This is a genomic window from Pseudonocardia yuanmonensis (assembly GCF_039542425.1).
Lineage (GTDB): Bacteria > Actinomycetota > Actinomycetes > Mycobacteriales > Pseudonocardiaceae > Pseudonocardia > Pseudonocardia yuanmonensis.
Map to the genome: position 1 here is coordinate 114,503 of NZ_BAABIC010000001.1, position 57,671 is coordinate 172,173.

Consider the following 57,671-nt stretch of genomic DNA (forward strand, 5'->3'; position numbering starts at 1 on the left):
GGCCGCCGGACGCGCGTCGGCGGGGATACCGGCGAACGCGTCGGGCACGCGGCTGACGTTGTTGCCCAGGCTCTCGGTCAGCACGTACGCCGCCGCCGCAACCGCCAGGATCAACGCGAGGACCGTGACGAGCAGGCCGATCAGGATCCGGCGGCCCTTCCGGTTCGGTCTCCCGACGGCGTCGAGCACCACCGTGGGCTGATCCTCGTGCATACCTCTCCCGTCTCACGACCTCGATCGTCTTATCCGGGAAAGTCGCGCAGCGTTACCGCCCTACCCAATCCTGGTGATCCGCCGCGGGGCGCCCACCGCTCGGTTGGAGCGGGACGACGACGGGAGGCCGGGGTGCGAGTGATCGAGAACTCGATCGACATCGCCCGCCCACCAGAGGCGGTGTTCGCGCACGTCTCGGACATGCGGACCGAGGCGGACCGGAAGCCGGCCGCCACCACGATCACGCTCGTCTCGCCCGGGCCCGTCGCCCTCGGCAGCCGCTTCGACATGGATGCTCGCGGACAAGGCCCACTACCATCCCTCAACCCGACAGGCGCTGCGGCGACGCGGGATCGGTTCACCAACTCCGAGCGCGACGACCAGATCGCCCGCCGCCACGCCAAGGGCTCGCGCGACGGACGGCCACCATCATCTGACACGGGTGTCTACGCCGGTCGTATTGTCGTCGAGCGCTGCTTCAACCGGCTCAAACAGTTCCGGGACCTGGCCAGCCGCTATGCCGAGCGAGCCGCCTATTTCCGCGCCGAGATCATCCTCGCCGCAGCCATCCTTCTGACTCCGGCACGACTTGCAGGATACCCCGTCGAACGGCTCGCCCGACCGGGCCGGGCTGGTTTGACCCGAGCCTCCCAGTTGGATCGCTGTCCGATACTGCATGCGGCGTTCTCAATCCGTCCGAACGGCCCAACTCTTGGCCAAGTCATTACCGCGACGTAACGCACTCATCCGTCGATTCCGAATCTCAGCGGCGAACCGACTGAGACCGAGCGGTCGGGAGCGGCTCTTCGTACGCCCTTCCAGGAGAGGCACGCCGTGAGGAAAAATCGATTCACGCATCTCGCCATCGCGACCCTGCTGGCAACTGCAGCAGCAGTCGGTGTCGCTCAGCCTGCGAGCGCCCAGGGGTCAACCTTCACCACAGACCCGGGTCAGGCTTGTTCGTTCGGGCTAAGGGTGACGTTAACCGGGGGGAATCTCGAGCCGATGGAGGTCGGCGGAGGACAGATCGTTGAGGCGGGGAGTACCGGAACGCTCGAAATTACGCGCCTCGACACCGGCGAGACGATCACGTTCCCATCGCGTGGCGTAGGCCGACGCGAGGTCACGACCACCGATGGAATCACAACAGTGTCGACTGGCGGGCAACTGCTTCTGATTCTTTTCCCCACAGATGTTCCGGCGGGGCCGTCTACGACGCTGTACACCGGGCGAGTCGTCTACACAGTCGACCAGAACGGCGTCTTCACCGTGGTGTCGACCGCGGGCCGGCAGGTCGACGTCTGCGCGGAGCTCGCGAGCTGACCGTCAACCTGGCCCGCCCTCACAGGCGGGCCAGGTTCGCGAACGGCGGGCACCCGATACCAGGTTCTCCGAGTAACCTCCTCACGATGAGCATCGAGTAGAAGCCTGTGACGATCACGCAGTCGATGATTCAGGTGAGTGCGCAGGGCTGAAGAAGTAGCTGGCCTGCAATCCTCAGGGACGCCACTTCTGATCCTCAGCCCGTAGCCTTTGAGCAAGCCCCTAGGAGATTCCTGCTCCGCCCTGGCGCAGTAATCGTAGCGCTCGTGGTCTTGGAACGACAGCAGGACGCTGGCCGGATGCATGGTCCGGCAAGGATCTGCCGACGTTTCGATGGCTATATCGAAGAACCATAGCGACCTACCCATCTGCAATTTTCAGGTCTGCTGCACGTGGAGTCCACTTCCCTATTAAGGTCGGACAAGAGCGACCCGAGTCAATGGAGTACAACCTCATCTGGCTCTTCCCGCAGATTGCACCCGGAACGGTTATCAAGGGTTCGATTGACCTTGAACGTCGGCAGCACACAGCGATAATCTACTTACTGTTGCCGCAGCGCCTGCCGGGTTGAGGGATGGGAGTAGGCCTTGTCCGTGACCACGCGACGACCAGATCGCCAGCGCCAGGCCAAGGGCTCGCACGGTGGACGGCCACCACCATTCGACACGGGCGTCTACGCCGGTCGCATTGTCGTCGAGCGCTGCTTCAACCGGCACAAACAGTTCCGGAACCTGGCCACCCGCTATGTCAACGAGCCGCCTACTTCCGCGCCGAGATCACCCTCGCCGCACCCATCCTCTGGCTCCGGCAGGACTGAGAGGGCACACCCTCAGGCGTGGGTCTCGATCACCCACGCCAACACCTGTGTCCCGGCGAGGACGACGAAGGACGTCAGGCACGGCGCGCTCGCCCCGCCGCAGCCGGACGCGACCAGCAGGATCAGCGGCGGCGCGGCGATCGCGTAGAGGTTCCAGTCGTCGAACACCCCCAGCTGCGCCCGCCAGACCACGACCCATCAACAGCGGCGCCCCCGCCGACGCAAACTCCGAGGAAGCACCGCGGACCGACGAGACGGCGTGCCGACAGCACGACGACCGCGGGCGCCAGGAGCAGCACCAACTGGAGTGCAGCCACCAGCCCGTGACCCCGGCAGGGAAGAGGAACCGCGACCAGTCCCCGCCGTCCGCCGAGATCTGACTGCCCGACACGAACTCCCCGATCGGCAGCCCGTGCCGGTCGAACCACCACAGCCCGGCCCGAGCACCGCAGGCACCGCGGCGAGGGCCAGCCCGGCGCCGAGCCGACGCCCCCGCCGGGCGTGATCGCGACCAGGACGAGCAGCGACGGCCGCAGACCGGAGGTGGACTGCACTAACGCGCCCCCGTCGCGCCCCGACTACATCCGTACCTCGTGCGCCGACCCGCCTGGTACTCGGCCACGCGCCGATGAACACGCCCGTCCCCGACCGCAAGGACGCTCCGACATGATCCGCTGCCGATTCTGCGGCTCCGACCAGGGTGCACTCGTCCTCGACGCCGGTCTCCAGCCGGCGAGCGACCTCTTCCCGCCCGCATCCGACCCGGGCCCGGACGAGCTCCACCCCCTGCGGATGTGGATGTGCGCCGGGTGCAGCCTCGCACAACTGGTCGAGGACCCGACCGTGCCGGAGGAACCCCGTGGTCAGGAGCCCGAGGCGCTGCTGCGGCAGGCCGCGGACGCCGTCGACTCCCTCGCTGCGGCCGGTCTCCTCACGTCCGGCTCGCGCGTCCTCGAGTACACCAGCCCGCACGGCGGGGACTGGCTGCACCTGCTGACGGCTCGCGGACTGGTTCCGGCCGGTCCCGGCGAGAAGGCCGATCTCGTCGTCGACAACATCGGTCTGATGCACGAGCCGGACCAGGCGACCGCACTCCGTGAGCGGGTCGACAGGCTGGCCCCTGGCGGAACGCTCGTGCTCCAGTACCACTCGTTCGCCACCATTCTCGAGCACGGGCAGTGGAACGCGCTGCGGCACGGCCACTACGCCTACTACTCGACCCCTGCGCTCGTCGGCATGCTGAGCTCGCTCGGGCTCTCGGCCGTCACCGCGTTCCGGTTCCCGCTGTACGGCGGCACCGTGCTCCTGGTGGCGACGCTCGGTGGCTCGCCCGACGCGCGGCTCGACCGGTTGCTGGCCGAGGAGATCGAGGCCGGCGCGGTCGACCCGAGAGCCGCGAGCCTGCTGCAGCGTGACTGCTCGGCGACCTCCGAGGCCCTCGCGACGTTCCTCGCCGCGGAACGGACAGCCGGACGACGGGTGGCCGGCTACAGCGCCGCCTCCCGTGCCGTGGCCCTGCTGTGCCGGGCCGTGGTGGGGCCCGACCTCCTCGAGCTGATCGGCGATGCCTCCCCGGCCAAGGCCGGGCGACGCATGCCGGGCAGCGCCGTCCCGATCGTCGCCCCGGCGGAGCTGGTCGACGCGAAGCCCGACTCGGTGATCCTCTTCGTCCCCGACCTGCTCGACGAGGTGCGCCGGGCGATGCCGGAGATCGAGGCGAACGGCGGGACCTGGGTGGTGGCGGAGGACCTCGCCCGGGCCCGCTGAGGGTTCGTGTCAGGCGAACCGACGGAAGACGGGCTTGACCGGCCGTCCGCCCGTGTACCGCAGCGGGTCTCCGGTCTCGAGGGCCAGGCGGTACACCTCGCACGCGCCGGCGACGACCTCGATCGTCCGGTCGATGTCCGCCTCGCTGAGCGCAGCGCTCACGACGAAGGACGGTCCGAGCACGCCGCCGCGGACGAGCTCCCGCAGGAAGAGCGTCCGGTACTCCTGGGAGGGGCGGCCTCCCTCGTCGAGGGTCGCGAAGACGAGGTTGCTGGAGCGACCGCGCACGACGACATGGTCACCGACACCGGCCTGGTGGGCGACCTCCGCGACGCCTGCGCGCAAGCGGTCCCCGAGCCAGTGCAGCCGCCCGATCACGTCCTCCTCCGCGAACACGTCCATCACAGCCATGGCGGCCGCGAGCGAGTGCGTCTCGGCCCCGTGCGTCGTGGACAGGAGGAACACCCGCTCGTGCTCGTGGCGGAGACCGCCCCGTTCCATGATCTCGCGCCGCCCGGCGAGCGCGGACACCGCGAATCCGTTGCCCATCGCCTTACCGAAGGTGGACAGGTCCGGCACCACGCCGTAGAGACCCTGCGCCCCGGCCGCCGCCCACCGGAACCCGGTGATCATCTCGTCGAAGACGAGCAGACAGCCGTGCCGGTCCGCCAAAGCCCGCACCCCGTGCAGGTACCAGGGAGGCGGGTCGAGGGCAGTCGCGGCCTCCATGATCAGACAGGCGACGCGGCCGTCGTTCTCCGTGAGCAGCGTGTCGAGCGCGTCGAGGTCGCCGTAGGGGAACGCGAGAGTGTCCTGCGGAGGGACGCCGCTGCGCATCGGGGTCGTGGCGATGAACCAGTCGTCGGTCGAGAAGAACGGCTGGTCCCGGCAGACGGCCACTAGGGAACGGCCCGTGTACGCCCGCGCGAGCCGCACGGCTGCGGTCGTGGCGTCCGACCCGTTCTTGGCGAACTTCACCATCTCCGCCGTCGGCACCGTCTCCAGGAAGCGCTCGGCCGCCTCGGCCTCGACCAGGCTCGGCCGCGCGAAGTTGGCCCCCCGGCCCACCTGGATCTGCACCGCATCGACGACGCGCGGGTGGGCGTGGCCCAGCACCACGGACCGCAGCCCGGACCCGTACTCGATGTAGCGGTTGCCGTCGACGTCCCAGACGTGAGCACCCCTGCCGTGGGAGATGACGGGCGCCATCCCCGCGGGATACTGGTCGTCGCCCTTTGCATAGGTGTGCGCGCCGCCCGGGATCGCCCGGTGAAGGCGTTCGTTGACCTCACGCGAGCGTCGCATCGACCTGTAGCCGCCGTCCGGACCGGAGGATTGCTTCCCCGGCGTCGACGCACGGCCGACGGGCGAATGCACGGGCGGCGAAGGGGTGTGAGCCGCCACTGTCGATCGGACGCTTCGACTGTCGGACACGGTCCCCCCGGAAAGTGTACGAGCCAGTGATCGCCGGGTCGGTCGATCGCGCATCAGCACCGGCCACTCCGGCTGAACGGTGGCGGTGCGGCTGCCCGACAGTCCGGCGAGTCACAAGGCGGTTCGTCGCCGGTGCCCGTGCTGTTACACGTCCGAGCCGCGCGCTCAGCGGGTACAGCCACCAGCCGCGACGTAACACGGACCGGCCCGGGACCGAGCCCTGCACAACCGGCCCTCGTGCGGACCGCCGCAGGAGGCCAGGACGGCGAGATCCGCGACCCTCCCAGGAGATGGCATGTCGCGAGGGACGACGCCTGCATGCGCGGCACTTCCCGGGGAACACGGCTTGGCTCTCGTGGTAGCCGTGCTGTCCCTGCTCACCGCGACCACCATGGCACTGTTGCTCGCAAGAGGAAGCACACCGACGGAGGCCGACGCCTCCGTGCGTGCCGCAGTGGCGGATGTCTGGTCGGACCCCTACCCGAGCGCGCTCGTCGTGGACTGGTTCGGTAGTCCCGAGGCCCTGCTCGCCCAGACCGCGATTCTGGTGGCGGTCTGTCTCATGATGGGCCGCGTGGGCATCGCGCTCGTCGCGACCCTGGCGCCCTGGGGTGTCGCCGCCGTGACGACGGCCGTCAAACCGCTGATCGACCGAACCATCCACGCACCCCAGAACCTCGCCTTCCCGAGCGGCCATACCGCCGTCACCACTGCTGTAGCGCTCGTCATCGGCCTGCTGGTCGCCGATCTTCTCGGTGCCTGGTGCCGAGGGCGCCGAGCCCTTGTCGCGCTCGTGTTCGGGTGCGTCGGCGGCAGTGCCATGGCCACTGCCCAGATCGCCCTGAACGCGCATTATCCCTCTGACTGCCTGGGGGGATTCGTCACCGCCGTATCTGTGGTGCTCTTCGTGGTCGTGCTGGTGGACCGAGCGGCGATGAGCGTGACGGACAAGAAGCTGTCGACGTCGAGGGAAGTGCGCGGCAGGCCGGCGGCCGGGGGGCGTAGCCGGGCCTCCGACGTCGCCACCGAATCTGACGGGCCGTAACGACCGTCGGAGTGAGCACGAGCACAGCTCTGTCGCCGCGAGCGTCCCGAAGATCGGCCAAATCCTGGCGGATCGGGATGACGATCTCGCGGCGTCCATGAGAGCGACACCGCTGGATCAACACCTCGGCGGACCGGAAGTAGCGGGGTCGAGAAGCAGCCGAAGAGCGACATCGAGGAGACACGATGAGGGTCGCGTTGTTCGGGCTCGGGTACGTCGGAGCAGTTACGGCGACGTGTCTGGCGTCGAGCGGCCACCGCGTCGTCGGCGTCGACACGGACGCCGACAAGGTGGCCGAACTCAACGCCGGTCGCTCGCCGGTCGTCGAGCCGGGTCTCGACGAGCTGGTGTCGGCTGCGCGATCTCGCGCGCTGCTCGCGGCCACGACGAGCGCAGAAGAGGCCCTCCGGGAGGCCGATGTCTCGCTGGTCTGTGTGGGAACCCCCTCGGGTCCGGGCGGGAGTACCGACCTCAGCCAGGTGCGGAGGGTGAGCGAGGAGATCGGGCGAGCGATCGCGGGACAGTCCAGGCCGCACACAGTGGTCGTCCGATCGACGGTGCCGCCGGGAACGGTCGGTTCGGTGGTGACTCCCCTGCTTCAGTCGACCTCCGGCCGAGGTCCCGAGACCGGACTGCACGTCGCGATGTGCCCCGAGTTCTTGCGCGAGGGCACGAGCGTGCGCGATTTCTTCGATCCGCCGTTTCTCGTCGTGGGGGGTACGGCGGCGGCGATTTCCGTGGTCCGAGAGCTGTTTGCCTTCCTCGGATGCGGGGTGCACGAAACGAGGCTCTCCGCCGCTGAGAGCGTGAAGTATGCATGCAACGCCTTCCATGCCCTGAAGGTCTCGTTCACCAATGAGATCGCGCGGTTGTACCGGATGCTCGAGGTGGATTCGCGGGACGTGATGGAGGTCTTCGTCCAGGATCGTCAGCTCAACATCTCCCCGGCGTACCTGCGGCCGGGCTTCGCCTTCGGCGGCTCCTGCCTCCCGAAGGACGTGCGGAGCCTGCTGCATCTCGCGCGCATGAACAACGTGGGGCTCCCGGTTCTCGAGGGTGCGCTCGCCTCCAACGACATGCTGGTACGCGACGTCGCCCAGCGGGTCCTGGAACGGATCGACGAAGACGGGGGGACGAACCGGCGCGTGGCCTTGCTCGGCCTGTCGTTCAAGCACCTCACCGACGACCTCCGTGAGAGCCCGAACGTGGCTCTGGCCGAGATTCTCATCGGCAAGGGACTGGACGTCGCCATCCACGATCCCGTGGTGAACATGGCGCGGCTCTCCGGCGCCAACCTGAGGTACGTGCGGGCCCGACTCCCACACCTGCAGAGAGTCCTGCACGATGACGCCGCGTCGGCACTCGCGGGTGCTCGGGTGGCGATCGTCTCCGCCGCGGACGATGGGGTGATCGACGCACTTCGTGATGCCGACCCGCCGATGGTGTTGGACCTCCACGGCCGGCTCGGAGCCGCCGTCGAGGATCTGACCGGCTACCAGGGTGTCGGGTGGTGAGCAGCGCTCCGACAGTTCGGCACGGTACGCGATTCGTCAACCGACGTAAGAACTGCCGACGTCCTGCGCGTACGGTAAGGCTCTCCAGCCGTCCCAGCCGAACGTTCGCCCCATGTCGAACAGCGTGAAGCTCCACTGTCCGTAGTAGACGTTGTCCCGCCAGACGACGTTCTGCCCCAACGTGATCTTCCGCTGAATCACGTCACCCATGTAGGGCGACCACGCGGGCTCCGTACCAGCATTAGATATCAGCGCCATGCGCCCCGCGAACGCGTCCGTGGACTCGCCCAGGAAGCTCCGGTCGTGCCGGAAGACGTTGTCGTGGATGTCGACGTTCTCCGTCTTCCAGCGGCAGTCCGAGTAGAGCGGTTCTGAAGCGATGGCCGGCGGAACACACTCGACCGCCGCCGCGCGCCCTACGACCAGCGTGCAGTCCTCGGTCGTCGACGACGGCGAGTTGCAGAACCTGCCTGCGTCCTCCCATGCAGTGATCCCTGACCAGTTCCTCTCGAGAAGGTTCTCGTACACGTCGATCTTCCCCGTCCGAGCCGGAATCCGCGGTTCCCCCCCTGCCTCGGACAGGTAGATGGCGCCGACCGGGAAGGGATCTTCGTCACGCTGAAATTCCCGACCATATTCGATGGCGTTCTCGAGAATGACGTTCCCGCGAATGGTCGCATTGTAACTGATCTCGTACCAGATGGCCGGCCCATCGTTCCGTTCAATGAGATTCTTCTCGATGAGGAAGTCGTTGTTGTTGGTGTCCGCCCAGAGCCCTGGACCGCGATTGTCGTGGATCCAGTTGTTTCGAACATCCGCTCCGTTCACCGCCCAGAATTTCACACCACCCGAGCAGCCACACTCGGGGATCCGTCGTTCCCAGTCATCGGTGTTGTTGCCGGTCACCTCGTTACCCTCGAAGATCAGACCGGTGATGCCGTCACCCTCCTGGTAGGCGTTCATCCCGTACTGGCCGTTATCCCGAAGGCAGTTTCCGCGGGTCTCCTGGCGAGCGCCGGCCATGAGCGCCGCCCCGTTGTTGTCGTGAATCGTGTTGTGCTCGATCGACCAAGAGTCGCCGGAGTCTCGATTCACTACACCCGTATTGCGTGGAGCCGCGAAATTCCGGATCTCCAGGTAGCTGACGACGACGCCCTTCGCCCGTTGCGTGAAGGCGAAGGAGTTCTGGCGCTGCCCGTCCAGCACGGCGCCGGGAGCACCGACGTAGACATCGCCGTCGCGGGGCACGATCTGTGCGTCGGCACCGCCGCCCAACTTGTGCACCCCCGGCGCGAACCAGAAGATCGTGCCCGGCGGATTCGCCTCGGTCTTCGCGATCACGTCCCCGGTCACCTCGGGGTCGACCACCACCGCGCCCGTCGGGGCGCTCGTCGGACCAGGAGCGGTGCTCCCGCAGACGCGAGGAGGCTGGACGATCGGCCGGCGTGCGTGCTCCCTCTCGACGACGGAGCCGACGGAACCGACAGCGACGAGGACCAGCGCGACGGCGACGGCGGCAACGGAGCGGAGACGCAACCGGCCCCCTCAGCCCGGATCGCGAAGGAAGCGATCAAGCAGATTCGCCGTCGCTTGCCGAATTCCGGGACTGTCGACTCCCGGTCGGCCGAGACCGTAACTCCAGTGGTTGGTTCCTGACGCGAACACCCATGCGCCGCTCGGCGCCCGATAGATCGACGAGTTGGAGTAGTCGTTCCGCCCCTCCGTGTCGATCACAGGTGAACGGGACAGAAGGGCATACTCGTCTGCGACCGGCGCCGGGTACTCCGGCATCTGCCGATCGGTCTCGTAGCCGAGAATGCCGGGGACGGTACTACCGTCCACGAACCCTGTGCCGCTCCACACCCAGTTCGCACTGTTCTGCACAACGTAGACCGCATCACGTCCGTCGTCGCGCAGATGAGCGGTGGACTGCACCCCGACGAGCATCTGCTCAGGGCGCCGCAGGGCGTCGTCCCGCCACAGAGTGGTCACAGTCGCACCCTTGACAGGGTCCCGTACAGCGCTCTTGAAGCAGACCATGACCCGGTTCGGCACACCACGACCGGAGTCCTCGAACCGGACCTGCCAGTACGCGGTGTTCGAGCCGAAGAAGCCGAGATCGGTGCCGGCGTCGCGCGCAGCTGCGACACCGTCCATCATCTCTTTGGACCAGTATTCGTCGTGCCCCACGGAGAGGAAGGCCTTGACGTCGAGCAGTCGTGCCGGGTTCGCATGCGTGTCGATATCGGTCGAGTAGGCGACGTCGTAACCCGACTGTTCCAGCCAGCCGATGAAGTAGCGCTCCCAGCCCCATGAGCTGCCCGCGAACTGTCCCGACCCGTTGCCGTCCGCGTAAGGACGGTCGAAGGACACCTTGGCGGCGTTACGCCCATTGGTTGCGTCGACCACGGCGCCGAAGCTGTTGAATCCGTAGAGGCTCTTTCCGGTCCTCCCGTCGTTGGGATAGTTGTTGTACGCCTGGTAGGTCGTGACACTCTGCTGGAACAGCAGCGCGGCGCGACGACCGTCGTCCCGCACGACGAAGGTGATATAGCTCTGGTACTTCTCCGCGTTCGTCAGAACTACCAGGTACACACCGCTGGTCCACGTATCCGGCACGGCGAGGGTGTAGCTCGGCGACCATCTGCAATCGATCACCCCGGTCCCGGCTTCCGGAGTACACGCCTGCTGAGGTGCGCCGGGAATGAGGCCCGACTGCATCATGAGTCGAGCACCGAGGCCGCCGTACCATCCCATGCGGTAGATGTCGGCGGTGAATTCCTGGGCCGGCCGAACACTGACCTGTAGGGAGATCTGTTCACCTTTGTCCACGCTCGCTGCGGACGCGTACCCTTCGACTTGGCCTGCGTCGCTCACGGCGTAACCCGCACGTCCGATCTGCCAGGAGTCCGAGCCGGGGTTCTGGTTCTCGACGACCACCGGGTTGAGTGCGGAGTCCGCAGGTGCAGGGGAATGAGCAATGGCGCACGACGCGAGTACGCCCGCGATCAAGGACGTGACGGCTAGGCGGGCGATCATCGAGCGGACAGCGCAGGAGCTCCGACGCGATCGTAGAAACGACCGAGGCCCGGGCCGGCTACTCATCCCGTTCCGCACGCGCATCCAGGCACCACCGTCGGAAGAGGACGCCACCTCCCCCGCACTCCTCGAGGCGGCGAGGAGGCCGGGCGACGGACGCCGATGTCTCCGGACTACTCGCGATGATCTCGACGCCTGTTACCCGTGGAGACCACACCTGATCATCGCCATTCGGCGTTGGAGTGCGCGGGGGTGCCGTGCTCCGTAACGATCATCGGTACTCCGACGAGTCAGACCCTCGCACGTAGGTGGGTCCGCTCGAGCAGCAGCTTCGTGTGCTGTGGCCCGATTTTCGGCCGGAAGGAACCATGAGGACGTCCGTGGGAGCAGCACGCGAGGTGCCGCTGCGTGAAGCGGTCATCCGTGGGGACGGCGCTCGCTGATGCCGACTCCTCCTTCCGGCCGATCGCCCCTCCGGTCGAGAGCGGCAGGGGCGCTCGTGAGACGGATCAGCTGGGGTCTCGGCGACCAGGCGGTCTCGAGCCTGACGAACTTCGCCATCGGTGTCGTCGTGGCCAGGTCCCTCGGCGGTGAAGAGTTCGGCGTCTTCACGCTCGCCTGGGTGACATACACGATGGCGCTCAATCTGGCACGGGGACTCGCGAGCGATCCGCTGACCGTGCGATTCAGCGACGTCTCCCACGCCTCGTGGCAGGACGCGGTCAGGCAGGCGGGAAGCACAGCGCTCCTCACCGGAGGCGTCACGGGTGCACTGGCACTCGTCGGCGGTGTGGCCTTCGGCGGCCCGATCGGAACGGCCTTCGTCGTACTCGGGTTCCTCCTCCCGCCCCTGATGCTCCAGGACTGCTGGCGTTTCGCATTCTTCGCGGCGGGACGCGGTGGACATGCACTCGTGAACGATCTGGTGTGGGCGGCCGCTCTCGTCCCGGCGATGCTCTACGCCTCGGAACACCGGTCCGTCTCCGCCTACATCCTGGCCTGGGGCCTGTCCGGAACCGTGGCCGCTGCCGTCGGATTCGTGCAGGCCAGACTGCTGCCCAAGCCAGGGGGAACCCGTGCATGGCTCCGGCAGCATCGCGACCTCGGCGTCCGCTTCACGGCCGAGAACCTGAGCACCAATGCTTCGGGACAGCTACGCATGTACGGGGTCGGCGCGATCGCCGGCCTCGTCGAGGTCGGAACCATCCGCGGGGCGGAGTTGCTCGTCGGGCCGTTCCTCGCCCTGCTCATGGGCATGAATCTCGTCGCAGTCCCGGAAGCGGCGAGAGTGCTGCGTCGCGCGCCGCATCGGCTCTCCCGCTTCTGCCTCTACCTCGGCGGCGGACAAGCACTCGCCGCACTGGCCTGGGGAGCGGGACTGCTCCTTCTGCTACCGGACGAGGTCGGCGTGCGGCTCCTCGGATCGGTGTGGGAGCCCGCCTCGGCGCTGATCCTGCCGGCGACGCTCTCCGTCGCGAGCGCAGGCTTCGCGTCAGGTGGCGCCGCCGGTCTGCGCGCTCTCGGAGCCGCTCGACGCAGCCTGCGCGCCCAGTTGGTCACCTCCGCCGCCTACCTGATCGGTGGGCTCGGTGGTGCTGCGGTGGGTGGGGCTCTGGGCTCGAGTTGGGGAGTCGCTGCAGCCACGCTCATCGGCGCTGTGGTGCGCTGGGCGTACCTTCTCGCGGCTGTACGCGAGATCGCCCCGTCCCCGATCACGCAAGCTTCGAGATGAGAAGGGTCAGGACAATGGCTGCGATTCCCCGGCTGAGCATCGGTCTTCCCGTCTACAACGGCGAGCGGTACTTACCCGAGGCTCTGGACTCGCTGCTCGGTCAGAGCTACGGGGACTTCGAACTCATCATTTCCGACAACGCATCCACCGACGGGACGGAGCAGATCTGTCGGGAGTACGCCGCCGCGGACCGGCGCATCCGATTCATCCGCCAGCCTCGCAACATCGGGGCGTGTCCCAACCACAACTACACCTTCAGATGCGCACGCGGCGAGTTGTTCAAGTGGGCGTCTCACGACGACTTGTACGGCCGGCACCTGCTGCGCCGTTGCGTGGATGCGCTGGACGACCACCCCGAAGCGGTGCTCAGCCACGCCCGACAGGCCATCATCGACGGGGACGGCAACATCAAGCAGGTCGTGGACTACACGCTGGCGACGGACTCGCCGCGCGCCCCCGTGCGGTTCAAGAGCATGTTGTTCGAGGTCGGTGGCGACGACTTCTACGGGGTGATGCGGAGCGAGGTCCTGCGGCGTACGCCGCTCAACGGCAGCTACCACCACTCGGATCGCACCTTCGTCACCGAGATCGGGCTCATCGGCCCGTTCCACCAGGTTCCGGAGTTGCTGTATTTCCGGCGTGACCATCCCGGCCGGGCGGAGCGGGCGACCACGACGAAGCGGGAACGTTGCATCAACATGGATCCGCGTCGGGCGGACAGGCTGCGCAACCCGACGGCCCGTCTGGTCGCCGAGTACGTCTGGGGGTACGTCGACGCGATCAGGCGTACGCCTCTGTCGTCGACCGATCGGCTCGCCTGCTACGGCCACCTGATCCACTGGCTGGGAAGCCGGACGCTCCCCGGCTCCTCCCAGAGGCTCGAGGACCGGCCACCGGCGATCGGTAGCGCCACCGTCTCGATCGACGGCATCGTTCCGGGGCGGGAGAGGAGCCCCGCGTGATTCTGCGCCTCGACCGGGCGGCGAAGCGATCCGCCGCTCCGGGCCGACGTGTCGGTCTCTTCGGCCTCATAGGTTCGGGGAACCTCGGCAACGACGCGTCTTTCGAGGCGGTGCTCGCCTTCCTCCGTACCGAGCACGCCGACGTCCAGCTCACGTGCATGTGCGCCGGCCCCCAACAGGTCTCGTCCCGTTACGGCATCCCCGCGGTCCGACTCAACTGGTACCGAGACGAGTACCGGACGGCGTCGGGCCCCGCGGCGGCGTTGTCGAAGGCTCTCGGCAAGGTCGTCGACGCGGTCCGCACGGCACGCTGGGTCCGTGGCCTCGACGTCGTCATCGTGCCGGGCATGGGGGTGCTCGAGGCCAGCCTTCCGCTGCGCCCTTGGGGTTTCCCGTACGCGCTCTTCCTGCTGACCGCTTCAGCGAAAGTGTTCGGCACCAAGGTCGCGCTCGTCAGCGTCGGCGCGGACCACATACCGGAACGGTCGACGCGTTGGCTCATCACCCGGGCGGCGAAGCTGGCGCACTACCGGTCGTACCGTGACGATCGATCGAGGACTGCCATGCAGAGAATGGGAGTCGACGTCTCGCGCGACGAGGTCTATCCGGACCTCGTGTTCGCACTCCCTGTTCCTCGCGGCCGCGGGTCGCGTCCGGGAGTCGTCGGCGTGGGCGTCATGGCCTACTTCGGTCGGAGCGAGGACCGCGCTCGTGCAGCCGACATCCACTCCTCCTACGTGGGCAAGATGAAGCGCTTCCTGCGTTGGCTCGTCGACCACGACCGTACGGTGTGCCTGTTCGTCGGCGATCAGGTCGACGAGCCGGTGGTGGCCGAGCTCGTCGCGGACCTGCACGAGTACCGGCCTGACCTCGGACGCGGCCGCGTGATCGCAGATCCGGTGGCCTCCTTGACGGACCTGCTGCAGCAGATGCACAGCGCCGAAGTGGTCGTGGCGACCCGCTATCACAACGTGCTCTCGGCCTTGAAGCTCACCAAGCCGACGATATCCATCGGCTACGCGTCGAAGAACGACGTACTGCTCACGGAAATGGGCCTCGCCGGCTTCAGCCAGCCCATCCGTTCGCTGGACGTCGACCGTCTCATCGACCAGCTCGCAGAGCTGGAGAGCCGGCGGGACCGTCTGAGTTCCACCCTCGAGGAGCGCAGCGGCGCAGCCCGACAACGTCTCACACAGCAGTTCACGTCGTTGTCGGCGATGCTCAACTCGGCCCGCTCGAGTCGGGTTGCTTCATGACCGTGCGGTAGCAGCGGACCAGCGCCGCGAGCCCGATCTCCGGCGAGAACCGCTCCTCGTAGGCCTGCCTGCTGGCCTTGCCCATCGCGTCGTTGCGACTCGGATCATGAGAGACCCGGTGCAGGGCCGTCACCAGGGCCTGCACGTTGTTGGGCTCGTGCAGGAAGCCGGTGACTCCGTCCTGCACGATGTCCGCGAACCCGCCGTGCCCGGCAGCGACGACAGGGACGCCCGCAGCCATCGCCTCGGCGACCACGAGTCCGAAGGTCTCTTCCATCGTCGACGGCGCAACCAGTGCGATCGACCTCGCCAGGAGGTCCTGGCACTCGGTCTCGCTGCGCAGTCCCAGGTAGCTCACACCCGGGCGGGCGGACGCCCAGTCCCCCACCTCCTGTCGCATCGACCCGTCGCCGACCATCACGAGGGGGATGTCCGGGCCGCCCTGGGCGCGGAAGACGTCCCAGGCTGCCATCAACAGGCGCAGGCCCTTCTCCTCCGTCATGCGCCCGAGGTAGAGCACGTACTCGCCGGAACCGGATCGACGCGTGCCAGGGTCGGGCACGAAGTGGGGCTTCACTCCCAACTTCTCGCCAGGAACGCCGGACGCCACCAGTTTGGCGCGCTGGGACTCCGACACGCACAGCAGCGTCACTGCGCCCGACAGCCACCACTTCCGCTTCGTCGCCATACTGATGACGGCCGGCACGGTGGCAAGGCGCGAGCCGCGATAGCACTTGTGACGGACAGCCCTCGTCGAGGCGACCTCCACGCATTCGGCGCAGTGGGCTCCGTCGCGAACCATCGTGCCGACAGGGCACACCAGCGAGTAGTTGTGCAGAGTTGCCACAGCCGGGACTCCGGCCTCTACGCAGGCTGCGAGCACCGACGGGCTCAGCAACGGGAACGTGTTGTGGATGTGTACGACGTCGGGGCGGCGGTCCCGGAGGAGGTGGGCCAGTTCGGCCTGCGCGCCTCCGTTCCACGGCACTTGCAACGGGACGAGCGCTTTACGGGGCAGGGGCATCGCCGCGATGTCGTCGCTGCGCCGCTCGAAGAGGTCGACGGTGTGGCCGGCCCGGGCGAGCAGCGCGATCTCTCGGTCGACCACCCGGTCCTCACCGCTCGGCATGCTCGAGCGGTAGCGGTTGTGGACGACGACCACGCGCAGCGCCGTGCCGCTCATCGGCTCTCTCCGGCGATCTCGACGGACCGCCGTACGAGCTGCGGCTGCAGCAGGGCGGCTGCCATCGTCAGGTACAGAAGGTACGGAGATGCGTCGCCCAGCCCGACCTCCGTGTACGAGGACATCACGCAGAACACCACGACGAAGAACGCCATCCCTCGGTTCGGGCCGGGTTCTCGCATGATGGCGGAGAACCCGAGATACACGAGGAATGCGCAGACAAGCACAATACCGACGAAGCCTTGGTCGAGGTAGACGGCGTACCAGCTGTTGTCGATGGCTGCTCCCTGGAAGGACTTGTCGGAGAGTCCTCCCCCCAGCAGGTTGTCGAACTGGCTCCGGTCCTCCCCGAGAAGGGCCTCCCACACGACTTTTCGTCCGGTCAGGTTGTCGAGCTGGTCTGCGTCCTGCCCCCGTTGGAACCAGTCGACGAGATCCGCCCGGAAGAGAATCGCCAGAATCGGAGCGACGACGGCCGCGGTACCCAACGCTCGCCGGGCTCGCCTGTTGGTGTTGACGAGCAGCAGGCTCGCGCTCACCAGCGCGACCAGGAGCGCGATCAGAGCGGTACGGGTGTGGCTCAACAACAAGCACGCTCCGGCCATCAGCGCGAGCAGGGTGGCACCCGGTCCGCGAAGTCGACCACTCAGCCACAGGAGCGCCACCAACCCGACAGTGACGGCGCCGAACTGACCGACCTGCGGCGCGCTGATGGGCCACAACGTCCCGACGAGCCGGCCCTGCTCGCCCCAGAGCGCCGTCGACGGCGATATCAGGAGGCCTGCCAATACCAGGAGGAGCATCGCGGCGAGGAACAGGATGGTCTGACGAACGAACAACAGCGCGTCGTCCCACCATCGGCTGACCAGCCAGAGCGTCACCACGAACAGCGCGAAGCGGAAGCTGCGGAACAGGGCGTCGCCGGCATTCTGCTCGACCTGCAAGCTCGCGGCGAGGCTCGTGACCACCAGCAGACTGAGCACCAGCAGGAAGGGGTTCGGTCTGATCCGCCCGCTCGGATTGAGCACGATCGCCAGCCCGAAGGCGGCGACGAGTGCTCCCATGGTCACGACCTGGCCGACCGCGCGGGGGAACGGAACCGCCATCTCGACGGCCTTCGAGAAGCCGAGTGTATTGACGAGCAGTAGCGTCCACACCGCACCGACGAGCCGGTGACTGGTAGCCGGCTCGAAGGGGCCCACGCCCGCGGGAAGACGATCGCCGTTCACGTGGCCCGGGAGACTCATCGGATCCTTCTTCCCGTTGCGCCGACGGCAGGTAGCACTGTCGAGACGCGTGGTGTCATGACATGGAACTCCCCGCGTCCTGCGCGAAGCCGTACGGCTCGGGCGCCGCGTAGGTGAAGAGCCCGAGTGGATCCGGCCTGGGGTCGCGCCATGTCGTCCAGCCGTACGTCAGCGACTGGTCGTACGCCACGAACAGCCATTCGCCGGCATACATGTTGTTCTGGAACACGTTGTTCTGCTTGAACGACACGGCGATCTGATACTCGTCGTGCGACGTGTTCGGAACGAGCGGGGGACCGGGGACCGGCACCCAGTCACTGAAGAGACCGTTCCGCCCGCAGGTGAGGCGCCCCACGCAGCGCGCGTTCTCCTTGTTCATCCGGAACTCGTTGTGGTGCACCAGGATGTTCTGCGTCTTCCACCGGGTCCGATCTCCATAGGAAGGCGTTGCGTCACCCCCGTCGACACCTGCGTACCGGTTGCCGCTCTCCCAGAGCGCGACACCGTCCCAGTTGTCCTCGAAGTAGTTGTAGGCGATCTCCGACGTCGCGAACCGGAAACCCGGGACGTCGACACCGCCCGCCTCGGAGATGTAGACCGCGGCCATCGGGAAGTTGCTGGTCTCTCTCGCGCCCCGTTCGAGTGCGTTACGGACGAAGGAGTTGCCGCGGATCATGAAGTTGTAGCTGATCTCGTAGAAGATTCCCTGACCCGTGTTGTCGTTGATGAAGTTGCCCTCGAAGAGCATGTCGATGTTGTTGTTGTCCGCCCACACCCCCGGCCCGTTGTTGCCGTGCACCCAGTTGTTGGTGAACGAACCGCGCTGCGCCTCCCACCACTTCATTCCGCCCGCACATCCGCATTCGCTCAATCGCCGCGTATTGTTCCTCCGGAATTCGTTACGGTCCACGACGATGTCCGACGACGGCTTCCCATCCAGCCGATACGTCCCCACTCCCAGTTGCCCGTTGCTGTCGAAGCAGCTGTACCGAATAGTGTTGTGCGACCCGGCGAACAGAGCGATGTAGCCGTTGTTCCGGAACGTGCTGTGGCTGATCGTCCAGCCGGTTCCCGCGTAGACGGCTCCCTGGTCCTCGCTCGAGGCCGTGAAGTTCTGGATCGTGAGGTGGGCGAGCGTGACATCGTCCACGCTGCGCCGGAAATACTCCTCCCAGAACGCGATGTTGAGCCGGTTCTCCCCGTCGACGATCGCGCCGGGAGCGCCGATGTAGGTGTTGCCGTCCTTGGGCACCACGGACTTCTTCAGGCGATGCACACCGGAGCGGAGCCAGAAGACCGAACGCGCCGGGTTCGCCGCCGTGAGGTGATCGAGATCGTCGTCGACCCCGACGGCGATCGAGCCGGGGGGCTGGACTCCGGGTCCGTCCAGCGTCGCAGCATCGTCGCAGATTCGGGCAGGTGGGCGCCTCGGCGGTCCGGGCACGGCGATCCGCAGCTCCTCAGGGAGCGCGTCGACCGCCGTGCCGCCGGAGATCTCGGCGGGTCCCGACGGCAGTGGAGCCGGCAGCTCGGCGCCGCCACCGGTACAGGCCGTTGCGGCCAGAAGAAGACTGAGCAGGAGCACAGCCGTGCGCGGCGCCCTTCGCCGCCGACAGCCGCTCATGCCCTTCCCTCAGTGTGCGGGCGGCAGGAAACGCAGCCGCGTCGTGAGTGCGCCCGTTCCCCGGCCGATACGGCCCCGGCCGACGAGTGCGGTCGACGGCTCCTTGTGTCCGAACCGGGCCGAGTACCAGCCGAGCGGAGGATCTGTCTCGCCCCGATGTGCCGTCCAGGTCAGTTCCGGGGGCAGCGTCAGGCGCGCACAGTACGTGCGATCGCCTCGCGTCCAGCCGAGGGTGGCCTGTGTCCCCGACAGCTCGGCGGTGACCGTGGGTCCGAGGTGGAACACCAGCCGGCAGGAGTGCAGCGCCCGGCCGAGCACCTCGTCCCGGACGAGAATCTCGTCCGCCGCGCCGTCGAGCTCCACGCTCCGTCGATGCACCACACGGTGGCCAGGCCTGCTGTAGCCGTCGTGCTCCGCACTCCATCGGAGATCGCTCCCCCCTCCCGACGGAGCGTCGATGACCCGGCTCCGGGCATGACGTGTCCACAGGAAGGGGCCGCCCGATGTCGACTGGTCCCGCTCGTCGAGCTCGAGCGTGTTGTGACCGAGAGTCGAGCGGAAGTAGGACCGCCACTCGGGTTCTCCGTGGTAGCAGTAACAACCCGGGTCCGCGAGCACGTCGACGCCGCCGTGCCGCACCTCGAGCGAGAGCGCGTCGGCGTGCGCGTGGGCGGCGATCGACAGGAACCCGTGCGGCCCGCCGTCGCACCGGCACCAGATCTCGTCCCCGGCCGTACCGGCGGCTGCTCGCAGGATGGTGAGTCCCGCGTCCGCGAAGTGGTCCGGACGGCGGTCGGGGCGACCGGCCACCGGGGCCCGGGGCCCCACGAGGGCGGCCAGGAGCGGCGTCCGGACGTCCGCATTGCCACCGGTCGGCCACCACGGCAGCCGTCCGAAGAGGACGCTGCCCGTCGCGAGCAGGGACCCCCAGCGGTGCGTCTCCTCCCCGTCGAGCACCAATGCCCGGCCGTCGTCCGAATCGCCTTGACGGGGCGGCCGCAGCTCGGCGTCGACGATCGCGGCGAGCGCATCGGTCATGCGAACGAGCACCTGCCAGGTCGAGTCGGGTACGGGTAACCCCGCTGCCTCGGCTTCGACGGCGCCGGCCAGGCCGAGCTCGAGGGTCAGCCCGTGGTAGTCGGTGGCCAGCTCCCGGTTGAGCCCCGACGCGAAGGTGTTCCGTTGCAACTGCTCGTCCAGCAGCCGGAGCGCCTCCTCGCCCCAGCGCGCGGACTCGGGGAACCACGGGAAGGCACACGCCGCGGCGAGTCGACCGGCCAGTTCGGCGATGAGGTGGTTGTTGGCGGACGAGCCGTGGCTCCGGAAGGCCGTGAGCCAGCGCTGGTGGTACCAGACCTGACGAAGGGCGACCGGATTGTCCTCGAACAGGTCGGCCGAGCCGTTCCAGGGATCGAGGAGCCTGCGGACCCAGACCCAGGACTGCAGCCGCATCCCCAGCTCGATGCCGCTGGTCCAGTGCACCCCCCGGAGCGGCGGGTTCGCGGCCCACCAGGATTTGAGATGGTCGGCCACCCTGCAGGCGTACCTGTCCTCCCCCGACAGAGCGAACGCCGCGGCGAGCACGGTCAGGTGATGGTGTCGGGACGGCTCCAGTATCTGCTTGATGTTCCCGACGGCCTGCTCGTCGCGCCAGTCGATGTCGAACGAGTACATGTCGTCCGGCGCCCGCCGTCCCGAGCGCGGGTCGAACGACCAGTCCGGGTCGATCATGTCGCAGCGGGCGACACCCAGGTACTCGGCACGCCCGTCCATCAACTGATCGGCCGTGGCGAGCAGGCGCGCCCTCGCGTCGGCGGGAACCGCCGCGAGGACCTCGGACGGGAACGCTGTGACGAACTTCCGCTCGGGCAGCCACACCGGCTCGCTGTCGTCAGCGTCCAGTTCGCTCCGCCAGCGATGAGCTCGAGCAACCGTGACGGCCCTTCCCGCTGCCTCGCGCGGGCTCATCCGGGACAGTCGCCGCAGGTACCACGCCGCACTCGTCATGCTGATGAGCCCCCGATCGGATCGAGGTCGTGCGCGTCGGCGGCGAGCCTCACCGGCGCGCGCGTGGCGATGCTGCGCTGTACCGCGAGGGTGGCCCGCGTCGTCGCGGCCAACGAGGCGATGGGGATCGGCATCGGCCCCCCGTTGCGAACGGCGTCGATGAAAGCCTCGAGCTGCGCGCGCTGGCCCTTGTCCTGGCCTCGCCGGAGCCGTGGAGTGGGACGCCTGCGTCCGTAGAGCGAGATACGACGGAAGTCGTCGATTCGGAGCACCTTGCCGTCGGCGAGGACGTCGATGGTCTCCTTCTGGAACCGCGTGGTCCCGCTCGTGGCGTACGTGATCGACGCGGAGGAACCGTCCGGGTAGCTCAGCAGGACCTGGAGATCGGCCTGCTCCGGTGTGGCGTCGGCGAAGACACTCGACGGATCGGCGCCGAGCAGCCATCCCACCGTGTCGATGAAGTGCCCGCCCTCCCCGACGAACGACGTCCCCTCCTTGTCCCGGCGCAGGTACCAGCTCTGCTGGTCCCGCCGCCCAAGATTGACCAGGTACCGAACCGAGGCCGGTCCCGCCCGTCGACCGAACTGGCTCCGTGCGTCGCGGAGCAGCGGGGCGAAACGGCGGTTGAAGCCGACCTGCAGCCGGTCGTTCCCCGACTCCTCGACGGCCGACAACACGTCGTCGAGTTCGGCATCGGTGAGTGCGAGCGGCTTCTCGACGAACACCGCCTTGCCGGCGTGCAGCGCCTTCTGGACCAGTTCGGCGTGCGAGCTGTGTCGCGTGACGACGAACACCGCATCGACCCCGGGGTCCGCGAGCACGGCGTCGACGTCCGTCGACGCCGTCGTGAACCCGAACTTGCGCTTGGCGTTGGTCGCCGAGAGCGCCGAGGTGGTCACGACAGGTCCGAGCTCGATGTCCGAACGGCTCGTCAGGTGTGGAAGAAGCATCGACGAGGCGTAGTTGCCCGCCCCGATGAAGGCAATCTGCACCGGGCGGTTCAGAACTGCTCGGGGCACTGACGGCGTGTGGAGCCGAGGGACGGCAGCCAGCCCGTTGCTCGAGGAGCCGCCGGGATTCCCGCCCGGTGGGCGCTCCGCCGGCACACCGTTCCGACGGTCTCCGTCCGGATAGCGGAACAGCACACCGACGCCCTGGAGCTCGCCCGAGCTCAGCCGCTCGTACGCGTCGAGGGCGGAGTCGAAGTCGACGACGTGCGAGATCAACGGCTCGACGTCGATGCGGTGGCGAGCGATCAGGTCGAGGACGCTCTCCACGTTGCGCCGCTCGGTCCACCGGACGTAGCCGATCGGGTAGTCCCGTCCGTCGAGCTCGTAGTCCGGGTCGTAGCGACCCGGACCGTAGGAGCGCGAGAAGCGGACCTCCAGCTCCTTCTCGTAGCAGGCGTTCCACGGCAGGTCGAGACGGCACTTGCCGATGTCCACGATCCGCCCGCGGTCGCGGCTCAGCCGCACCGCGGCCTCGACGGGGTCGTTGCTGCTCCCGCCCGCGGCGAGGTAGACCTGGTCGACACCGTGTCCGGCCGTCAGCTCGTGGATCGCGGCCTCGAGGAGCTCGCTCCCCGGTGGACCACAGACCTGAGCACCCAGCCGTTCCGCCAGCTCACAGCGCGCAGCGGCAAGGTCCATGCCGATGACCCGAACCCCGGAAGCGGACAGGAGCTGCACCGTCAGCTGACCGATGAGGCCCAGACCCACGACGAGGGCGACGTCGCCGAGCTGCGGCTCACCGCGGCGCACGCCGTGCATGGCTACGGCACCGACCGTGCCGAAGGCGGCGTGCTCCGGAGCGACACCGTCCGGGACACGGCAGTACAGGTTGGTCGGGACCCAGTTGATCTCGCCGTGGAGCGCGTGCTCGTTTCCGGCGCATGCGACCACGTCACCCACCGCCACGTCGATGACGCCCTCGCCCACCTCCTCGACGACGCCGCACAGCGAGTAGCCGAGCGGGGTGTAGGAGTCGAGGCGGTTGAGCACCTTCCGGTAGGTCGCCACGGGTCCGATCGCCGCAGCGCTCTGCACGACCTTCGCGACCTGATCGGGCCGGGCACGCGCCTTCGCCAGCATGGACATGCCGGCTTCCCCGACCTTCATCAGCTCGGTACCGGGAGAGATCAACGAATAGGTGGTGCGGACGAGGACGCCACCCGGCTTGCACGCGGGAACGGGTACCTCGAGGAGGCTCATCTCGCCCGTCTTGTAGTTCTGCACGACCTGTCTCACGTCGTCCCTTCCCTATGCAGCTCGTACGTCGCCGGCGCCGGCAGCCGTCGCGCTGCGGTACCAGTGCTCGAGGGTCAAGATGTGCCAGAGGTGCTTGGAGCGGTCCTGCCGGCCGGACGCGTCCTCCTCGACGAGTCGCTGGAGGGCCTCGCGCTGCAGGAACCCCGACGAGACCAGAACGCCCTCGTGAACGACCTCGCGGACGAGCGGGGCGAGATCACGGCTCATCCACGCCCGCAGCGGCGCACTGAAGAGCCCTTTCGGCCGGTACACGATCTCCTTGGGCAGTGTGGACGACGCGGCTCGTTTGAGAGCGGCCTTGCCCTGCCGGCCGACGATCTTGCGGCGGCCCGGGATGCGGAACGCCGACTCGACGACCTCCACGTCGACGAACGGCACCCGGACCTCGGTGGAGGCGGCCATGCTCGCGCGGTCGGTGTACGCGAGGTTGAGGCCGGGCAGGAACAGCCGGGCGTCGGCGAGGCACATCCGGTTGACGTGGTCCGTCAGGCTGTTGTCGCGGTAGATGTCGTCGTGTTCCGTCAGCACGTCGTCGACAGCGGGGGCGAGGTCGGGGTCGAGCAGCCCGAGCAGCTCGAGCCGGTCGTACATGGTGTAGCTGCGGCGGAACGCCGTCTCCTCCGGTAGTTCGGCGAAGGAGAGGAACCGCTTGGCGAAGCGGACGGACCGGTACCCACGGCGCGACGTCGCGACCGGCAGGCGGTCGATCACGGCCTGCAGCGTCGTGCGCGCCGGCTGCGGGACGCGCTGGTAACGGACGGCCAGGACGTTGGCGAGGTGTTTCCGATAGCCGGCGAACAACTCGTCCGCGCCCATCCCGGACAGCATGACCTTGACGCCCGCCTCGCGGGCGGCAGTGCAGATGAGGTACGTGTTGATCGCCGCCGGATCACCGACGGGCTCGTCCAGGTGGTAGACGATCTGCGGCAGGAGGTCGAGTACCTGCGGGGCTATCTCGATCTCGTGCAGGTCGACGCCGAACTGCCGGGCCACCACCCGCGCGTACCGCAGGTCGTCGGGCATCGCCTCCAGTCGCGCGTCCTCCGAGCGGAAGCCGATCGTGTAGGCCGAGATACCCGGTTCCTGACGCGCCGCGAGAGCGGTGAGGTAGCTGGAGTCCAGTCCCCCCGAGAGGAACGTCGCCACCGGGACGTCGGCGGCGAGATGCCGGCGCACGGACTCCGCTACGACGGCCTCGAGGTTCGGTTCGGGCGCGCTCTCCCCGCGTTCGGCCACCTCGCGCAACGACCAGAACCGTCCGTGGTCGACCCTGCCGTCGGGTCGGAAACGCATCCACGTGCCCGGCGGGAGCTTCTCCGCGTCCCGGAACGCGCAGCGCGAGTCCGGCATCCAGTAGTAGAGCAGGGAAGCCACCAGCGCGGTCTCGTCGACGCGCAGTGCGGGGCCGAGAGCAGCCGCGAGCGCCTTGAGCTCGGAGGCGAAGACGACCGCCCCGCCGCGGCGGACCAGGTAGAGAGGTTTGATGCCGAGCTGGTCCCGGGCCAGGACGAGTTCGCCGGTGCGCTCGTCGAAGACGGCGAAGGCGAACATCCCGCGCAGCCGGGAGAGGCAGGCGACGCCCCATCGCCGCCACGCCTCGAGCAGGACCTCGCTGTCGGAGGAACTCCGGAAGCGGACTCCCGCAGCCTCGAGCTCCCGGCGCAGGTCCCGATAGTTGTACAGCTCCCCGTTGTAGGTCAGGGCCAGGCCGTCGCGGACCATCGGCTGCGCACCGCCGGACGAGAGATCGATGATGGAGAGCCTGCGATGACCCAGGTGAACCTCGCCAGGTCCCACGGGGTTGCTGTAGTGGCCGTGGCCGTCCGGGCCCCGGTGTGCGAGCACCCGGGTGAGGTGGTCCACGAGCGGGCCGCCGTCGGGCCAGAGGTAGGTTCCGGAGATACCGCACATCGCCGGTTCGCCCTTCAGCCGCTGGTCAAGCGGTCGTAGACCGAGACGTAGGCCGCCGCCTGGTGGCTCCAGGCCAACCTTTCCTCGACCCGACGCCGCCCCGCCGCAGCCATGGACTTGCGACGGAGCTCGTCGTCGAGGAGCTCGAGGATCACGTCGCCGAACTTCTCGACACGGTTCGGCTCCGCGTAGGCCGCGGCGTCGCCGGCCGAGACCCGCGTCTCGACGAGGTCGAAGGCGACCACAGGAAGCTCGAAGGCCATGTACTCCATCGTCTTGTTCATCGTCGAGACGTCATTGAGGAGGTTCTTCGGGTCCGGCGAGAGACCGATGTCGGCGCTGGACAGGATCCGTGCGACCAGCGAGTCCGGCACCCTCCCGGTGAACTCGACCACGCCCTCGAGATGCAGCTCCGTGACCAGTCTCCGCAGTTCGGGACCCATGTCCCCGTCGCCGATCAGGGTCAGGGCGACATCCTTCCTCCCCCGTTCGCGCACGATGTGGTCCATCGCCCGGATGGCGAGGTCCACGCCGTCCTGCGGGCCCATCACGCCGAGGTACGCGAGCAGGTACGGGTGTCCGCGCCGTAACGACGGTTCGGGCTCGATGCGCCGCAGTCGTCGGGGATCCGGGCCCGTCCGCACGACGGTCACGGACGTCGGATCCTTCCTGCCGCGCTCCAGAGCCACCTTCCGGTACGACTCGTTCGTCGACACGACATGATCCGCCACGGCGAACGTGAGGCGTTCAGCGAGAACGAGCGCACGGTAGGCGAGACCGGGCTTCTCGGTGAAACGGGACTTGTACAGTTCGGGGCAAAGGTCGTGATGGTCGAAGACCATCTTCACCCCGAAGAGGGCCTTGAACGGCAGGACTGCCAGAAAGAGCACGTCGGGCGGGTTACACACCTGAACGACGTCGAAGCGACGGTGTCGCCACGCGCGACACAGGAGCAGGACCGTGGCCATGATCGAGTAGAGGTACTCGGCGACGAACAGGGCCTGTCGGGTGATCGGCGGGAACGGGGCGTACTTGAACAGGTGGACGCCGTCCAGCACCTGATGGCTCGGGTCCTTCTCGCCCTTGGGGCAGACGACGGACACGTCGAAGCCGGCTGCGCGCAGGGCGGCGCACTCGTTCCACACACGACGGTCGAACGGCACCGGCAGGTTCTGTACGACGATGCAGACATGGCGGCGCCGAGTGCTCACCATCCCACCTCCTGCAGGCCGAGGACGACGATGTTCATGTCAGCTCCACTCTTCGAGCACCGTTCTGCGTCGCGGCCCCGGGCGGGGCCGCGTCCGCCTGCGTCGGCAGGTCGACCCGGTCGTCCAGCAGGCGGTGCAGGTCGCCCCACAACGTTCCGTCGGTGCGATCCCGCGGGTCGGGATCGACGAGCACGATCCCGAGCCGAGAGACTCCGGAGCGCTCGAGATGCCGCGCCACGGTGTGCAGCTCGAGCGCGCTCGCGTGACCCGCACGGACCACCAGGAGCGCGTCCGCGCCGAGCCGACGGCAGTTCATCCACGTGGCGCCGGGTCGAGCCGACCCGACCCCGATGCGGACCTCGCACCCGCCGTCGAGCGATGAGGCCTCGGCGACGGCCCGTTCTGCGAGCTGCACGACCCGCACACCTGGTTCCGGGTCCTTCCCGGCCGACCTGATCACTCCGCCCGGGAGATCGTCGACGACGGTGACGGGCCGGTCCACGGCCAGCTCGCCCGCGAGGTCGAGTGCCAAGCTCGCGACGACCCTCGGGCACCCGATCTCGATCAGCGAGACCTGGCCGGGCGAGTGCCGGATCAGACGGGCCAGCGTCGCCACCGCCCGACGTCTCTCCCTGTCCGCCCGCCTGCTCACCCAACGCCGGACACGGGATACCCGTGCACGCCCGGTCGTCTGCAGGATGACGGAACTCCCGAGCTGAGCAGCGATGTCGCTGCGGAGCACCGGCCGGTCCTGCGTGACGGTCAGGACGGCTGCCACGGCGAGGCCGAGCCCCAGCCCGAGGACGAGTCCGACTGCGACGTTCATGATGGCGGCGGTCGTCAGCGCATCAGTGACGACCCGTGCCGGATCGATGACGATCGTTCCGGCGGCGACCCGCGGGACGCCGAGCCGGGCGATCTCGGCCTGTTGCGCGAGGTCGGCGATCTGCGAGGTCAAGGCGAGCCGCTGGGCGTTCAGCTCCTCGAGCTGGCCGGTGACGGTGCCGCCCGGCTCGGCCGCGTCCCGGATCATCGTGGCGATCCGGTCGTCGAGCTCGCGAACGTCGCGTTCCACGACAGTCCGGTGTTCGAGCAACGAATCGGCCTCGGCATTCGCCGCGTCCTGCGTCCGTTGGACGTGATCGGCGACGAAGACCTGGGCGAGTGCCTGAGCCCGGCGCACGGCCGCATCGTCGTCAGGCCCGCGTGCGGTGATCTGGAGGACGTTGGCCGTCAGGCCCTCCCCGCTGTACGTCGCGAGGAACTCGGCAGGCGACTCGTCGACCCCGAGCTTCGCGAGGGCTGCCGAGGCGATGCGCGTCGTCTGGAAGACCGCGACGTCGGTAGCCATGAGCGCATCACGGTTCTCACCGATGCCTGCGTCGCGGTCCTCCTCGTGCACCACGGCGACTCGTGCGACCGCCGTGGGCACCGGCGGCGCGAGGAGCGTCAGCACGGCACCGCCGAGGAGACCCACCAGCGCGAGTGAGGCCCAGATCCTCCGGCGCCACCGCACGCCGGCGACGAGGGGCTTCAGGTCCAGCAGAGGTGGCGGTTCGCCGGGAACACTCACGACAGCCCCCCGGCGTGCTGGCCGTTGCGCTGCACCATCACGGGGTCGGGATGCGCGGGTTCGGCCCGGTCGTCGTCGTCCTCCGCGCCGGTTCGGGGCGCACTGGTCCTGTCACGCCGCACCCCCGGCTCGACGAGCAGGGCTCCCCGCAGCGAGCATCGAGCGTCGCCGCACGCTTCCGCCACGGCCAGCAGCTCCTCGCCGCTCCGAGTTCCCGGTGTCAGCAGGACGATGGCCTCCGACGCCTCCCACACCTCGGTCAGGATGGGATGCCGCGCCGACACCGTCGCCGCTCCGACCGCCCCTCCGCCGGAGGCGCCCGGCCCGACGCCGGACCCTCCGTCACGCAACTGCCGTGACGTTCGCACGAGGAGCGCGGCGGCCCGCTCGGCGTCCGGATCGTCCTCGGCCACGATGGCGACCCACCGCACCACGCCGCCGCTGTCGCTCCACACCCGCTCCAGGACCTGTCGATAGTGGAGCTCCTGCCCCGGGATCAGGTGCTGCGAGGGGCCGGTCCGGGGCGCCCGTACGCGTCCGAGGGTGCGGGAGAGGACGGTTCCGCTGCTGCCTGACGAGGGCACCGGCTCGGGCGGTGCGGTGAGCCGGCCGAGCACCGGCGCGCCCAGCGCCGCCGCGATCTCCGTGCGGGACTGGAGGCGTCGAGAGGAGCGGTGGGCTATCAACAGTGCGCCGATCCCGAGGAGCGGAGCGGCGATCGCACCGCCCACCACGAGCTGGACGAGAGTCGGCGGAGCGGTGACCGGTTCGGTCGCAGGCTCGATGATGCGCGTTCCCGCCTGCGCGATGGAGGCCTCCGCCTCGGCGTCCTGCATCCGCCCGTACAGCTGGTTCAGCTCTTCCACCGCGTCACCGGCCTCGGCCCGCAGCCGGTTGAGTTCGGCACGGGCCTGCGCCCCGGCGACGGTGGGTGCGTCCAGGACACTCGATCCGAGCACCTCACGAATCCGCTGGTTGGCCGTGTCGAGCCGCTGCTGCAGTACTGCCTGGCGGTCCCTGAGTCCCTGCGTCGACAGCGTCGCAGCGTCCGCCTGGAGCTGCGTGGAGAAGCCGATGTACTCCTCGGTCACCAGGTCGGCGAGTCGACGTGCTCCTTCGGGGGTGTCGGACGTCGTTGCCAGCTCCACGACGTTGCCGTCGGCGGTGGCGAGGATCGAGCCCCGGGGCGCGGGAGCGCCGGGCTCCGTGCCGACGCGTCGAGCGGCGCGCTCGAGAACCACCGCGCTCATCGCGATCTGCGTCTCGCTGAGCATCTGCGAGCTGTCCCGAACTCCGGAGAGCACGACCCTCGTCCGGGAGGTGTAGCCGGGCGAGAGGACGAAGAAGGCCGCGCCGCCGAGCATGGCGCCCAGCAGACCGAGTACGACCAACAGTCGTCGATGACGTGCGAGCAGCGCCCACAACTGGCGCAGCGGGAGGCCCCCCTCACCCACGCGAGATCTCCGTTCCACGTTCCCGGCCACAGCTCCCGGCCCGACCGGCCCAGGACGATCCGCACGCAGCGGTTCGAGGATCGCGCCACGCCTCCGGCAGATGCAGGAACGTCCTCTCCGCGCCCGGACACACCGCCATCGCATCCCCCAGCTCAACGCCCCTGCGGCACAGGCCGTCCGCTCGCACCTTCGGCTCGTCGTCAGCGGATGCGGAGTGATCGACCCAGCTCGTGCCATCCCTCTTGGAGGGTGTGTGGCGAGTGCTCGGCGGTGTCGGCGCCTCTGTTACAGCCGCCCCGGACCCGAAAGGGACGGACGAGCGCCACCCTCGTACTTGATCAAGCCGCGCGCCCTCGGCTGTCAGGTAGCACCAGGAGGGCGCCGCGCTGTCACCCAAAGTGATCACTCGAGCGATGTCAGGCAAGGAATCTGCCACGAACGGCCGAGTCGGCACGGCCTGAGATCACTAAGGGTTAACACCCTCCGCGGAGGGACCGAGTCAGTCGGAGGCGACCCGCACCGGAGCGGGCTGGGACACTTTCCTAGGGGGCTGTCACCGATGAAGGTCGTGCTCTTCTGCGGCGGATACGGGATGCGGATGCGCGACGGCGTGTCGGACACGCCGAAGCCGATGGTGCCGGTCGGGCCGCGTCCGCTGATCTGGCACGTGATGCGGTACTACGCGTACTACGGTCACACGGACTTCGTGCTGTGTCTCGGTTACGGGGGCCGGCACATCAAGGACTTCTTCCTCAACTACACCGAGACGGCGTCGAACGACTTCGTGCTGCACCGCGGCCAGGTGCACATGCTCGAGACCGACATCTCCGACTGGTCCATCACGTTCGTCGACACCGGTCAGGACTCCGCGATAGGCGAGCGCCTCCGCCGGGTCCGTCACCTGGTCGAGAGCGACGAGATGTTCCTGGCGAACTACGCCGACGTCCTCACGGACGCCCCGATCGACCAGATGATCACGCAGTTCCGTGCCGACACGGACGCCGTCGCCCAACTCCTCGCGGTACCGCCGCAGGCCGCCTTCCACGTCGTCGACATGGGGAACGGCAACCGGGTCGAAGCGATCACGGCGCTGAAGGAGATGCCGATCCAGGAGAACGGCGGATACCTGGTGCTGCGGCCCGAGATCTTCGACTACCTGCCCGAGGGCGGGGACCTGATCGGCGACGCGTGCACCACCCTGGCCAAGGAGGGCCGGCTCGGCGCCTACCCCTACGGCGGGTTCTGGCAGCCGGCGGACACCGTCAAGGAAAGGGCCGTTCTCGAGGCGCTCTACCAGGCCGGGAACACCCCCTGGATGCCGTGGCGTGCCCACCGCGCCCGCTCGATCGCCGGCGCCTGACGAGCCCATGCAGACGATCGAGCTCTCCCTACCCGGCGTCCTGCTCTTCCGACCGACCCCGCACCACGACGACCGCGGCTTCTTCACACGGACCTTCGACTCGGCGGTCGCCGAGGAGCACGGCATCGAACCGTGCTCCTTCGTGCAGGACAGCCAGTCCCGCTCACGCCGCGGGACGATCCGCGGCATGCACGGGCGGCTCGGGCGGGGCGAGGCGAAGCTCGTGCGCTGCGCCCGCGGCACGGTGCTCGACGTGCTCGTCGACGCGAGGCCCGGATCACCGACCTTCGGCAGATCCCTGACGGTGCAACTCGACGACGTCGAGCTGGTCCATCTGTTCGTGCCGCCCGGCATGCTGCACGGCTTCCAGGCCCTCACCGAGTGGGCCGACGTCTGCTACCGGATCGACCGCGAGCACGAGCCCGCCGAGGACGTCGCCGTGCGGTTCGACGATCCGGAGCTGGGCATCGAGTGGCCGCTCCCGGTCGGGGTGATCAGCGAGCGGGACCGGACGGCGGGCTCGTGGGAGGCGCTCGTCGGTCGCCTTCGGACGGAGCGCGCCGCTGCTCGCGGCCCGGACCTCGTCCATTGACCACGCTACGTGGACCGAACTACGTGACAACGTCGTCACCCGGGCCTTCGGCCGTAAGGCGGCGGACGCGCCGGGCGGGATGGTGAGTATGTCGTCGAATCTCGAGGTGGGCGGGTCCTCGGAGAACACCCCCGACACCACGAACCGGCACCGTACGGGGTCGCCGACGCGAAATGCGACCCATTCGGTCGCGCCCGTCGCGCCGGCGCGGCCGCGCTGGGAGAGCCGCTACGCGTGGGCGGTCGTGACGAGCGACCTCGTCTCCGTTTCGGTTGTCGTCGTGATCGGCCACATGCTCGGCCTCGGTGAGTACTGGCCACACTTCGACAGCCGCATCTCGCCGACGCTCGGCATCGTCAGCAGTCTCATCACCCTGTGCTCGCTCTTCGTCTGCCGGGCGTGGGAGCCACGGATCCTCGGCCAGGGATCCGAGGAGTTCGGCCGGGCTTTCCGTGCTCTCCTGACCAGTGCGATCGTACTGGGCCTGGGCGGGCTCGCCCTGCAGATGTCGGCCGTGCGGCCGTGGGTGTTCGGGCTGATACCACTGTCGGGCGCCTTGATGTTGTGCGGCCGGCTGGTCCTCCGGGCGCGGTTGTACCGCCGCCGGCTGCGGGGCCAGCACATGCATTCGATGGTCGTGGTGGGGAGCAACGAGGCCGTCGCCGATCTGATCGTGCGGACCCGCAGGGACAAGCGCACGGGCTGGAGGGTCACCGCGGCGTGCACCCCGACGGGCTCCGGCCCGGGTGGGGCGCCGGACATCCTCGGCATTCCGGTCCGCGGCGACCTCGACGCGGCAGCCGAGGTCGTGCGCTCCGGCCGTCATCGCGTCGTCTCGGTGTGCGGGGCACCCGGCTGGTCCCCGAAGCGCCTGCACCGGCTCGCGTGGGACATCGAGGGCCTCGGCGCCGAGCTGGTGGTGGACCCCGGGCTCATGGAGGTGGCCGGTCCGCGGTTGCACGTCGCACCCGTCGACAACCTTCCGCTCCTGCGCCTCACGGAGCCGGCCTTCACCGGCGCCTCTCGCGTGGTCAAGAACGGCATCGACTGGCTCGGGGCGATCGCCATCCTCGTGCTCGTCGCCCCGCTGATGGCGGCCGTCGCGATCGCGGTCGCGGTCGACGGCGGTCCGATCTTCTTCCGGCAGACGCGGATCGGCCGGGACGGCAAGCCGTTCCGCATGATCAAGTTTCGGTCGATGGTGGTCGACGCCGAGAAGCGGCGCGCGGAGCTCGAGGCCGAGAACGACGGCGCGGGCCCGCTCTTCAAGCTGAAGAAGGACCCCCGCGTGACCCGGGTGGGTGCCGTCATTCGCAAGTACTCGATCGACGAGCTCCCGCAGCTCTTCAACGTGGTCGCAGGTTCCATGTCCCTCGTCGGCCCGCGGCCTCCCCTTCCCGAGGAGGTCCGGCGGTACTCCCGAGACGCCGAGCGACGACTGCTGGTCAAGCCCGGTCTCACCGGTCTCTGGCAGGTGAGCGGCCGCAGCAACCTGTCGTGGGAGGAGTCGGTCCGGCTGGACCTGCGCTACGTCGAGAACTGGTCGCTGATGCTCGACGCGCAGATCCTCTGGAAGACGTTCGGGGCCCTGACCAAGGGGAACGGGGCGTACTGAGCGAGGTCCGCCGCTCAGGGGCGCTGACGGCGCAGGTCGCGGGTCGGCGCCCCGGGGGCCGACGCGTTCCGCCCCTCGTCGGGTGCTTCGTCGTCGGGACGTCGGCGGAGGGCCGGCTCGGCGGGCGGCCGGTCCCGACGTTCGCTCCACTCCCCCGCGCGGGCCAGGAGGCCGAAGGCGAGCGCGACGACGAGGCCGAGTGCCACCCAGCCCACGACGAGCCACACCCACCAGGCCATGTGACCGAGGTTACGAGCCTGCGACCTGCGGCGACAGTGTTCGGTTGAGTGATCGGACCGCCACTTGCCGTCATGGACGCCGCCAGGAGGAGGCGGGCGGACACGATCGGACGATCATGCCGCTTCGCTCCCGAACTCCCGGTGGCTGACACCTGTCGTCGCCTCAGCGTCCGCGCGCGAAGAGGACCTCGGTGAAGGTCCGGACGATGATCTTCAGGTCGAGCCAGAGCGACCAGTGCTCGATGTAGTAGTTGTCGAACCGCGCCCTGTCGGCGATCGAGGTGTTGCCCCGAAGCCCCGACACCTGCGCGAAGCCGGTCAGCCCGGACTGCACCCGGTGCCGGTGGGCGTAGCGGTGGAACTCCTGGGAGAACTGGTCGACGAAGTGCGGCCGCTCCGGCCGCGGTCCCACCAGCGTCATGTCGCCGCGCAGGATGTTCCACAGCTGGGGCAGCTCGTCCAACGAGGTCCGCCGCAGGAACTTCCCGACCGGACCCACCCGGTTGTCGTTGGCGATGTTCCAGGTGGTGGCGGAGTCCTTCTCGTTGGCCGGCTTCATCGAGGCACGCGTCGGCGCGGCTCCGAACCGACGGAAAGGCCGGAGCGGCCTGAGCAAAGGCCTCCGGCGGCGCCTCCCGGCACCGTGCCGGCCAACTGCGAAGCGCTCTGCCTCGCCGCCCATGTTGCTAACACCTGGCCGACCGGCCCCGAGCAGTCCCGGTGTCGCCGGCTACGACAGGCCCAGCAGCACAGGGGATCGCGGATGTGTGGCTTCGGTTTCGTTCGGATCGTCGTCGGATTTCCCTGTCTGGTACTTCTCGTCGCCGCCTGCGTCTCACCGCCTCCGTCGGAGCAGGCCCCGCAGGCCGACGTGCCGGCCGTTCCGTGCACCGTCGACGCTGAGCATCGCTTTGTCTCGTCCGTCAGCGCCGACGGCCGATACCTTCTCGACCAGGACGGTAATCCGCTGCTGGTACGGGGCGACTCGCCGTGGGCCGGCATGACGCGCTGGTCGCCGGACCAGGCCGAGCTCTACTACACCGAGCGAGAGGCCCGTGGCTTCAACGCATCCATCATGTCGCTGGTGGGCGCCGTCGCCAACGGCGCCCCGAGCGACGACGGGGCGACCTTCGACGGACTACTGCCGTTCGTGGACGGCGATGTCACGAACTGGAACGAGCGGTACTGGCAGCGCGTCGACGGGATCCTGCGAAGCGCTTGCGCGCACGGCAACACGATCTTCCTCTACCCGATGGACGGTTGGAACATCCAGACGGTGTTCAGCGGCGTCGACGTCGACGAGGCGCGACGGTTCGGCGCCATGGTCGCTCGTCGATACGCGAACTTCCCGAACGTCGTGTGGATGACCGGCGGAGACTTCTTCGCACGAGACCAGCAGACCAACGAGGTCTTCGCCGCGATGCTCGACGGAATCCGGTCCACGGGCAACGACAAGCCGTTCTCGATCCAGCTCGGATATCAGAAGTCCCTCTCGACCGACAGCCCCTTCTGGCAGAGCCGGGTCGACTGGAACTTCGTGTACACCTACCAACCCACGTACAAGGCGGTCCTGGACGCCTACCGACGGGTCGGGGGCCGGGATCCGCGTCCAGCACTGTTCGGCGAAGCGAACTACGAGGGCGAGAACAACCAGGAGGACACTCCGCCGACGACGAACGAGACCCTACGCCGCCAGGCCCTGTGGGCGCTGACCTCCGGGTCGCCGGGAGACTTCTTCGGCTCCGACGACTGGGAGTTCCATCCGGGGTGGGAGGCGCGTCTGAGTACCCCGGCCGTCTTCCAGCTGCAGAAGATCCGCGACTTCTTCGCAGCGCGCTCCTGGTGGATGCTCGTCCCGGACGACGCAGATCCGTTCGTCACGGCGGGCCGCGGCACGCGTCTCACCGAGGACGTCGAACTGGACGTCCTCGACAACGACTATGCGACCGCCGCCCGATCGGTCGACGGGACGTGGGGCGTCGTCTACGTCCCGACCGTCCGCACACTCACGCTCGACCTCGCCAGGTTCGCTCCCGCGGTCACCCTGGCATGGATCGACCCGGCTGATGCCTCCCGGCCGCCGGTACCGGCCGTCGCCGACGGAGAGCAGGTGACGACGCCCGGAATGAACTCGGACGGCGGCTCGGACTGGCTCCTCCTCATCGAGAGCTGACCGGTTGTCCGCCACGTCCCCCGCAAGCGGGTGAAGGGCCCGGGGCAAACATGGGGCAGCTCACGGAGGTCGAATCGGCCCGGTTCACATCACCGTAAGGACGGTAGTGGACCGCGCACCGCGCCGGATGCCGGTCGTGGCCGGGGCCGTTCCAGTCGGAGCGTCAGAGATTCGACCGGTGTATCCGCATACGGGTATCACGGCCTCGATCATCGGCCTCCTCTCTTCGCCGGCAGTCGTCTGCACCGGCGCCACGCATCAGCGAACCCGCCTCGACGAGGTGCGGTGAGGGGCGAGGAGGTCGGGGATCGTGAAACTGTTCATCAGTTACTCACGGCTCGACGAGGAGGCCGTGAAGGCCCTCACCCGCGGCCTGGAGGCCGCGAGGCTGAACGTGTGGCGCGATCACGAGCTCCAGGGCGGCGACAACTGGTGGAGCGTGATCCTGGAGAGGATCCGGTCCTGCTCGGTCTTCCTCTTCGCGTTGTCGGACGCCTCCATCAACCGTTCGAAGCCCTGTAAGGCAGAGCTCGAGTACGCGATCGCTTTACGCCGGCCCATCGTGCCGATCCAGGTGGGCCCCGTCGCCTCGATGAGGGCCATGCCCCTCGCCGAGCTGCAGATCGTGCACTACTCGCCGGACGACGCGACGTCGGGATTCGCGGTGTTCTCCGCTGTGCAGATGGCAGCAGCGAGGATCGCGCCGCTTCCGCAACCGCTCCCTCCCGCACCTCCCATCCCGTACGGCTATCTCCTGGCGCTCAGCAGGAAGATCGACGTCGGGGGGCTCACGCTCGACGAGCAGATGCGGATCATCAACGACCTTCGTCAGGCGCTCATCGACGAGGACGAGGACGCTGTGCGCGCCGACATCCTCAGGATGCTCGACGAGATGCGCAGGAAGCCCTGGACGGTCGTCCGCGCCGACCAGGAGATCTCCAGGATCCTCGCCTCGAACGGGGAGGTCCGGCAGCCCGAGAGGCCGGTGGCTCCCGCGGTGAGCGCCGCGGCTGAGCGGCGGGACATCCCGCCACCCGGCTGGTACCCCGACCCCACCCGTCGCCACGAATGGCGCTGGTTCGACGGCGACTGGACCCCGTGGGCGTCGGACCGCGGAGTCACGGTGCAGGACCCGCTCTGAAGATCACCCACTCATCAGGATGGAGAGCGACGATGGACCACGACCCGGAGAGCAGGCAGCTCGGCCCGGCTCCCTACTACCCGCCCCCGCAGTTCCCCCCACCGACGGCGCCGCCTCCGGCCGGTCCGTTGCCGCAGCCCGCGTCGTACGTGACCGGCCCGCAGCACCCCGGGGCGATGGCCCCGTTCCAGCAGGCCTGGCAGGCGAACCCTGCACAACGCCCGTCGCCGATGTGGGGCCTCACGATCCCGGCCGCGGTCCTCGCCTTTCCGCTCGGTCTCCTGGCCGTCTACTTCTCGGCCCAGGTCAACCAGAACCTCAGGACGGGGGACTTCGCGGCGGCCGCGAAGAACGCCGGGCTGGCCAAGACGTGGGGGGCGATCCTCCTGGGCCTCGGCATCTTCCTCACCCTCGTCTACATCAGCGCGGGCAGCTACTGACGGAATGCGGGTGCTGCGGTCGAGGACTTCCCGGCCGCAGCGGCCCGCCCGGTGAGATGTCGCCTCACAGTGGGCCCAGCACCTCCCCCACCACCCGCCCGTCGATCTCCCCCGTGTCGATCGCCCAGTGCGCCAGTGCCTCGAGGTAGCCCGTGGTGTCGCCGGAGTCCTCGTCGGCGCGCAGTCCGGGGATGCCGTCGGTGTCGCTGAGCCGGTTGCGGAGCCGGTCGAGGCCGGTGCGGACGCTGGCGGGGGTGGTGCCGCCGAGGCGTTCGGCGATCTCGCGGTAGGTGGCGGGGCGGCTGCCGGCGAGGGTGAGCACGGGCTCGCAGAGGGCGGCGAGCATGCGCCGCTCCCTATCGGAGAGGCGGGACGCGCCGTAGCGGGTGACGCGCCCGTTGTGCCGCACGGGCTCCTCGAACGGGCCGAGGTCCGGCGGGCGCTGCATGCCGCGGACGTCGAGGTGCAGGGTGTACTCGGCGCCGTAGCGGCCGGGAATGTCGATGCGGACCTGCTCGAAGGGCATCGACCCGACCGCCATGCCCGGGCGGATCCGCAGTTCAGCGCCGGGCATGGCCAGGAAGCGGATGGCCTGGGTCTTCGAGGTGTTGCGGATCAGCACGCCGTCGCGCAGCCCGGCCAGCGAGCCGGCGTCGCGGGAAACGAAGTCGTCGAGCGGGTCGTGGCCGATGCGGATGTCGCGGTCCTCCCCGCGCCCGAAGGTCACCTCGTCGCTCGGGCGCAGCGCCCACCGCCGTGCCCCGAAGCGGACGAGGACGAAGCCGGGGACGGGCGCGCTCACGAAGATCCTCCTACGGGACGGGCACCCCGCCCGTCGAGCGCGCTCGGGTGGTCGTTACGCACCTTTCATCAGCTTTGAGGATCTCGGCTAACGAGATCATGGATCTCGCCGAACGGCCTGGTGTGGCGGGGGATTCCAGCATGTTCGGCCCGTACCGGCTCGAGGAGTTGCTCGGCCGGGGCGGCATGGGCGAGGTGTACCGGGCGTTCGACACCGAGCACGAGCGCGACGTCGCGGTCAAGCGGCTGGCGCCGCACCTCGCCGACGAGCCGGAGTTCCAGCAGCGGTTCCGCCGCGAGGCCCACCACGTGGCCCAGCTGCGCAACCCGCACGTCATCACCATCCACCGCTACGGCCAGATCGAGGGGCAGCTCTACATCGACATGCAGCTCGTCGACGGCGGCGACCTGCTGAGCCTGATCGAACGCTCCGGCCCGCTGCCCGTCGAGCGGGCCGTGAAGATCCTCGAGCAGATCGCCAGTGCCCTGGACGAGGCGCACGAGAGCGGGCTGGTGCACCGGGACGTCAAGCCGTCGAACATCCTGCTCGACGGCAAGCTCGCCGACTTCTGCTACCTCGCCGACTGGGGCATCACCCGCGCGACCACGACCCGGCGCAGCCACTCGCTCACCCGCACCGGCGCCCTGCTGGGCAGCCTGACCTACATGGCGCCCGAGCAGTTCGACGGTGCGGTCGCCCACAGCTCCGACATCTACGCATTGACCTGTGTGTTCTTCGAGATGATCACCGGTAAGCGGCCCTACTCCGGCGACGGGCTGCCGGTGCTCATGCACGCGCACATGAACGTGCCGCCGCCGCGGCCGTCGGACGTGGTGCCCGGGACCGCGATGTTCGACGACGTCGTCGCCACCGGGATGGCCAAGGATGCCTCGGCCCGCTACGGCACCGCCGGTGAACTGGCCCGCGCCGCACGGGCCGCACTCGCCGCCGCGTCGCAGCCGGCGCCCGCCGCGGTCCCGACCTACGTCCCGGTCCCGGAGACCGACGTCTCGCCCGTTCCGGCCCCCGAGACCGACGTCTCGCCCGTTCCGGCCCCCGAGACCGACGTCTCGCCCGCCGGGGCGCCGAACACCGATGTCTCCCCGGTTCGGGTCGCGGCTGTCGGTGGTGCGGCCGGCGCCGTCGCCTCTGGAGACCTCATCGACCCGACACGCGCGACCCGTCCGGCCACCCGCCCCCTTGACCCACCGGTCGCGGCTGCGCCGGGCAGCGGTCGGCGCCGGCTCCTGCCGGTGACCGCTGCGCTGGCGGCGGTCGCCGTCCTGCTCGCGGCGTGGGCGCTGCTGCGTGGTGGCGGCGACACGGATCGGCCTCCGGTGGCGCAGGCCCTCACTCCCGCGCCCGTCACGGCGACGATCGCGCCGGCCGCCGCGCCCGCGGCCACCGGGCCCGTGATCACCGAGGCGGTGTACACGGGCCGGACCAGCGGCAACGAGCTCACCCTCGCCGTCGGGATCAAGGACGGCCGCGCCGCCGGCTACCTCTGCGACGGCAAGCAGGTCGAGGCCTGGCTCGAGGGGACCGTCACCGGCGACAAGCTGGTCCTGCGCGGCAAGACCGAGGCCAACGCCGTGACCGCGACGCTCGACCAGCGCTCCGCCCTGGGCACCGTGACCGCCGGCGGCGTGCAGCGCCCGTTCTCCGCGCAGCTCGCCCTCGGCGAGGCCGGGCTGTTCGAGAGCCGCCGCAGCGTCGCCGGCCTCGCCACCCGCATCGGCTGGATCGTCCTGCCCGACGGCAGCCAGGTCGGCATCGCCAAGCGCGGCGACGTCCGTGAGCCGGCCCCCGCCCTCGACCCGCGGACCCTGCAGGCCGTCGACGGCGGCGAGACCGTCACCGCCCAGCGCCTGTCCGGCGCATCCACCGTCCTGGGCTGATCCAGCACGCGGCGGCGCACCGTCGCCACGGTCCTCGGCCGGCTTCCGGTCCACGGCGCCTCCTCGCAGGTGGTAGCGGGTGTGTGCCCGACTGTCCTGCCCAGGGGTCGCCGGCGGTGGTTCAGGGATGAACCGCCACCGGCGGCCGCTGATCGACAGGCTTCTCCTCGTCAGCACGACCCGAGCCGAGGAGCCCGAGATGAACCGCACCGCCCGCTTCGCCGCCGTCGCCGCCACCGTCGTCGGGGCGTTCCTCGCCACCGCCGGTGCCGCGTCGGCAGCCGAGCCGGCCCCGCCGACCGGTGCCGCCTCCGCGCAGTCGGTCCGGTCGGCCTGCCCCGAGCTCGACGACTGCTACGGCCCGGACGAGATGCCGGCCTTCGGGGCGGAGGCCATCCGCCAGGTGAACCGCTACGCGCAGCAGGTGCGCCCGGACGTGCCGCTGCCGCTGTACCGCATCGTCGAGCGGGGTACGACGACCACCAGCTCCTGCGTCGATGAGTACGGGGACTCGGAGGCCGACGAGAACGCCGCCTTCTACTGCTCCGCGGACCACACGGTGTACCTCGGTGAGGAAGCCCTGTGGACCTTCTACGGCAGCTACGGCGACGCCGCCGCGATGCTGGTCGTCGCCCACGAGTGGGGGCACCACCTGCAGTTCGCCGGCGGAGGTCCCGAGGCGACCGACCTGGAGCTGGAGAACCAGGCCGACTGCATCGGCGGATCCTTCCTCGGCGAACTGGCCCACGACGGCACGCTCCGACTCCGCGACGTCACGGACATCGCGCGGATCCTGCCCGACAGCTCGGAGAACGGTCCGGACCGCACCCACGGCTCGCTCACGGAGCGCACGTCCGCCGTCGCGCTCGGAGCCGCGCGGGGGCTGGCCGCCTGCGACCGGTACGTCCCGGGCTCGGACCTCACCGCCACCCTCTGACGCTCTCCCACCGACGACTGGCCGGCGGTCCGCCGGCCAGTCGCATCATCTGAGGAACGATCATGACCACGCCCCCTCTTCCCGCTCGCGCGGACGCCTGGCCGTCGGTGTACTGCTTCTCACTGGGCTCGGGCTCCTCGCTGCGCTGGCCACCACCCTCGATCTCTCGGTGGGCGTTGCTGACCTCGCCCGTGCGGCGGTGGTTGCGGCGTCGAAGAATCCGTGCCACGACACCGCCGTCACCCGAGGTCTGGAGCTGCCCACCGCTGGCAGCGAGGACGCGTACGTCGTGACCGGGCCGAACCACACGACCGGGGTGTGCAGCGACATCACCCTCCGGCTGACGACGGCGACGTACCCGGTCGTCGCCCGGGCCTGCCTGCAGCCGTCGAGAGGTGGGCCGATGCAGTGTGGTGCCTGGACGCCGCTGGGCGAGCCCGGGGAGTGGGAGGAGCTGTCCGTCGACGTCCTCGGCGGCACGAAGTGGCAGTTGCAGATGTACTCGCAGGGCGGGGCCCAGTCGGTCGGCGTCGAGTACTCGAGTGCGTGAGCCCTCGTCGGACGGCTACTTCGGCGGCAGCGCCAGCACCTGCCCGGCCACGAGTACGTCGATGTTGGTGATCACGTCCCCGTTGAGTGCGAAGATCTCCCGCCACCGAGTGCCCTCGCCGAGCTGTGCGGCGGCGATCGACTCCAGGGTCTCGCCGGGCTGCACGGCGTGGAAGCGCGGAAGCGGGACCATCGCCGGACCCGACGGCATGATCAGCACCTGGCCGATGCGGAGGCGGTCCGGGTGGCGCAGGGTGTTGCGGTTGAACGCGAAGATCTCCACCCACCGGGCCGCGTCGCCCAGCTCGGCCGCGGCGATTCCGGTCAACGTCTCGCCGGCGGCGACCGTGTGCAGGAGCGTCGGGTCACCACCGGCCAGCACTCCTGCGTAGCGCAGGAGATCGGCCAGCTCGAAGTGGCCAGGCCGCTGCGCCGGGAGCGATGCCGTCCACCCCGGTGTGCGCAGGATGGAGTCCGCGCTGCGCCGGCAGAGCCCGACGAGGACCTCGGCGACGATCGTGCTGCCGACGGGCCCGAGTCGCTCGCCACCGCCCAGGGCCCGCGCCTCGGCAAGCAGGTAGAACCACAGCGGGGTGCGCTGCAGGAAGCCGCCCGCGGCGAGCTCGGCGGCCTGGCGCTCCCCGACGGCGGCGCGCAACTGGTCCGGACTGAGCACGGGGAGGGCGAGGTGGGCCGCCACCGCCTGTCCCGTGGGCATCCGGAGCCGGTAGCCCCGCAGGAGGTTGCGGGCGGAGAGCATCGCCGCGAGCCCGCGCTCCGGCGTCCCCTCGGTCGTCGGCAGGTTGAACAGGGCCTGGCGCTGACCGCCGGTGATGGCCGCGAGCCTGGTGTCGAACCGCCGGGCGCGTCCTCCCCGCCCGATCCCGGGACCGATGAGCCGCTCCCACTCGATGATCCAGTTCTCGGGCAGGGTGCCGGTGCCCGCAGCCGACGCGTCGGCCGTCCCGGAGGGGAACCCGAGCTGCCCGCTGAGCGCGCTGAACGTGAAGAGCAGGTCGAGCGTGGCGGGGGCGACGGGATCCGTGTCGGAGAAGCGGAAATTGATGTTGAAGTCGTAGGCGGGGCGCACCATCGAATGGCCGAAACGGTAGGCCGCGACGCTGAACTCGAGCGGCATGAAGAACGGCTCGCCGAACGCGTCGAACCAGCGGTTCCCGTGCTCGACGACGTCGTCGACGATCGCCGGATCCGCGACATGCTTGAGGAAGTCGTCGATCACGACGAACTGGTAGTGCTGCCGGAGGATCCGCCGCGCCCCGTCGAAGTCGTGCCCCTCGTCGACGAGCCGGTTGTGCGCCTTCAGGAACGCCACCTGCAACTGCGAGATGATCGTGTTCTCGTCGTTGCGGGGGTCCCCGATCAACGCGGCCCGGTCGTGCGCGGGATCCGTGCTCCTGGGCTCGCGAGGGACGTCGTTGTCGATGCCCTTGCCTGCGGGCCTGGCCAAGGGCGGGTCGGCGTTGCCGAGCTCGGAGACGCTCCCGACCAGCATCTTCGCGGGGTTCATCGGATCGCGCGGCGCGGGCGGCGAGTAGAGGCTGTCGAGGTCGAGCGTCGCGGTCCGCCCGTTCCGCAGGTGCTCCCGGATGTCGTGCAGCGGGAGCGGGACCGCGTCGGGTGCGAACAGACCGCCGGGCTCCTCCGAGGCGGCTCCCGAGGTGACCTCGAGCGTGATGTCGTGGTCGACGAACTGCCCGAAGTAGGTGTACGCGGCCGGCACGGACGAGTTCTCCGCCGGGTCCGGCCCGTCGAAGTCGACCATCGTCTCGGCGAGTCGTTTGAGGGCCGCGACGGTGGCCTGGCCCTCGGGCAGCAGATTGTGCGGGTCGTTCTGCAGCTCGGGGAAGAGGAGATCGAAATCCTCGAGATCGGGCAGTGCCGTCACCGCGAAACCCAGCGGATCGGTCGTCTCGCGGGCGACGTTCTCCCGAGCCGAGCCGAGCTGTTCGGCAGTGATCGGTTTCCCGTGTGGTAGGCGCGCCATGGTCACTCATCGTCGACCGATGACCACGGAAAGGGGATACGCAGGTGTACGTACTGGCCCGGCTACTCGGCGCTGCCGGGGTTCCTCGCTCCCTCCGCCGGCTCCGCCTCACGCTCCTCGCCGGCCGGGTCCGTCGCCGACGCGGCCTTGACCACGAGCTGCCCCCACTGCCCCCGCTCGCTGCGGAAGATCCATTCCACGCGTTCGATCTCGCGCGCGAGCTCGGCGCCCGGCTCGTCCCAGTCGATACCGGCCTCCTCGAGGTTCCGCTCGGCGTCGGAGTACAGCTTCGCCAGCTGCGGGAACCCGATCAACGACTCGTACGCCGTCACCGCCCCGGCGAGAGCGCCGAGGACGGCGGCCCCGATCGCCCAGGCCGCCCGGGCGGTCCCGTGCACCGCCTGCGAGACGACACCGGCCACGGCCGCGGCCATGAGCAGGGCGTTGCGGACGAGGACGACCTGGTCGTGGGCCGTCCGGTACTCCCGCGCCCGCGCCGCGTACCACGTCCGCTGGTCCTCGATGCGCATCCGCCGGTACAACGCGCGGAACTGCCCGTCCCTGTCGCTCATACCGGCTCCTCCCCCCGCTTGATCGCGACGACCGCCCGCCGCAGCCGGGTCGTCCGGTCCGCGTCGGCGTACCGCCCCGTGCGCGACAGATAGCGGAAGTAGGCGGACTTCAGCCGCTCCGCCTTGATCCGCTCGTCGAGGAAGGTGTCGAGCGCGCGGAGCTCGCCCGCGGCCCGGCCGGCGAAGGCCAACAGGAGGCCGAGGACGGCCAGCATGATCCCCGGCCACCGCTCGTCCGGGAACACGGCCTGCAACCCGCCCAGTCCGGTGAGCACCGCGGTCCCCAGGATGATCACGACCTGCTGGCGCCGGTACCGGTTCTGCTGCACCAGTGCGGCCTGATCGGCCGCGGCGAACTCCGGCCCGACGATCTCGTCAGCGAGCTCGATGTCCGCCGCGAGCAGCGGATACTCCGCGGCGACCGCAGGGTCCAGCACCGACGTGTTCCGTGCTCGTAAAGACCGCAGGCTCGGGAACCGGGCGAGCAGCGCCGGACGTCTCATCGATCATCCCCTCGTCGTGTCGGGGGATGACTCGTCGCAGGTCAGTCGGATGTGACTCCGAGCATCTCCCCGAGCACGGACCGCAGTTCGTCGGGTGCCTGGACCGGTACGGCCCGGACGAGATCGGAGCGACTCGCGATCCGGTCCGCGCGCGGATCGGCGGGTCGGCCCGCGAGGGCGTCGGCGATCGCGTCGGCGGTGCGTCCGGTGCCGGAAAGGACGATCACCGGGCGCTGCCGCTCGAGGCTGCGCTCCACGTCCGCGTAGGCGATCTCCCCGCCGTTGACGAGCAGGGTCGCCGAGGGGCGGCCACCGGCCAGGACGTCGGCCACCATCGCGAGCCAGGGTGCCTCGTCGCCCCACGAGCTGCCGGGGACGAGCAGGAGATGCGTGTGATGCGGCTCGGGGACCGCGGTGCCGGCCGTCCCGGCGCCGACCGGGGCGACCGTGCCACGGGCGGCCACCCCGACCAGTGGGAAGCGCCCGCCGGCCGCCGACCGGGCCAGGCCGATCGCACGCATCACCCCGGCGTCGGTACCGCCGTCGACGACCGTGATCTTGTGCTCGTCGAGGAGCGGGACAAGGCTGCTGCGGAAGAGTTGCTGTACGCCGTCGAGGACATCCGTCACCATGCCTTCGGCGCCACCGACCACCACGACGACCGGCCGGAGGGGGATCTCGAGGCGCGGGACGGCCGTGCGGGCATCCACCTCGACCAGTTCCGGCCCGTCCGCGTTCATCGGCCCTCCCGAGTCGGACGCACCCTACCCGTCCGGCTCCATCCGGCCGTTCCTTCTGGAGGAGGCGAAGGGGCAGCACGCCTTCACGCCCCGCTTCCCTCTTCCTTTCTGCCGCTGGGGCCGGGGGCGCGGCGGCCCGGCTCCGACCTGATCAGCATGGTGCGACCGGGGCGCCGACCCGAAGGTCTGAGCTACCTCGAGCAGGGTCGGGCGCTCGCTTCAGGCTCCGATGCTGGCCCGGATCGCGACCTCGGCAGCGGACAAGGCGAGCTTCTCCGCGAGGGCCAGCGTCCATTTTCCCGCAGCCGCGAGGTGCTCCTTCATACCCTTCTCATCGCCTGCACGGGCAGCCTCCTCCGCCTGCCGAACGTGCTCCAGCCGCTCCTTCTCCGACTCGGAGCGAACACCGGGCGCAAGCGACTCTCGAAGCTCCGCGAGCTCCTTGGCGAGCTCCCGGAGGTTCACGGCGGACTCGATCGACTGACTGTTGTCGGTGTACGTCCCCGCGACGACCGACTCGCCCGCGAAGTTGCCCTTCATGTCGCCCTGAGCGTTGAAGCTCACGGATCGGTTGGTGGTCATGCTGTCTCCTTGGTGGTTGGTGTTGGTGATGTACACCGGCGGAGTGTGATCGCGAATGTCTCGTCGAAGTCTGTCGACTTCCGCGGCGAGCCTCTCCTCGTTGTCACGACGCCGCCGGGTCGCCAGGAGCAGCAGCTCCATGCTGCCCATGTCCGCCTGGCCCAGGACGACTCCCCGGAGTCCGTTCCGGATACCGAGGTCGGTGCTCTCGGCCCACCGGTCCCGAGCCGCCCTGAGGTTGCTGTCGCAGCCGACCCAGTCCTTGCGGTCGATGGCCCGCTCGGCCTCGATCCACGCCGCCCAGCCCTGGTACAGGCAGAGTTCCTGACTGCGAATGTCACGTTGGACTTCGGGTAGATCGGCTCCGACTACTCGATCGAGCCATCGCTCACCGAGTCCCACCGCGTCCTCCGCGAATTTCGCGGCTTCCTCGAAGTCGTTCTTCTGGACGAAGGTGAAGGCCGCGGAGACGGCTCGCAGCACCCGGGCGTAGGTATGACGGTCGGCCAGCTCCGAGAGCAGGTTCTCCTTGAGGACGGTATCCCGCGCGCCAGCGCTGCTCTGCTCGCGCAGCCTACTGATCTCGTGGTCGTACCGAGCAGCAGCCTCACGAAACTTGTCGTGCGCAGACTCGTAGCGCGCTCCCCGGAACAGAGCGAGGGCATCGAGGAAGTCGCGGTTCATGCGGGCGAGGGAACATCGATCGGATCCGATCGGGGCATGAGGCAGCGCACTCGACGCCAGCTCCTCGAACCGGTCGACCGCCTCCTGCAGGGCGACCTTCGCCTCGAGGAGATCACCGAGGGCCAGCTGCTGGCTCGCCTCGTACTCGGCCTGGATGCCGTAGATCAGTAGGAGAAAGCCGTCGACACGGTCACGCTTGGCGGTGAGCTCGTCCCGGTCCGGGCTTGGCCCAGGTGGAAGCTCGGCGAGCTCACGATGGGTGATTCGGAGGAGGACCCGATTGAGCTCGACCACCTGCCCTATCGCAGCAGCCGCTCCCCCGAAGTCGTGGCACCTGGCGTGTCCGGCAGCACCGGCGATGAACCGCGTCTCGAGCTCGACCTCGAGGGCGAAGTAGGTGCGGTACTCCTCCATCGAGAGCCGACGCCGGCCCTCGAACCACGAGACCTGGTCCTGCAGGTCGTCGAGGGTGAGCTCAGGGCCGGCCAGGTCAGTCATGATCGACATCCGTGGTCGGGAACTCCTCCACCACGAACGGCTCGCCGGGCCGCGAGCGGCGGACCCAGATCCGGGTACCCGGGGCCGGGTCGTGCTCGACGAGATACCTGTTCAGAGGAACCCGGACGAGCCGGTCCAGCAGCGGGCTGCGGATCTGTCGGGCGCCGAACGCCATCCCGTGCTCGCTGACCTGCTGGGCGATCGTGCGTTCGAGTGGGGCGCGATCGATCACGAGGTCGTAGCCCCGGGCCGATGACGACGCGACGAGCTGCCGGAGGAACTTGTCCACGATTCCCGCCACGACCTCCTCTCGGAGGATGTCGAAGGCCACGATCCCGCTGCCCAGCCTGCCCAGCAGCTCCGGCCGGCCGAGCTGCTCGGAGAAGTACCGGCGGACGGCTTCCTCGAAATGCTGCGCGATCACGGCATAGCTCGGTGCGGTCGTGCTGAACCCGCGGAGAAGGCGAGGCAGCTCGTTGGCCCCCACATTCGAGGTGAAGATGACGATCGAGTGGGAGAAGAACGCGGTCCGCCCTCGTCCGTCGGTGAGCCTGCCGTCGTCGATGACCTGGAGGAACTTGTCCATCAGGCGGGGATGCGCCTTCTCGATCTCGTCGAAGAGGATCACGCTGAACGGACGTTCCAGCACCCAGTTAGTCAGTACGCCTCCGGATTCGTGACCGAGGTAGCCGGGGGGCGCACCGATCAGCCGCTCGCTGGCGTGCTCCTGGCTGAATTCGCTCATGTCGAAGCGCCGCAGCGCCGTCTCGTCGTCGAAGACGATCTCGGCGATCGCCTTGGCGAGTTCCGTCTTCCCGACGCCGGTCGGGCCCACGAAGAAGAACACACCCTTCGGGCGCGTGGCCGATTGATCACCCTCGCTGTGGAAGTCGACGCCACCACGCGCGTTCGCGAGAACGTCCGCCACCGCTTCGACGGCGCGGGGTTGCCCCACCACCCGCCTGCTCAGGAGCTCCTTCGCCTCGCGGACGCGACCGATGTCGAGCTGCTCCCAAGGGTCTTCACGAAGCCCGAAGCGGTGACGCGTGACGAGCCGGCGCGGCGACGTGACGGGAATCTTGGTGAGTCTGGAGGTCGCCCTCAGGCCACGGATGTCGAGGAGCGTCATACCTTCGGTGAGGCCCGCGATTCTGATCGCCGCCGCCGACGCCTCCGACGGAGACAACCCGGACCCGCCCGTCAGTTGGTCCAGCATCGACCGCACGAAAGCGGCGCGCTCGTCCGCCGTCGGCCGGCCGACCTCGATGGTTGCCACCTGCGGATTGCCCGACCGTACCCACGGTGGCACGGCCTGCAGCTCGCCGACCACCAGGACAAGGCGGTTGCGGATGGACTCCCCGGGCACCGGCGACGGTGCCCATGCAGCTTCCGCGAAGATCTTCGCCAGCTGTACCAGATTGCCCTGGTGGTCCTCCGTAGTGACCGCGTCGCGGCCGAGGATGATGTCCGCCTGGTTGATCACCACTGCGCATGGACGGTCGGTCTGACAGAGCAACCTCCGCGCGGCGGCCAGGATGTCGGAGGTCGTCCGGACGGACGGGTTCTGTGCGGCCGCAGCGCGGTAGTACAGGTCGTCGGCCCAGGCAGTGCCGGGCGCCGACGGGTCCGGGCGGGGGATGGCCGGCGCACCGGCTGCTCCAGCCGGCCCCAGAGCGTCCTGGAAGAAGTCCCGGCTCGCACTGTCCGTGTAGGTCAGGCCGTCGACCAGGTCGAAGTTGCCGACGGCGGAGAACCCGGCAACGTGCAGGAATCCGGCCATCGCGTCCCGGAGCGGGTGGAACCTGGTGTCCCAACACACCAGGTCCTCGACATTCCCGTGCAGGAGCAGATGCTGGTCACGCGCGATGGACGAATACGCTCGCCCGAACCAGCTCGACGCCAGGGGGACGGTCACGGTGTCTCCCTAGGTCGTTGCATCGGTACCTCGGCGGGGCGCCGCGAGCCTGACTCCCCGCCGCCGTCCTCGTCCCACACAACCTTCCCCGGCAGATATCCGCTCATGCGCAGGGAGTCGTTGAGCTGGTCCGCGAGGCGTTGCAGGGAGGAACACTCGCGCGCCGACATCGACGGCCCTCCTGCGAGGCCGACGGTCGGCCGGATGTAGTCGACGCGGTGCGGATCCGCGCCGCTGCCCTCACCGACCACGACCGCGAGCTCCGCGCCGTTCAGACGTCGAGCGTGTACGGAGATCGCGCCGTTCGCTGCCTCCGTGAGGGTGGAGGGATCCACCGCGTACCCCAGCTCGGGCAGGGCCTCGATGATCGACCCGAGCATCTCCCGTCGTGCGACGGTGCGGTCGATCACCGCGTCGAGCTCGTGCTCGGCCTCGGCGAGCCGACGGTCGATGCCCTCCACCAGGAGCTCGGCGGGTTCGGTCGATCCACCTCGCAGCGTCCTCGCCGCTGCCTCGATCTCGCGCTCGAGGATCTCCAGGTCCTCCGTCATCACCCGGGCGGCGGTGGCATCCGAGACGAGACGTTCATGGCGGGCCTGCAGCCGATCGAGCCGAACGGCGAGAGCGTCCATCCGGCGAGCGTGGTCCGCCGCCGCCCGGACCTCGTCCATGCTCTGCGCGCCGAGCTCGTCCGGCCGCCGGATCGACCGCAGGATCAACTCAGTCTCGATCACGAGCAGTTCCTCCTCGGTCCCTGCTCTGAGCGCTGCCTCCCGCCTCCGGCCCAGCCCTCCGCCGTCGTCTGGTGCCGCCGGATCCCGCAAGAGGGAGTCGATCCGGTCCACGATCCGACCTCGCCGCGCCTCCAGCCGTGCGGTGGCATGCTCCGCCTGCGCCTCCCGGCGGGCACGTTCGCGCGCGGCTCTCGCGTCGAGCATCTTCCGGACCCGAGTGAGACTCGCCCGGACGAGACTGTACTTCGGTGATCTGCTCATCGGCGATCTCGCGCCTCGACCAGGCCGGCCGCGCCGGCGAGTGCCTCGCGGAAGCCGGGCGTGTGTGGAACGCCCAACCACTGGACATCGCCGCCCGGCCCGATCTCGATCTGGAGGCCTGCCGGGTCGTCGGGCTCGGCGAGGACGTCGAGGTGCCGGTCGCTCAGGACGTGCAGTCGCTGGTTGGTCGAGGCGCGCCAGCGGAGCGGCGCGTGGCGGCTGCTGACGTACGGCCCGTCGATGAGCAGATCGACGAGACCGAGCAACTCGCGCTGAGCCGGGTCCCCCCGACGGAGCCCTTCCAGTGTGTAGCCGGTGTAGCAGCAGACGGAGAGATCCCGATCGTCCCGGATCTGGTGAATGAGAGCGACGAGCCCTGCAGCCTGTGCGAAGGGTTCGCCGCCCGACACCGTGAGCCCGTCGACGGCGAACTCGAGGATCTCCCGGGCGAGTGCATCCACGGCGACACGTTCTCCGCCGGTGGAGGGCAGCCACTGCGGGCTCACGCAGCCGGCGCATCGAAGGGGGCAGCCCTGCACCCACAGGCCGTACCGGTCACCGGGCCCGAGCACTCGACAGGATCGGTGCGTCTCCGCGACGAGCAATTCGGCCGTCGGGGTCGTCATCGGGCCGCCAACGAGATGACGATGATCAGGACGATAACGGCGACCACCACCCAGGTGAGGATCTTCGCGCTCGAGACCGAGGCGTCCTTCTGGTCGGCTCCGTCGGGCGTGACGGAGCCCGCAGAAGGTGTCGGGGACGGAGCGGAGCGGGTCGTCGCCCTCGCCGCACCCGTGGTAGCGGTGGCGCGGGCGCCGGCGGGCCCACGGGCCGGGGTCGGTGGCCGCGGAACGGTGTGCCCGCGCTGCGCGGGACCTGGCTGGTGCCCGAGCCGGCGAACCGTCCGGCCCCGGGTCGGGCTGAGCGCAAGCGGAAAGGAGTCACCCCAGCCATGATCGATGCGCTCGCACCACACGCAACGGCCGAGCCCGCGATGGTGGAAGTGATTGGCACTCACTCGACACGTTGTGAGCTCCATCCCGAGGCGGGCGAGGGCGGCCGCCCACTCTGCGGCTGCGGGTCGCGCATCGGGATCGCTGTGCCCCGGCCCGAAGCAGGCTCGCGCGAGTGCGAGGACGGCGGGCGAGAGCACGTCCGGCGTGATCAGGTCCGGTACCTTGACGAGCCGCTCCGGGAAGACAAGGCGGTTGTTCTGAGCGGTGATGTTCTCCCGCGTGTCCGAGTCACCGTCGACCCGGGAGACCGGCACGCCGTGGAAGGGATGCTGTCCCTCCATCAACATCTCGCAGACGAGGATCGCCAGGCCGAAGTCGTCGTGTGCAGCGTCGAGCGCCTCGCCGCCTCCGACCTCGGGTGGGCAGTAGTCCGGTGTCAGCTTGCTGCAGGAGTGATGCGCTCCGGTGCCGGTATCACTGAATTGCACGGTGTCGCAGTCGATGAGGGTCACGAGGCCGGCGGAGTCGACCATGATGTTTGCGGGGCTGACGTCCCCCATCACAATGTCGTGCCGGTGAAGGGTGTCGAGGAGCGTAGCGGTTCGGCCGGCTATCCCGACGAGAGACCTCCACGTCGGCTCGCGCATCGAGATGAAGCGCATGTCGGGCTCGAGCAGCTTCGTGAGTCGCTCGCCCTCGATCCGGGGCATCACGAACCCTCGCGTCTCGCCCGAACTGTCGACCAGGCGTTCCAGGGGCCATGCGAGGTGCACGTGCTCGCTGGTCTCCCCCCGCAGTTCAGCGGCCGGATGATGCTTGAGCGCCTCCAACCGGCTCTCCAGCGTCGGCGAGGGATCGAAGTAGAGCTTGGCGCACAGGTCCTTCGTGCCGACGATCTCCCGCACGACACCTTCCGCGCCCTTGCCCAGAGAGCCACCGAGTTCGATCTCTCGACCCGTGGGCAGCCGCAGCGTCGTCCCGGACATCGATCACTCCTGCACCATGATGATCATCGTCTTGTCGTCCCCCGACGACTTCGCGAACCGGTCGGAGGCGAGCACGCTCGTCAACTCGTCGGGACCGGTGGCCGGCGAGGCGAAGTGGTCGAAGTAGCGGACGAAGTCCGGCGGCGCGGTGTACCACAGGATGTCGTCGGCGTCCTTGCGGTAGGTGAGCAAGGCCTCGTACAAGCCGTCTGTCGCCAGCGCGATTCCACGTATACCGCTGTCCTGCACGAGGCCGGTGCTGAAGTGCTCGTGCCGCGATTCCGACGTCATGAATACGGTGGCGCCGCCGTGTTCCCGCACCTCTTCCACGGGCGAGAGGAGGAACGTCCCGCCCGGTCGTCGTTCGACGACGAGAAAGCAGTCCCCGACGGCGACGTAGGCGAGCCACGGCGGCGCGGACACGACGGCGAGCAGGGTCGAGGCGTAGTCACCGAGCCTGATCCTGTCCGGACCGAGGCCCTCGGAGCGCCGGTCGTGCTCGATCTGCGCCGACAAGCTCCGGTCGAAGATGTCGAGTACGTGGCTACGCATGTCCCCGCAGGCGCGACGCCAGCCTGCCTCGTCGGAAGGAAGTGCCGCAGCGAAGACGGTCTCGGCTGCAAGGATGGCAGATCGCACGGCGAGCATCGCGCCCACGGCAGAACGCTCTCGCGACCCAGCTCCATCAGCGACGACGGCTACGGTCGCGCCGCTCGTCAGCACCTTTGTACCGAGGCCGTCCTGGTTCGGCTTACCGACCTTGGAGTGTCCAGGACCGGCGACGGATCCTTCGACGATCCGCCACTGGACCGCAGCCCGCTGCGCCCTCATCTCAGGCTTTCCCCTCGAGGAACTCGCGCATCCGCGCATGGCGGTCCATCTGCTCGTTGACGATGTCGTAGGCCTGGTCGGCCGGCATGTCGTGGACCGACGAGGCAGCAGCCGCCTCGATACTCGTCGAGACGAGGGACAGGACGTCGGCGAGCCGGGCATCCGCAAGGAGGCGCCACGCACGCGGTGCGAGTCCTCGAAGGACGAACTCGTCTGCTCCGTCCACGCCGAAGGCGAAGAACAGGAGGTGCCGTCCCTCCTCCTGTCGCCGAATGACGGGCGCGAAGTCACGCCAGGCGTTCGTCGGGTAGCCATTCTCGTCGGTCGGGACACCGTCTGTGATCAGGTAGACGAGGGACCTGTTCAGGAGCGAGAACCCGTCCTTGCGCAGCTGCTGCCGACGGTCCGCGAGCACCGTGAATGCATACTGCAGCCCGTCGATCATCGGGGTGACCCCGCCGGCCCTGAGCGGCGGCGGATCGAATCGGGAGACGGGCACGTATGCCTGGCCGGGATCTCCGGACAGGTCGACGAGGTTCACGTGTCCCTCACCGAACGTGATCATCGCGATCTCACCGAACCTGCGAACGACATCGTCCTCGACGAGCTGCTGTCGCCAATCCTGGAGCGCGGCGTTGAGCTCGGCGATCCGCTCGCCCTCCATCGAACTGGAGGTGTCCACCACCAGGGTGAGCAGCAGCCTGCTCTTCGCCGCCTGTACCGGCAGATCGCTGAGGCCGGTCACCGGTCGATTCACTGTGCTTCCTCCGTCCTCAACTGGGGACCCGCCTGCGCACGACGACGACTTCGCCGCCTCCGTCGACCACGTCGACCTCCTGGTTCGGCCCCAGGACGTGCTCGGCCGGGCCCTCGACGACCGACCACCGGAGCACCCCGTCGATCTCGGTGTAGCCACCAGCGTTGCTCACGAAGGTCCGGGTGAGCGGACCGGTGGGAGGGCGCCGTCTTCTCGGTGGTGGCGCGGGGCCGGGTCGCACCGGCCCGGGTGACGTGACAGCCGGCAGCACCCTCGACGTGGTCCGGGAGCGGTCCGGGGGTGGCGTGCGGGACGGTTGCCACGAGGACGCGTTGGACCGGAGCGGCTTGGGCGTTCGTCGTCCGGGAAGGCCGCCGACTGCGCCGAGCACGGCCACGAGGACTGTGAGGAAGCATCCGGCGAGCAGAGCTCCCAGGAACCCGGTCATCGGACGGTCGACCGTGAATGTCGCCGCCCCCTTGCTGTTCGACACGACGCCCTCGTCTCCGCCGAGGTCGACCGCCACCTCATCGAGCGATCGGAAGGTGGTGACGAGGAGGCCATGCCCCAGCTTTTCCCTCAACGCGCATTCGGGGTGCTCGTCGGTCTCACCGCCGTCACGGCGACACGCGGATTCCCCGGAGGCGTGCGGCACGAGGAGCACCACTGAATCAGCGTCGTCGGCACCTGCGGTGTCGACCCGTTCCTGGAGCTCGTCGGACCCCGGCAGATCACGCAGATCGATGATCGACGTTCGCGAGCCCGTGGGACCCGCGATCGCCGACGCCACCACCACGAGAACCGTCGCCGCGATCAGCACTCCTCCTAGCCAGAGTGACCATCGCCGTCCAGTCGACATCCTGCGCACGGCCTCCCACCTCTTCGCCGCTGCCGCTTACCCGATAGAGCTCATGACGCCTACGTGGCGATGAGGAGAAGTGGGGTATACGGCCTGATACGGAGCGTGCCCAATCCCCTCGGAGCGGGGACCCGGGGAGAAGTACGTATTGCGTCCATGGTCCTGCTCTTTGGACCTCGACAGAATTGGGGATCGGGCACGCACCTGCCTCGGCCGGGCGGTGGTTCATTCGACGGGTCTGCGGACGGCGCCCGAATCGCTCGACGGCTCGGGCCGCTTCGTCGACCCTGACAAGCGCCGAACCTGCCCAGATGTCGACGTTCACGCGGTCGAGCAGCCAGGACGGCCAGCGCTCAGACCGGCCACCGAGCGCTGCGTCGCAGGCGGCTGCGGCTGTCTCGTACACCGGGCGGGAACGGCTGTCCTCTGACGCGGTCAGGTGGCGACGTGCCTCGGCTCCGCCAGGACGATCCGACGGACGTCGGAGCGCTGCGCCACGCTTCGGATCTCCTCCCCGGTGAGGTCCACCGCCACCGCGTTCACGAGCCCCAGCGGACGCGGCCGACTCGCCACGCCAGCACGATCGAGATGCTCCAGCAGATCGCGCTGGAGCAGTTCCATCTCGCGCTGCACGGCGTCGAGACGCGCGTTCGGGTCGCCGTCCGCCTCCGGCACCGGGGTCGGTGCCGCCAGCTGGATCACCACGCCCACGCGAGGCTCGCTCGAACCCTCCGCACGCCGGTTCTCGAGCGCCCGCCAGACGCCGGGGTCGACGGTGCCGCGGTCGTCGGTCATCCGGGTACCTCCCTCACCTCGGGCGGTGGCCGGACGGCTCACCGCCCGAGGGCAGGGTACGGCGCGTCAGGGCTTGACGGGCAGGGTGCGGATCAACGCACCCATCGCATTGACCAGCCCGTACCCGACCTGGTCGGGAGCAAGCTGAAGCCGCTCACACGTGTCCTCGAGAAGCTTCTTGACCACGGACGGCTTGGCGCCGGCGTTCTGCTCCAGGATCAACGCCGCGAGACCGGCGACGTGAGGGGACGCCATGGACGTTCCGCTGAGCGAGGCGAAGCCACCGCCGGGGACGGTCGACTGGATGTCGACGCCGGGCCCCGCCACGTCCGGCTTGGTGAACCGGATCGGCGAACCGGGCGAAAGACGACCGCTGCCGGGGCCGACACTCGAGAAGGGCGCGAGCTGCTTGCCCTTGTCGACGGCACCTACCGTGATCACTCGGCGGGCCGCGCCCGGATGCCTGATGTTGAACTGTCCCGGCCCGGCTACGGTCCCCTCGTTCCCGGCGGCGACGACGAGGGTGACGCCGAGTCGCATCGTGTTGTCGGCGGCCACGCAGAGGATGCAGTCGGCGTCGTCGCAGACCCAGTTGTGGAAGGGTTCGCTCCAACCGAGACTGAGGTTCGCGACGTCGGCGTCCCGGCGTACGGCCTGCTCGAGGCCGTCGATCACGAACTGCGGCTCCCCGAAGCCGGCGGCCGTGAGCACCTTGATGTTGATGATGTCGGCGTTGAACGCCACACCACGGAAGACGGCATCGGCGCTCGCGATCGTCCCCGCCACGTGCGTCCCGTGATCTCCCGGGGTGGCGACGCCCTCTCCGGTCACGTCGACCTCGTCGACGACCCGGCCGGCCAGTGCGGGATGCGTGCTGTCCACGCCGCTGTCGAGCACGGCGACCCGCACTCCGCGTCCACTCGCGCCGAATTCCTCCCATGCCTCTCGGGCCTGGATGACCTCGACGCTCTCGCGCATGGCGGTCACCTTGTCCAGTCGCTCGAGACGGACCAGCGCGACCTCGTCGTCGTCGGCGATCTCGTCCAACTGTTCAGGGGTGAGCTCGACGGTCACCGCGTTCGTGAGCGTGTGCTGCTTGGGTGTGGCGCCGGGGGCGACGGTCTCGATGTGCCGGATCAGGTCCTCCTGGCTCCGCCGCGTCTCCCTCCGAAGATCGTCGAGAGCCGTGCTGCGGTCCGCCGCGGCGTCCTCGCTCGCGAGGATCGTCTCCTGGTGGGAGATCGTGACCCGGAGCGGGGCGGCGTCAACCTCCGCGGCACTCACGCCCCGTCCGCGTGCACGCCGACGCTCGTCCTCGATGTGTGTGAGCAGCCTGGGTTCGAACTTCTCGGTGGTCACTGCATCCCCCTCGTCCATGGTGTCCTGGCGGAACCTCGGCAGATCCGTGCGGTGAGCGAGTGAAGACCCTCCGTGACGGCGGGTCGATACGCAGTAGTGCGTAGCGTCACCCGGCAGATCGGCGCAGTGACGAGATCCGTACGCCGAGTGCGTAGATGTACGTACGTGACGAACGCTCGCGGGCGTCCCATCGTCATCCCGCCGGCAGTGCATCTCATCTCAGGAGGAGCCATGGCGAGTGTGATCGTCAGAGTGACGTCCACCAGTGCCCGGTCCCCGCTCGCTCGTCTCGTCGCCATCCCGCTCGGGCTGGACCTGTGGGAGCTGCATCCCGACCACGCGGTGCTGCAGGCCGACGAGGCACAGGCTTCACGACTCGAGGCCATGGGCTACGCCGTCGAGCAACTCCGGCTGAGCGAGTCGTACCTGACCGACTTCGCGACGGAGTCGGCCGTCACCGGCTACCACTCCGCCCAGACCCTGGAAGAGGATCTACGTCAGCTCGCCGACGACAACCCGGAGATCGCCGAGCTGCACGAGATCGGCCACAGTGTCGAGGGGCGCCCCATCCTCGCCCTCCGTCTCGGGGAACGGCGTGGGAGCTCGCGCAAGGTGGCGTTCCTCGGCTGCCACCACGCCCGGGAGTGGATCTCGGTCGAGGTGCCGTTCCTCCTGGCCGAGGACCTGGTCGCGAACGCCTCGGCGGACCCCGTGCGCGAGTGGCTGCAGCGAGGGGAGATCTGGGTCGCCCCCATGGTCAATCCCGACGGCCACGAGTTCACGCGGACGCCGGGGAACCGGTTGTGGCGCAAGAACCGGCGTCGCAACCGGGACGGCACCGTCGGCGTCGATCTCAACCGCAACTACGGCTACATGTGGGGCACGCTCGACATCGACACGTCCAGCCACACGCCCGCCGACGAGACGTACGTCGGACCACGGGCCTTCTCCGAGCCGGAGTCACGCGCCGTCCGCGACCTCGTCGCCCGCCAGGCCTTCGGAGGAGTGCTCACCTACCACAGCTACTCCCAGCTCATCCTCTATCCCTGGGGCTACACCGACGAACCCATCGTCGACGAGACGGATCACCGGGAGATGCGGGACCTGGCCGGGGACATGCAACGGCTCATCGCCGGCGTGCACGGCGAGACCTACACCGCGCAGCAGTCCTCCCGGCTGTACCCCACTGCCGGCGACACCACCGACTGGACCTACGGCGAGTACGACGTCCCGTCCTTCACCGTCGAGTTGCGACCGGCGTCGGCGCTGGAGGGTGGTTTCATCCTGCCGGCCGGCCAGATCCAGC

49 protein-coding genes and 1 pseudogene (2 of these 50 running past the window's edge) are annotated in these 57,671 nt (G+C 69.1%); 18 read left to right on the plus strand and 32 right to left on the minus strand.

The window, feature by feature from the left end:
- Positions 1 to 213, minus strand: the 5' end (the start) of a protein-coding gene (locus ABD990_RS00535; protein ID WP_345377607.1) for an LCP family protein. Its footprint begins 834 nt before the window's first position; the window shows 213 of its 1,047 coding nt (coding positions 1–213); it begins with the start codon at positions 211 to 213; its stop codon lies beyond the left edge, outside the window.
- Positions 214 to 345: 132 nt separating this feature from the next.
- Here ABD990_RS00535 and ABD990_RS00540 point away from each other — a divergent pair, with 132 nt between their 5' ends.
- Positions 346 to 951 (plus strand): hypothetical protein, encoded by a 606-nt coding sequence (locus ABD990_RS00540; RefSeq protein WP_345377608.1) that lies wholly within the window; start codon positions 346 to 348, stop codon positions 949 to 951.
- A gap of 96 nt (positions 952 to 1,047) precedes the next feature.
- The gene (locus ABD990_RS00545) at positions 1,048 to 1,536 is read left to right on the plus strand and encodes a hypothetical protein (protein ID WP_345377609.1); all 489 of its coding nucleotides are present in this window, start codon (positions 1,048 to 1,050) and stop codon (positions 1,534 to 1,536) included.
- 829 nt (positions 1,537 to 2,365) lie between these two features.
- Here ABD990_RS00545 and ABD990_RS00555 read toward each other — a convergent pair.
- Positions 2,366 to 2,545: a hypothetical protein gene (locus ABD990_RS00555; RefSeq protein WP_345378013.1), complete on the minus strand. Its 180-nt coding sequence runs from the start codon at positions 2,543 to 2,545 to the stop codon at positions 2,366 to 2,368.
- Between the two features lie 474 nt (positions 2,546 to 3,019).
- Between ABD990_RS00555 and ABD990_RS00560 the strand changes: the two genes are divergently transcribed.
- Positions 3,020 to 4,120 (plus strand): class I SAM-dependent methyltransferase, encoded by a 1,101-nt coding sequence (locus tag ABD990_RS00560; RefSeq protein WP_345377610.1) that lies wholly within the window; start codon positions 3,020 to 3,022, stop codon positions 4,118 to 4,120.
- Positions 4,121 to 4,129: 9 nt separating this feature from the next.
- On the opposite strand, the gene ABD990_RS00565 is transcribed toward ABD990_RS00560, so the two are convergent.
- A complete protein-coding gene (locus ABD990_RS00565; RefSeq protein ID WP_345377611.1) occupies positions 4,130 to 5,425 on the minus strand; it encodes a glutamate-1-semialdehyde 2,1-aminomutase in 1,296 nt (431 codons plus the stop codon).
- A gap of 493 nt (positions 5,426 to 5,918) precedes the next feature.
- On the opposite strand from ABD990_RS00565, the gene ABD990_RS00570 reads away from it, so the two are divergent.
- Together ABD990_RS00570 and ABD990_RS00575 are read left to right on the plus strand one after the other, a co-directional pair.
- Entirely contained in the window at positions 5,919 to 6,599 is a 681-nt protein-coding gene (locus tag ABD990_RS00570) for a phosphatase PAP2 family protein (protein WP_345377612.1), read from the plus strand.
- Positions 6,600 to 6,784: 185 nt separating this feature from the next.
- Positions 6,785 to 8,113: a nucleotide sugar dehydrogenase gene (locus tag ABD990_RS00575; protein ID WP_345377613.1), complete on the plus strand. Its 1,329-nt coding sequence runs from the start codon at positions 6,785 to 6,787 to the stop codon at positions 8,111 to 8,113.
- Positions 8,114 to 8,149: 36 nt separating this feature from the next.
- Here ABD990_RS00575 and ABD990_RS00580 read toward each other — a convergent pair whose 3' ends face one another.
- Entirely contained in the window at positions 8,150 to 9,454 is a 1,305-nt protein-coding gene (locus ABD990_RS00580) for a right-handed parallel beta-helix repeat-containing protein (protein WP_345377614.1), read from the minus strand.
- 204 nt (positions 9,455 to 9,658) lie between these two features.
- The gene (locus ABD990_RS00585) at positions 9,659 to 11,053 is read right to left on the minus strand and encodes a N,N-dimethylformamidase beta subunit family domain-containing protein (protein ID WP_345377615.1); all 1,395 of its coding nucleotides are present in this window, start codon (positions 11,051 to 11,053) and stop codon (positions 9,659 to 9,661) included.
- 541 nt (positions 11,054 to 11,594) lie between these two features.
- Between ABD990_RS00585 and ABD990_RS00590 the strand changes: the two genes are divergently transcribed.
- The 3 genes from ABD990_RS00590 to ABD990_RS00600 are packed head-to-tail and all read left to right on the plus strand — an operon-like array spanning position 11,595 to position 15,102.
- Complete coding sequence (locus ABD990_RS00590) at positions 11,595 to 12,884, plus strand: MATE family efflux transporter (protein ID WP_425569334.1); 1,290 nt, start codon at positions 11,595 to 11,597, stop codon at positions 12,882 to 12,884.
- 14 nt (positions 12,885 to 12,898) lie between these two features.
- The gene (locus tag ABD990_RS00595; RefSeq protein ID WP_345377617.1) at positions 12,899 to 13,846 is read left to right on the plus strand and encodes a glycosyltransferase family 2 protein; all 948 of its coding nucleotides are present in this window, start codon (positions 12,899 to 12,901) and stop codon (positions 13,844 to 13,846) included.
- A complete protein-coding gene (locus ABD990_RS00600) occupies positions 13,843 to 15,102 on the plus strand; it encodes a polysaccharide pyruvyl transferase family protein (protein ID WP_345377618.1) in 1,260 nt (419 codons plus the stop codon). Before ABD990_RS00595 ends, ABD990_RS00600 begins: the two co-directional genes overlap by 4 nt.
- Here the strand turns inward: ABD990_RS00600 and ABD990_RS00605 are convergent.
- The 10 genes and pseudogenes from ABD990_RS00605 to ABD990_RS00650 form a co-directional block, all read right to left on the minus strand.
- The gene (locus ABD990_RS00605; protein ID WP_345377619.1) at positions 15,068 to 16,285 is read right to left on the minus strand and encodes a glycosyltransferase family 4 protein; all 1,218 of its coding nucleotides are present in this window, start codon (positions 16,283 to 16,285) and stop codon (positions 15,068 to 15,070) included. The genes ABD990_RS00600 and ABD990_RS00605 overlap by 35 nt on opposite strands.
- A complete protein-coding gene (locus tag ABD990_RS00610) occupies positions 16,282 to 17,532 on the minus strand; it encodes an O-antigen ligase family protein (protein ID WP_345377620.1) in 1,251 nt (416 codons plus the stop codon). The genes ABD990_RS00605 and ABD990_RS00610 overlap by 4 nt, the downstream gene beginning before the upstream one ends.
- 55 nt (positions 17,533 to 17,587) lie before the next feature.
- Positions 17,588 to 19,156, minus strand: a complete 1,569-nt coding sequence (locus tag ABD990_RS00615; protein WP_345377621.1) for a right-handed parallel beta-helix repeat-containing protein — start codon at positions 19,154 to 19,156, stop codon at positions 17,588 to 17,590.
- Positions 19,157 to 19,165: 9 nt separating this feature from the next.
- On the minus strand, positions 19,166 to 21,163 hold the full coding sequence (locus ABD990_RS00620) for a heparinase II/III family protein (protein ID WP_345377622.1): 1,998 nt from the start codon (positions 21,161 to 21,163) through the stop codon (positions 19,166 to 19,168).
- Complete coding sequence (locus ABD990_RS00625; protein ID WP_345377623.1) at positions 21,160 to 23,409, minus strand: bi-domain-containing oxidoreductase; 2,250 nt, start codon at positions 23,407 to 23,409, stop codon at positions 21,160 to 21,162. Before ABD990_RS00625 ends, ABD990_RS00620 begins: the two co-directional genes overlap by 4 nt.
- A 12-nt stretch (positions 23,410 to 23,421) precedes the next feature.
- A complete protein-coding gene (asnB, locus tag ABD990_RS00630) occupies positions 23,422 to 25,341 on the minus strand; it encodes an asparagine synthase (glutamine-hydrolyzing) (protein WP_345377624.1) in 1,920 nt (639 codons plus the stop codon).
- A 14-nt stretch (positions 25,342 to 25,355) separates the two neighbouring features.
- A complete protein-coding gene (locus tag ABD990_RS00635; RefSeq protein WP_345377625.1) occupies positions 25,356 to 26,555 on the minus strand; it encodes a glycosyltransferase family 4 protein in 1,200 nt (399 codons plus the stop codon).
- A 31-nt stretch (positions 26,556 to 26,586) separates the two neighbouring features.
- Entirely contained in the window at positions 26,587 to 27,627 is a 1,041-nt protein-coding gene (locus ABD990_RS00640) for a hypothetical protein (RefSeq protein WP_345377626.1), read from the minus strand.
- Positions 27,628 to 27,918: 291 nt separating this feature from the next.
- A pseudogene (locus ABD990_RS34260) lies at positions 27,919 to 28,125 on the minus strand (Wzz/FepE/Etk N-terminal domain-containing protein); the annotation flags it as partial.
- Positions 28,122 to 29,579 carry a GumC domain-containing protein gene (locus ABD990_RS00650; RefSeq protein ID WP_345377628.1) on the minus strand — a complete coding sequence of 486 codons (1,458 nt, stop codon included), beginning with the start codon at positions 29,577 to 29,579 and terminating at the stop codon, positions 28,122 to 28,124. The pseudogene ABD990_RS34260 and the gene ABD990_RS00650, both read right to left, overlap by 4 nt.
- A gap of 559 nt (positions 29,580 to 30,138) precedes the next feature.
- Here ABD990_RS00650 and ABD990_RS00655 point away from each other — a divergent pair.
- The 3 genes from ABD990_RS00655 to ABD990_RS00665 all read left to right on the plus strand — a co-directional run bounded on the left by ABD990_RS00655 (position 30,139) and on the right by ABD990_RS00665 (position 33,146).
- A complete protein-coding gene (locus tag ABD990_RS00655; RefSeq protein WP_345377629.1) occupies positions 30,139 to 30,939 on the plus strand; it encodes a sugar phosphate nucleotidyltransferase in 801 nt (266 codons plus the stop codon).
- A gap of 7 nt (positions 30,940 to 30,946) precedes the next feature.
- Complete coding sequence (locus tag ABD990_RS00660) at positions 30,947 to 31,531, plus strand: dTDP-4-dehydrorhamnose 3,5-epimerase family protein (RefSeq protein ID WP_345377630.1); 585 nt, start codon at positions 30,947 to 30,949, stop codon at positions 31,529 to 31,531.
- Positions 31,532 to 31,619: 88 nt separating this feature from the next.
- Positions 31,620 to 33,146, plus strand: coding sequence for a sugar transferase (locus ABD990_RS00665; RefSeq protein ID WP_345377631.1), 1,527 nt, complete (start codon positions 31,620 to 31,622; stop codon positions 33,144 to 33,146).
- 14 nt (positions 33,147 to 33,160) lie between these two features.
- Here the strand turns inward: ABD990_RS00665 and ABD990_RS00670 are convergent, their stop codons facing one another.
- Positions 33,161 to 33,385, minus strand: coding sequence for a hypothetical protein (locus ABD990_RS00670; protein WP_345377633.1), 225 nt, complete (start codon positions 33,383 to 33,385; stop codon positions 33,161 to 33,163).
- Positions 33,386 to 33,548: 163 nt separating this feature from the next.
- Positions 33,549 to 33,944, minus strand: a complete 396-nt coding sequence (locus tag ABD990_RS00675) for a sugar transferase (protein ID WP_345377634.1) — start codon at positions 33,942 to 33,944, stop codon at positions 33,549 to 33,551.
- A 204-nt stretch (positions 33,945 to 34,148) separates the two neighbouring features.
- On the opposite strand from ABD990_RS00675, the gene ABD990_RS00680 reads away from it, so the two are divergent.
- The 3 genes from ABD990_RS00680 to ABD990_RS00690 all read left to right on the plus strand — a co-directional run bounded on the left by ABD990_RS00680 (position 34,149) and on the right by ABD990_RS00690 (position 37,139).
- The gene (locus tag ABD990_RS00680; RefSeq protein ID WP_345377635.1) at positions 34,149 to 35,558 is read left to right on the plus strand and encodes an apiosidase-like domain-containing protein; all 1,410 of its coding nucleotides are present in this window, start codon (positions 34,149 to 34,151) and stop codon (positions 35,556 to 35,558) included.
- A gap of 310 nt (positions 35,559 to 35,868) precedes the next feature.
- Complete coding sequence (locus ABD990_RS00685; protein WP_345377636.1) at positions 35,869 to 36,699, plus strand: TIR domain-containing protein; 831 nt, start codon at positions 35,869 to 35,871, stop codon at positions 36,697 to 36,699.
- A gap of 32 nt (positions 36,700 to 36,731) precedes the next feature.
- Positions 36,732 to 37,139: a CD225/dispanin family protein gene (locus ABD990_RS00690; protein ID WP_345377637.1), complete on the plus strand. Its 408-nt coding sequence runs from the start codon at positions 36,732 to 36,734 to the stop codon at positions 37,137 to 37,139.
- Between the two features lie 64 nt (positions 37,140 to 37,203).
- Here ABD990_RS00690 and ABD990_RS00695 read toward each other — a convergent pair whose 3' ends face one another.
- Positions 37,204 to 37,941, minus strand: a complete 738-nt coding sequence (locus tag ABD990_RS00695; RefSeq protein ID WP_345377638.1) for a hypothetical protein — start codon at positions 37,939 to 37,941, stop codon at positions 37,204 to 37,206.
- A 140-nt stretch (positions 37,942 to 38,081) separates the two neighbouring features.
- Here ABD990_RS00695 and ABD990_RS00700 point away from each other — a divergent pair, with 140 nt between their 5' ends.
- The 3 genes from ABD990_RS00700 to ABD990_RS00710 all read left to right on the plus strand — a co-directional run bounded on the left by ABD990_RS00700 (position 38,082) and on the right by ABD990_RS00710 (position 41,326).
- Entirely contained in the window at positions 38,082 to 39,839 is a 1,758-nt protein-coding gene (locus ABD990_RS00700) for a serine/threonine-protein kinase (protein WP_345377639.1), read from the plus strand.
- Between the two features lie 199 nt (positions 39,840 to 40,038).
- Positions 40,039 to 40,776: a neutral zinc metallopeptidase gene (locus ABD990_RS00705; protein WP_345377640.1), complete on the plus strand. Its 738-nt coding sequence runs from the start codon at positions 40,039 to 40,041 to the stop codon at positions 40,774 to 40,776.
- Positions 40,777 to 40,945: 169 nt separating this feature from the next.
- Positions 40,946 to 41,326 (plus strand): hypothetical protein, encoded by a 381-nt coding sequence (locus tag ABD990_RS00710; protein WP_345377641.1) that lies wholly within the window; start codon positions 40,946 to 40,948, stop codon positions 41,324 to 41,326.
- 15 nt (positions 41,327 to 41,341) lie between these two features.
- Here the strand turns inward: ABD990_RS00710 and ABD990_RS00715 are convergent, their stop codons facing one another.
- The 14 genes from ABD990_RS00715 to ABD990_RS00780 all read right to left on the minus strand — a co-directional run bounded on the left by ABD990_RS00715 (position 41,342) and on the right by ABD990_RS00780 (position 56,080).
- Complete coding sequence (locus tag ABD990_RS00715) at positions 41,342 to 43,330, minus strand: LysM peptidoglycan-binding domain-containing protein (RefSeq protein ID WP_345377642.1); 1,989 nt, start codon at positions 43,328 to 43,330, stop codon at positions 41,342 to 41,344.
- Positions 43,331 to 43,392: 62 nt separating this feature from the next.
- Positions 43,393 to 43,902, minus strand: coding sequence for an SLATT domain-containing protein (locus ABD990_RS00720; RefSeq protein ID WP_345377643.1), 510 nt, complete (start codon positions 43,900 to 43,902; stop codon positions 43,393 to 43,395).
- Positions 43,899 to 44,405, minus strand: coding sequence for a DUF4231 domain-containing protein (locus ABD990_RS00725; RefSeq protein WP_345377644.1), 507 nt, complete (start codon positions 44,403 to 44,405; stop codon positions 43,899 to 43,901). Before ABD990_RS00725 ends, ABD990_RS00720 begins: the two co-directional genes overlap by 4 nt.
- A 41-nt stretch (positions 44,406 to 44,446) precedes the next feature.
- A complete protein-coding gene (locus ABD990_RS00730; RefSeq protein ID WP_345377645.1) occupies positions 44,447 to 45,145 on the minus strand; it encodes a hypothetical protein in 699 nt (232 codons plus the stop codon).
- 219 nt (positions 45,146 to 45,364) lie between these two features.
- Complete coding sequence (locus ABD990_RS00735) at positions 45,365 to 46,909, minus strand: hypothetical protein (protein ID WP_345377646.1); 1,545 nt, start codon at positions 46,907 to 46,909, stop codon at positions 45,365 to 45,367.
- Positions 46,902 to 48,824 carry an AAA family ATPase gene (locus ABD990_RS00740; RefSeq protein WP_345377647.1) on the minus strand — a complete coding sequence of 641 codons (1,923 nt, stop codon included), beginning with the start codon at positions 48,822 to 48,824 and terminating at the stop codon, positions 46,902 to 46,904. Before ABD990_RS00740 ends, ABD990_RS00735 begins: the two co-directional genes overlap by 8 nt.
- A complete protein-coding gene (locus ABD990_RS00745) occupies positions 48,821 to 49,558 on the minus strand; it encodes a hypothetical protein (protein WP_345377648.1) in 738 nt (245 codons plus the stop codon). The genes ABD990_RS00740 and ABD990_RS00745 overlap by 4 nt, the downstream gene beginning before the upstream one ends.
- A 257-nt stretch (positions 49,559 to 49,815) precedes the next feature.
- Complete coding sequence (locus ABD990_RS00750) at positions 49,816 to 50,445, minus strand: 4Fe-4S single cluster domain-containing protein (protein WP_345377649.1); 630 nt, start codon at positions 50,443 to 50,445, stop codon at positions 49,816 to 49,818.
- On the minus strand, positions 50,442 to 51,764 hold the full coding sequence (locus ABD990_RS00755; protein ID WP_345377650.1) for a protein kinase domain-containing protein: 1,323 nt from the start codon (positions 51,762 to 51,764) through the stop codon (positions 50,442 to 50,444). The genes ABD990_RS00750 and ABD990_RS00755 overlap by 4 nt, the downstream gene beginning before the upstream one ends.
- A gap of 3 nt (positions 51,765 to 51,767) precedes the next feature.
- Entirely contained in the window at positions 51,768 to 52,634 is an 867-nt protein-coding gene (locus tag ABD990_RS00760) for a PP2C family serine/threonine-protein phosphatase (RefSeq protein ID WP_345377651.1), read from the minus strand.
- A complete protein-coding gene (locus tag ABD990_RS00765; RefSeq protein WP_345377652.1) occupies positions 52,597 to 53,340 on the minus strand; it encodes a vWA domain-containing protein in 744 nt (247 codons plus the stop codon). Before ABD990_RS00765 ends, ABD990_RS00760 begins: the two co-directional genes overlap by 38 nt.
- Before the next feature lie 28 nt (positions 53,341 to 53,368).
- Positions 53,369 to 54,172, minus strand: a complete 804-nt coding sequence (locus tag ABD990_RS00770) for a hypothetical protein (RefSeq protein ID WP_345377653.1) — start codon at positions 54,170 to 54,172, stop codon at positions 53,369 to 53,371.
- Between the two features lie 474 nt (positions 54,173 to 54,646).
- A complete protein-coding gene (locus ABD990_RS00775; RefSeq protein ID WP_345377654.1) occupies positions 54,647 to 54,922 on the minus strand; it encodes a hypothetical protein in 276 nt (91 codons plus the stop codon).
- 150 nt (positions 54,923 to 55,072) lie between these two features.
- The gene (locus ABD990_RS00780) at positions 55,073 to 56,080 is read right to left on the minus strand and encodes a S8 family peptidase (protein ID WP_345377655.1); all 1,008 of its coding nucleotides are present in this window, start codon (positions 56,078 to 56,080) and stop codon (positions 55,073 to 55,075) included.
- Positions 56,081 to 56,617: 537 nt separating this feature from the next.
- On the opposite strand from ABD990_RS00780, the gene ABD990_RS00785 reads away from it, so the two are divergent.
- Positions 56,618 to 57,671: the 5' portion of a M14 family metallopeptidase gene (locus ABD990_RS00785; protein ID WP_345377656.1), read on the plus strand. 68 nt of this gene lie beyond the right edge of the window; 1,054 of the gene's 1,122 nt are visible here — the first part of the coding sequence; its start codon is at positions 56,618 to 56,620; the stop codon falls past the right edge of the window.

Coding starts and splice junctions, on each gene's coding strand:
- ABD990_RS00715 (WP_345377642.1), bottom strand. CDS start 43,330: ATGGCGCGCCTACCACACGGGAAACCGATCACTGCCGAACAGCTCGGC.
- ABD990_RS00660 (WP_345377630.1), top strand. CDS start 30,947: ATGCAGACGATCGAGCTCTCCCTACCCGGCGTCCTGCTCTTCCGACCG.
- ABD990_RS00700 (WP_345377639.1), top strand. CDS start 38,082: ATGTTCGGCCCGTACCGGCTCGAGGAGTTGCTCGGCCGGGGCGGCATG.
- ABD990_RS00690 (WP_345377637.1), top strand. CDS start 36,732: ATGGACCACGACCCGGAGAGCAGGCAGCTCGGCCCGGCTCCCTACTAC.
- ABD990_RS00560 (WP_345377610.1), top strand. CDS start 3,020: ATGATCCGCTGCCGATTCTGCGGCTCCGACCAGGGTGCACTCGTCCTC.
- ABD990_RS00620 (WP_345377622.1), bottom strand. CDS start 21,163: ATGACGAGTGCGGCGTGGTACCTGCGGCGACTGTCCCGGATGAGCCCG.
- ABD990_RS00610 (WP_345377620.1), bottom strand. CDS start 17,532: ATGAGTCTCCCGGGCCACGTGAACGGCGATCGTCTTCCCGCGGGCGTG.
- ABD990_RS00705 (WP_345377640.1), top strand. CDS start 40,039: ATGAACCGCACCGCCCGCTTCGCCGCCGTCGCCGCCACCGTCGTCGGG.
- ABD990_RS00575 (WP_345377613.1), top strand. CDS start 6,785: ATGAGGGTCGCGTTGTTCGGGCTCGGGTACGTCGGAGCAGTTACGGCG.
- ABD990_RS00760 (WP_345377651.1), bottom strand. CDS start 52,634: ATGCGCGGATGCGCGAGTTCCTCGAGGGGAAAGCCTGAGATGAGGGCG.
- ABD990_RS00735 (WP_345377646.1), bottom strand. CDS start 46,909: ATGACTGACCTGGCCGGCCCTGAGCTCACCCTCGACGACCTGCAGGAC.
- asnB (WP_345377624.1), bottom strand. CDS start 25,341: ATGTGCGGTATCTCCGGAACCTACCTCTGGCCCGACGGCGGCCCGCTC.
- ABD990_RS00750 (WP_345377649.1), bottom strand. CDS start 50,445: ATGACGACCCCGACGGCCGAATTGCTCGTCGCGGAGACGCACCGATCC.
- ABD990_RS00615 (WP_345377621.1), bottom strand. CDS start 19,156: ATGAGCGGCTGTCGGCGGCGAAGGGCGCCGCGCACGGCTGTGCTCCTG.
- ABD990_RS00675 (WP_345377634.1), bottom strand. CDS start 33,944: ATGAAGCCGGCCAACGAGAAGGACTCCGCCACCACCTGGAACATCGCC.
- ABD990_RS00665 (WP_345377631.1), top strand. CDS start 31,620: ATGTCGTCGAATCTCGAGGTGGGCGGGTCCTCGGAGAACACCCCCGAC.
- ABD990_RS00680 (WP_345377635.1), top strand. CDS start 34,149: ATGTGTGGCTTCGGTTTCGTTCGGATCGTCGTCGGATTTCCCTGTCTG.
- ABD990_RS00595 (WP_345377617.1), top strand. CDS start 12,899: ATGGCTGCGATTCCCCGGCTGAGCATCGGTCTTCCCGTCTACAACGGC.
- ABD990_RS00655 (WP_345377629.1), top strand. CDS start 30,139: ATGAAGGTCGTGCTCTTCTGCGGCGGATACGGGATGCGGATGCGCGAC.
- ABD990_RS00730 (WP_345377645.1), bottom strand. CDS start 45,145: ATGAACGCGGACGGGCCGGAACTGGTCGAGGTGGATGCCCGCACGGCC.
- ABD990_RS00635 (WP_345377625.1), bottom strand. CDS start 26,555: ATGGTGAGCACTCGGCGCCGCCATGTCTGCATCGTCGTACAGAACCTG.
- ABD990_RS00670 (WP_345377633.1), bottom strand. CDS start 33,385: ATGGCCTGGTGGGTGTGGCTCGTCGTGGGCTGGGTGGCACTCGGCCTC.
- ABD990_RS00565 (WP_345377611.1), bottom strand. CDS start 5,425: ATGCGACGCTCGCGTGAGGTCAACGAACGCCTTCACCGGGCGATCCCG.
- ABD990_RS00725 (WP_345377644.1), bottom strand. CDS start 44,405: ATGAGACGTCCGGCGCTGCTCGCCCGGTTCCCGAGCCTGCGGTCTTTA.
- ABD990_RS00720 (WP_345377643.1), bottom strand. CDS start 43,902: ATGAGCGACAGGGACGGGCAGTTCCGCGCGTTGTACCGGCGGATGCGC.
- ABD990_RS00605 (WP_345377619.1), bottom strand. CDS start 16,285: ATGAGCGGCACGGCGCTGCGCGTGGTCGTCGTCCACAACCGCTACCGC.
- ABD990_RS00590 (WP_425569334.1), top strand. CDS start 11,595: ATGCCGACTCCTCCTTCCGGCCGATCGCCCCTCCGGTCGAGAGCGGCA.
- ABD990_RS00755 (WP_345377650.1), bottom strand. CDS start 51,764: ATGTCCGGGACGACGCTGCGGCTGCCCACGGGTCGAGAGATCGAACTC.